Below are 55,859 nucleotides of genomic sequence, written 5' to 3'. Positions count from 1 at the left end.
ACGTTCGTCACCGATTCGGGGCCGCGTGCGGCGGGGACGGCTCGCAATGACGGCTGAAGGTTCGTCATTGATTCGGGCCTGCGCAGCAGGGGGTACGGCTCGCAATGACGGCTGAAGGTTCGTCATTGATTCGGGCCTACGCAGCAGGGGGTACTTCGCAGTGCATCCATGAAACCGCCCCTAGTCACGTTTGTTCTCGATTCGAATCGGGAAGTACTTGCGTTGTGCGGTGGGTTTTCCGCCAAACACATCGGCACCGCCTTCGACGCCGCCGCGCGCGCCGAAATTGAAACCGCTGCCGCCGCGCTCACTGATCGCATCATAGATGTGGCTCGAATATTCTCGCTTGTTGGTCGGGATGACGAAGCGATCCTCGTAGTCGGCAAGCGCCATATAGCGATACATCTCCGCCACCTGCGCTTCGCTCAACCCCACGCGCTCCAGTACTTCGGTATTCACACGTCCCTCGACGTGCTTGTCGCGCATGTAGGCACGCATGGCCAGCATGCGTTCGAGGGCTTGAATAATCGGGGCCTCGTCACCGGCAGTGAGCAGGTTGGCCAGATAGCGCATGGGGATGCGCAGCGATTCGACGTCGGGGAAGATCCCATTTTTGCCAATCTTGCCGGAATCCGCTGCCGCCTGGATGGGTGACAGCGGCGGGACGTACCAGACCATCGGCAGCGTGCGATATTCGGGATGCAGCGGAAAGGCAACCTTCCATTCCATGGCCATCTTGTAGACCGGCGAGCGCTGCGCACCTTCTATCCAGTTATCGGGGATACCCTGGCGGCGTGCCTCCGCGACCACTTCCGGATCAAAGGGGTCGAGAAAACAATCCAGTTGCGCCTGATAGAGGTCCTTTTCATCCGGTACGCTGGCCGCCTCCTCAATCTTGTCGGCGTCATACAGCAGTACGCCGAGATAGCGGATGCGGCCCACGCAGGTCTCGGAGCAGACGGTCGGGGTGCCCACCTCGATGCGGGGAAAGCAGAACACGCACTTCTCTGATTTTCCCGACTTCCAGTTGTAGTAGATCTTCTTGTAGGGGCAGCCGGTAACGCACATCCGCCAGCCCCGGCACATCTCCTGGTCGATGAGAACGATGCCGTCCTCCTCGCGTTTATAGAGTGCGCCCGAGGGGCACGAGGCGACGCAGGAGGGATTGAGGCAGTGTTCACAAAGGCGGGGCAGATACATCATGAAGGTGTTTTCGAACTGCCCGTAGATCTCCTTTTGCACGCCATCGAAATTGTAATCCTTGGAGCGCTTCGCAAATTCGGTGCCGAGAATTTCCTCCCAGTTCGGGCCCCACTCCACCTTGTTCATCATCAGTCCGGAGAGCAGGGAGTAGGGCCGTGCCTGGGGCATGCTTTTGGATTCGGGTGCGGTCTGCAGGGTTTCGTAATCGTAGTCCCAGGGCTCGTAGTAGTCCTGGATGGAGGGCATGTCCGGATTGGAGAACAGGTTACCGATCACGCGCCACTTGCCGCCCAGCCGCGGCCGGATTCCACCCTCTTCGGTGCGCACCCAGCCGCCGCGCCAGCGGTCCTGGTTTTCCCAGTCCTTGGGATAGCCGACGCCGGGCTTGGTCTCGACGTTGTTGTACCACGCATACTCCTGACCTTCCCGGCTGGTCCAGACATTCTTGCAGGTGATCGAACAGGTGTGGCAGCCGATGCATTTGTCGAGGTTGAGGACCTTGCCAATCTGCGCGCGGATACGCATCTATTCGCCCTCCACTTTGGTCAGGATGTGGCGCGGTGCGCCGGCCAGCCAGTCGACCTTGTCCATGCGTCGGACGATGATGAACTCGTCGCGGTTGGAGCCGACAGTGCCGTAGTAGTTGAACCCCCAGCTGAGCTGGGCATAGCCGCCAATCATGTGCGTGGGCTTGAGCACGGTGCGGGTCACCGAATTGTGAATGCCGCCGCGGCGTCCGGTCATCTCCGAACCGGGCGTATGCACCAGCTTTTCCTGGGCGTGGTACATCATCGCCATACCCTCGGGTATGCGTTGTGAGACCACCGATCGTGCGGTGATGGCGCCGTTGATGTTGTAGGCCTCGATCCAGTCGTTGTCCTCGATATCGGCCTTCTTCGCATCCACCTCGCTCATCCAGATAATGGGACCGCCCCGCGAGAGGGTGAGCATGATCAGGTTGTCGGTGTAGGTGGAGTGGATACCCCACTTCTGGTGCGGGGTGATGAAGTTGAGGACGATCTCGGGGTTGCCGTTGGGGTGGTGGCCCTTGATCGGTGCAATGGTCTTGGTATCCACCGGCGGTTTGTAGACGCACAGATCCTCGCCGAAGCCGCGCATCCAGGGATGGTCCTGATAGAACTGCTGGCGACCGCTCAAGGTCCTCCAGGGGATCAGCTCATGCACATTGGTGTAGCCGGCGTTGTAGGAGACGTGTTCGGATTCCAGACCGCTCCAGGTGGGTGAGCTGATAATCTTGCGCGGCTGGGCGAGCAAGTCGCGGAAACGGATCTTCTCGTCCTGCTTGGGACGGGCAAGATGAGTATGGTCGCGGCCGGTGATCTTCGACAGCGCCGCCCAGGCCTTGACGGCCACTTCACCGTTGGTTTCGGGTGCCAGCATGAGAATGGTTTCGCAGGCATCAATCGGGCTATCGATTCGCGGGCGGCCCTGACTCACGCCTTCGATATCGACGGTCTTGTTCAGTGCCCCGAGCTTCTGCACCTCCTCTTCGGTCTTCCAGGTGATCCCCTTTCCGCCATTGCCAAGCGTATCCATCAACGGACCCAGCGAGGTGAACTTGCGATAGGTATTGGGATAATCGCGCTCGATGACTGCGAGGTTGGGCATGGTCTTGCCGGGGATCGGTTCACATTCCCCTTTCTTCCACTCCTTGACGTCCAGTGGCTGGGCAAGCTCCCCCGGTGAATCGTGCAGGATCGGTACGGTGACGATATCCTTCTCGACGCCCAGATGTCCCTGGGTCACCTCGGAGAATTTGCGGGCAATGGTTTTGTAGATGTCCCAGTCCGAGCGTGACTCCCAGGCGGGATCCACCGCCTTGGAAAGGGGATGGATAAAGGGGTGCATATCGGTGGTGTTGAGGTCGTCCTTTTCATACCAGGTGGCGGTGGGTAATACCACATCCGAGTAGAGGCAGGTGGTGGACATGCGAAAGTCCAGCGTGCACATCAGGTCCAGCTTGCCTTCGACGGCCCGCTCTCGCCATACCACCTCCTCGGGCTTGACCTCGCCCTCGTCCTTGCCGAGGTCCAGGCCCAGGACGCCATGCTGGCTCTCCGCGCCCATGAAATATTTGAGAAAATACTCATGCCCCTTACCGGAGGCCCCCAACAGATTGGAGCGCCAGATGAAGATATTGCGTGGGTAGTTATTGGGAGCATCCGGGTCTTCGCTGGCGAAACCCAGGGAGCCGTCCTTGAGGCCCTGCACGACATACTCCTTGGGATCAACGCCAGCGGCAGTAGCATCACGCACAATCTCCAGCGGGTTGCGGGAGAGCTGGGGCGCACTGGGAAGCCAGCCCATGCGCTCGGCGCGCACATTGTAATCCACCACACTGCCGGTGAACTGTGCGGGGTCGGCCAGCGGCGAGAGAATCTCGCTAATCTTGAGTTTCTCATAGCGCCACTGGCTGCTGTGCATGTAGAAAAACGACGTGGAGTTCATCTGCCGCGGCGGCCGCGCCCAGTCCAGCGCGAAGGCCAGCGGCAGCCAGCCGGTCTGCGGGCGAAGCTTCTCCTGACCGACGTAGTGCGCCCAGCCGCCACCGCTCTGACCGATACAGCCGCACATCATCAGCATGTTGATGACGCCGCGGTAGTTCATATCCATGTGGTACCAGTGGTTCATCCCCGCGCCGATGATCACCATGGATTTGCCGTGCGTCTTGTGAGCATTTTCCGCGAACTGGCGGGCGACCGTGATGAGGCGGTCGCGGGGTACACCGGTGATGCGCTCCTGCCAGGCCGGCGTATAGGGCAAGTCGTCGTCGAAGTCGGCGGCGACATTCTCGCCCCCCAGTCCCCGGTCGAGACCATAGTTGGCGCAACTCAGATCGAACACGGTGGTGACCAGCGCCTCTTCACCATCCGCCAACGTGATCTTGCGCACCGGCACGACGCGTTCGAGGATCGCCTCGTGCTGCGTATGCGACCAGTGCTTACTGGCCTGCTCGCCACCGCCGAAGTAGGGAAACGCCACCGGCACCGCATCGTCGTGCTTGTCCAGTAGCGTCAGCCGCAGTTTGCGCTCCTTGCCGTCGCGGGCGTCCTTCGGCTCCAGGTTCCACCTGCCCTTTCTCTTCCGATCCTCACCCCAGCGAAAGCCGATACTCCCGTGTGGCAGGACAAAGTCGTCGCTGCCCTCTTCGAGAGCAATTGTCTTCCACTCGGGGTTGTTCTTCTGTCCCAGCCCATCGGAAAAATCACTGGCACGCAGGTAACGTCCGGGAACCCAACGTCCGTTCTGCTTTTCGAGCTTCACCAGCATTGGCATATCGGTGTACTGGCGAACGTAACTGTCGAAGTACTCGCTCGTGCCATCCAGGTGCCACTCCCGGAGAATGACGTGGCCCATAGCCATGGCCACTGCAGCATCGGTGCCCTGCTTGGGATGCAACCAGATGTCGGCGAACTTGGAACCTTCGGAGTAGTCTGGAGAAACCACCACCGTCTTGGTGCCGCGGTAGCGCACCTCGGTCATGAAATGGGCATCCGGTGAGCGGGTCTGCGGAACGTTGGAGCCCCACATGATGATAAAAGCGGAGTTGTACCAATCGGCCGATTCGGGCACATCGGTCTGCTCACCCCAGGTCTGCGGTGACGCGGGCGGCAAATCGCAATACCAGTCATAAAAGCTCAGGCAGACACCACCAATCAGTGAGAGGTAGCGGGTACCGGCGGCATAGGAGATCATCGACATGGCCGGAATCGGTGAAAAACCGGCGACCCTATCCGGACCATATTTCTTGATGGTGTAGACGTTGGCGGCGGCAACCAGCTCGGTGACCTCCTCCCAGTCGCCGCGAACAAAGCCGCCCATGCCGCGCTTGCTCTTGTACTCCTTGCCTTTATCCGGATCCTCAACGATGGAACCCCAAGCCGTTACCGGGTCCCCGTGCTGCTCCCTGGCCTTGCGCCAGAGCCGAAGCAGACGGCCACGAATCAAGGGGTATTTGAGGCGATTGGCGCTATAGAGATACCAGGAGTAGCTGGCGCCGCGGGGGCAACCGCGTGGTTCATGGTTGGGCATATCGGGGCGGGTGCGGGGGTAATCGGTCTGCTGGATCTCCCAGGTCACCAGACCATTCTTGACGTAAATCTTCCAACTACAACCCCCGGTGCAGTTCACACCATGGGTGGAGCGCACGATTTTGTCGTGCTGTTGCCGTTGGCGGTAGGAGTCCTCCCAGGCCCGGTCGTCTGTGGTGAGGATTCCATGCTCCCCCGAGAACGATGTCCGCTCGCGCTTGAAGTAGGTCAGGCGCTTCAGGATTTGACTCATACCGCGATCCTCCTGGAAACGTAAGTGGCGAAGCCGCTGCAGTTTGATACGGCTTTGCAGCCATGAATCTCAAGGATGCTTGATGCGGGGCATCATGCCTGCGTCCGGTTACTACGAAAGTGATGACACCGAAAAAAGCGTCGATAGCCTCGCGCCACTCTGGCCAGGCCACCGTTAAAAGAATCGGCTTTTGCAGCGCTACGGACGAAGTTTTCCCGGCGTGGGTGTTCGTGAAGAACGGGTACGCACCGCTGCGACTCTCCCTACAATTATTTTGATCATGCGTAACTGCTCACTCCCCCGTCATTCCCGCGGAGGCGGGAATCCAGAGAGCAGCGGCATGGCTCGAAATGGATCCCCGCCTGCGCGGGGAGGACGAATCTCCTATGCCGCGCATGATCAACCGGGGCGAGCAGTTACGATCATGCTTTTATTCAGCGTGGCACAGAAAAGAAGAAGCGCAAGCCCATCACGGCTGACCCCCTGATATCGCTCGTTTTGCGGAGCCGTTCTATGCTTTGCTCTGGAAACAAACTCCAGCAACTGGGAACCAACCATGCCGATCCGAAATGCAAGTGCCGTGTGGGAAGGGACTCTGAAGGCGGGCGCCGGACGTCTGAAAACCGAAAGCGGAAGCTTCGAGGGGCGCTACACTGCCGCCTCTCGTTTCGAGGAAGAGGAAGGAACCAATCCGGAGGAGCTCATCGGAGCCGCTCACGCCGGCTGCTTCTCCCAGGCCTTCTCGCTCTCCCTGGAGCAGGCCGGTTTCAAACCCGAACGGATCGAAACCAGCGCCCGGGTCCACCTCGACAAGGTACCCGACGGTTTTGCCATCACCCGGGTCGAGCTCACCACCAAGGCACGTGTCCCGAACATTCCCGAAGCGACCTTTCAGAGTGAGGCCGAAAAGGCCAAGCAGACCTGTCCCGTTTCCCAAGCGCTGAAGGCCATCGATATCACCCTCGATGCACACCTCGAGCAATAGGCTGTTTCTCACTGATGTCCGGTGACCAGAACAAGTCGCAGTGACATTCGAAAGATACCGATGAAGTATTCGGTGCGCTGGGGACCACTCCGGATGGGCTGAGTACCCACGAAGCCGATCGCAGGCGCGGGCAATACGGACCGAACCGCCTGCCGCAGCCGCGCAGGCGGGGACCAGTCGCCCGCTTGCTGGCCCAGTTCGGTAACCTTCTGATTCAGGTGTTGATCGTAGCTGCAATCATTACGGCACTGCTCGGACACTGGGCCGATACGCTGGTGATCGCCGGCGTGGTGCTGGTCAACGCCGTCATCGGCTTTCTCCAGGAAGGCAAGGCGGAAAACGCCCTAGAGGCCATCCGTGACATGCTGTCGCCGAATGCCTCGGTATTGCGTAACGGCCACCTGACCACACTGCCTGCGGACCAACTGGTGCCGGGGGACATCGTCCAGCTTCAACCAGGGGACAAGGTTCCGGCGGACCTTCGGCTAATTCGACTCAAGGGGTTGTCGATCCAGGAGGCCGTGCCGTTAGTCTCCCGTTCTTGGAGCTTAACCACGTCAATACAAACTAGAAATGTCCGGGCGCCGCACAATGACAGCGTTTGCTGCGATTGGACTTGGTAGGGGATGTTTTGGAACGAACTGGCCGGCATGGGATCCCAATTACCCGGCCTTTTCACGCTGACGTTACACTGAGGTCGATCGATTCGAGGCGCCCTGGCGGGCGCCTCATTTGCGTCAGCCGACCTTGCTTTCGTGGGTCAACAACCGATCCAGATGATTGGCAAAGGATTGCCGATCGCTTTGACTCAGCGGCGGCGGCCCCCCGGTATCGATGCCGGTGGCTCGCAGCGTCTCCATGAAGTCCCTCATGGTCAGACGCTCTTTGATATTGTCGGCCGAATACATTTCGCCACGCGGATTGAGAGCGTGCCCTCCTTTTTCGATCACCTCGGCCGCCAAAGGAATGTCGCCGGTAACCACCAGGTCGCCCGCATCGAGTTGGTTGACGATCTCGTTGTCGGCAACATCGAAACCCGATGGGACTTGAACAAAACTAATGAGGGGTGAGGGTGGTATGCGTAAGGTGTGGTTGGCTACCAGCGTCAGCTCCAGGCCGGTGCGCTCTGATGCTCTGAACAGAATGTCTTTGATGACTGCGGGACATGCGTCTGCGTCTACCCATATTTTCATTGGCATCACTTCCGTTGAGTGCATGTGCAACCCTATAAGAACCCGTCCTGCCATCGAATGCAAATCGTCCTGTGCGCGATTCGACACTCCTGGTGAGTACTGAGGCTGCTAATGAACAAGCGTAACTGCTCGCCCGGGTGATCGCCCACAGCCCCGGAAATCCGTCATCCCCGCGTAGGCGGGGATCCAGCAGTCGATCTCAGAATACATCCTGGCCAAGAACCGTCATCCCCGCGTAGGCGGGGATCCATTTTGGGCCATGCTTTTGTTCTCTGGATTCCCGCCTACGCGGGAATGACGGAGGGGGTGAGTAGTTACAAACAAGCAAAGCCGATCGGCCGATGCTAGTGGTCCCTCCCTGAGAAACAGGATTGGTTGAGGGTAATTCCAGCCGCACGAAGCAAGAGAATGAGCAGAGATTTCATGCACGATCAGAAAATCACGGAATGGGTACTTGGGCTGGTGCTGACGATGACTGGATGTGCAAAGTCCTATTACCAGGGTCCCGAATCCGATCATTTCGACGGCAAGCAGTTTTTCAACGCCGGTCCTCCGCGTGATATCGGCATCCGGGATCTGCTCCGTTGGCGTCTTACACGCGAGCCGCCGGAGTGGCCGCAGTCGGTCGATGTCACGCCTGATCGCCCTCCGCAGCGCGTCGATGGCGAACAGCTGCGGGTCAGCTTCATCGGACATGCAACGCTACTGATCCAGACCCGCGGCCTCAACATACTCACCGATCCGGTCTGGTCGGAGCGTGCCAGTCCGTTTTCCCGGATCGGGCCACGCCGAGTCACACCACCCGGCGTGTCCTTTGATGACCTCCCGCCGATCGACATCGTACTGGTGAGCCACAATCACTACGACCACCTGGACCTCGCGACACTGAATCGCCTATGGAAGCGTGACCAGCCTCGCGTGATCGTTCCGCTCGGCAACGACACCATCGTTCAGCGGGAACATCCCGACCTTCGCGTGGAAGCCTACGACTGGGAAGATGAGGTCGCCCTGTCGGACGAGGTGCATCTGCGCCTCGCGCCGATGTTCCACTGGTCGGCGCGCAGCCTGCTGGATCGCAATCGTGCCCTGTGGGCGGCCTTTCTATTGAAGACGCCGGATGGAAATATCTATTTCGTCGGTGATTCGGGATGGGGTGAAGGGCGCTACTTCGAGGATGCCGGTGAACGCTTCGGACCGATTCGGCTGGCTGCCCTGCCCATCGGCGACTACAAGCCCCGCTGGTTCATGTCCTATGGGCACATGAACCCGGACGAAGCCGTACGCGCACACCGGAAAATCGGCGCCCGCCACAGCCTGGCGAGTCACTTCGACACCTTTCCCCTGGCGGACACAGCCTATGGCGAACCTCTGGAGGAGCTGGCACGGGCCCGGGAAGCGAACGGCGTATCCGAGGAAGCCCTGCGCGCACTGGCGCCCGGAAGCATGTGGTGGATACCGCCTGTGTAAACGCGTTTGCCGCCCCGAAGGGATGCACCAGAAACGGGTCGCCGCACTACTCTGCCATCATTCGTTCCCGGGCGCATTGCGCTCCTCAAGACACTCCCTACCGCCCATTTCGAAGTCGCGACAGACCTGCGGGCGTCGGGCGTAGATGGTGCACCGCATCGTCTCGCGGTCGACTGCCGTGCACCAGCCATCATCACGACGGTACATGACCTGTCCCCCCCAGTCTGTCCAATCGGTCATCGACTCGGGCACATCGTTGTCATCGATGAGCAGGACCTGCAGCCGACAGCAGTTGGCTCTACAAGTATCGCAGGTAGACATCCGTTCATTATTACACAGAACGCCCCGGCGGATTTGATATCCGCCTGGGGAGTTACTGGGCGTAAAGCGCACGTCGATTTTGCTTCCGAGCAGCCGGCCCACCCCTTGGCGGCGGACCATTCGCATCAGCATCCCCTACACACCTGGACAGAGTGCGGTATTCCGTTTTGCTACGCTGAGAAAGAGCGTTCGCGATGGAGTTTGGACATGGGGCGACCATGTAGCCTATGCAACAGGCAAGCAGGAGATAGCCTGGGGCCCCGTTTGCCCGGGGTATCGTGCCGTCGCTTTCTTCGGCTGTACAACGATGAGTGAAGACCTCGCCCCCGAACTGAAACCTCTGATGGCGGCTCTGCTGGATGGCGACCATACCTCTGCTCTGAGGGAAACGCAGGCTCTCCTGGCCTCCGGACTGCCGCGCGAGCGAATTGTGACTGAGGGCCTCGAGGCGGCCATGAGCAGACTCGACGAAAAATGTACGGTAGAAGGTTTCAATCTTCTGGAGATCATGCTGGTGGGACGGGCGGTTTCGGCCGTCGTCAACGAGCTGTATCCGGGAGGCGAGCCACCGACCGCCGGAAAGGCAACCTTCATCATTGCGACCCTGGAGGGCGATGTCCACGACCTCGGCAAGAACGTTACCAAGATGGTGCTAATCGGCAAGGGATACCGGGTGGTCGACCTGGGGAAGGACTGCCCGGTGCAGACGGTGGTGGAAGCGGCAGCACGGGAGAATGCCCGGGCGGTCCTGGTCAGCGGTCTGATCACGTCGGTGATCCGCGAGGTGCGGAAGGTCCGCCCGGCCCTGGCGGCAAGAGGTCTCGAACACATCACCATTGTCGCAGGCGGCGCGGCGCTGAAGCAGGCGACGCCGGAAGCGCTGGATGTGGACTATGTGGCGGAGACCGCCTTTGATGGAGCCCGCTTTCTCGACGACCTGGTGGGGGATGCGCAATGAACGGTCTGGAAAGGGTAATGGCGGCAGTACGTTTCCAACCCACCGACCGGCTGCCGGTGGTACCGCAACTGTTCGGCCATGCAGCGGTCCTGGCGGGCATCAAATTGGTGGACTACCTGCACGACGGTGCACTGCTGGCCCGCTGTCAGCTCTCCGCCGAGGCCCGCTACGGGCATGATGCCGTATTCGCCTTCATGGATTTGTCCGTGGAGACCGAAGCGGTCGGTTCAACCCTGCTTTACCGTGATGAACTTTACCCGGATGTCGCAAAGTACGCGTTGAGGCCGGGTGATGACCCGGCAAGGCTGCGGATCCCCGAGCCCCGGCAAGATGGACGCATGCCGGAACTGTTGCATGCCGTTTCGCTATTGCGCCAGGAAGCGGGTAACCGGTTGCTGATTGCCGGTAGCGTGGTGGGACCCATGACCCTCGCCACCCAATTGGTCGGTATCGAGGATGCCCTCTATTTCGCCGCCGACGATCCGGACGGCTTCGAGCGGCTGCTGGACTACGCAACGGACGTTATCATTACCTTCGGCAAGGCACAGTTGCAGGCGGGAGCGCACGTGCCGGTGGTGTTTGACCCTTCCGCTTCCCCGGCGGTAGTGCCGGCGGCGTTTTTCCGCGAGTTTTTGCTGCCCCGCTTGAAAAAGGTGCTCTCCGCCTTCCGGCAGAACGGTGCAATCACCACCTGGCTCAATATCGCCGGGCCAACGGCACCGATTCTGCCTTTGCATGCGGAGGCCGGCGCCGAGATCGCCAACTTCGATTACTACGTGAGTGCCACCGAGGCCCAGCGCTGCCTGCCCCACACCTGCCTGGACGGCAACCTCAAGTCGCTGGATTTTGTTGAGGCCACGCCAGAGCAGGTCTTCAAGACCGCGGCGGCGCTCCGCGACAGCTTTGCCGGACGGGGCGGGTTTCTGCTCTCTTCCGGCTGCGAGATCCCGCCTGAATCGAAACCGGAGAACATCGAGGCCATGATCGCCGCCTGCTCCACGGTGCCGCCATGGCAGTCCTGACCATCCATTTCTGCGGCGAAGTTCACTCGCTTTCGTTCGAGCCCGGCTCGTCGGTCCGGGATTTGTTGGAGTCCACCGAGTTTCGGGTGCGCTCCGGATGCCGTGGTAACGGGGCCTGCGGACTGTGTCGGGTGCGCCTGCTGTCGGGTGCGGGCGGACCGGTGACCAGGAGCGAGCAATTCCACCTTCACGAGCGACGGCTGGAACGCGGGGAGCGGCTGGCCTGCCAGATGCACCCTTTGGACGATCTGACGATCGATGTGCTGAACCCGGCAGCCCCCTCCAATTGGCACGCAACACCGGAGGGTCTGTGGCGGCGGGGCGATATACCCGGCTCGGACGTCCTCCGTGAGTTGCCCAATGTAAGGCACCCCTGCGGGCTTGCCATCGACGTGGGCACCACCAATATTTGTCTTTCGGTGTTCGAGTTGCCCGAAGGTCGCTGGTTCGCCGACCGCTGGGGACGCAATCCCCAGGGAGCGTGGGGGGCCGACGTGCTGACCCGTCTCAGTGCGGCGGCCGCGTCGGAAGAGACTGCGCAGGAAATGGGTGAAGCGGTGGCGGATGCGATCGGGGAAGCACTACAGGATATCGCTGTGCGGCATGGCCTGGACCTGCGGCGGATCGCCTGGATCACCCTGGTCGGGAATACGGCGATGTTGTGCCTGTTCACCGGCCGGAACTACGCGCTACTCCTTCGCCCGGAAAACTGGACCGAGTTTATCGACTGTCAGCCAGCCGACTATACGTCCTGGACCGAACGATGGTCCGTCCATCCCGAAGCGGAGATGGAGATATTGGCGCCCCTGGCGGGGTTTGTGGGTTCGGATCTGTTGGCAGGAATAGTGGCGACCGGGCTTTCCGAAGGCATTGCACCGGCCCTGTTTGTGGACGTCGGCACCAATTCCGAAGTCGCTCTCTGGGACGGTCGCACGCTGCATGTGACTGCAGCGGCAGGCGGGCCGGCGTTCGAGAGCAGTGGAGATTTCGGTATGCCTGCCGAACCAGGAGCGGTGTACCGTGTCTCCTCTATAGAAGGACGTCTGGATTTCCACCTCTTGGGCGATGATCGGGCCAAAGGGGTGTGTGGCTCGGGTTTGGTGGACCTGATCGCCCGCTTACGGGAAGGGAATATTCTTACCGCTACGGGGAATTTCATGCAAAAACAGGCTTACGCCTTTACGGTGGGCGGACAGAAAATGCTTCTCACCAAACGGGATGTCGATGCCTTTCAGCGAGCCAAGGCGGCTATTGCCGTGGGCACGCTTGCCCTCTGCCGTGAAGCGGGGATTCACACGCAGGAGCTGCGGCGAATCTGCGTAGCCGGGGCCTTCGGACGCTATCTCGATGTGACGAGCGGACAGGAAGTCGGATTGTTGCCACCGGTGCCGCCGGAGCGGGTTGAGCTCGTGGGAAACACCGCCCTCGCCGGTTGCGCCGACGTGATGCTGTCGTCGGAAGCAGCCGAGCGCTTGTCCCGGCTGCGGAAGCTGCCCAAACTCATCAACTTGTCATACTATCCCGCTTTCGACGACCTGTTCCTTGAAAATCTTTACCTACGCCCGATAAAGGACGATTGACGTGACTCACTCGGACCATCACCCGCTGTCCCACGGGCAGGAGAAGCTCGACGCGGTCATCAAGACCGCCCAGTATCTCGCGGGGCTGCAATCGGAACGCGATATCTGGGCCGAACTGGGAAAGGTAGCGGTGCATTTTCTCGGTGCCGACCTGGCCGCATTCGTTACCCGCCGGACCGACGGGCAATTGGTGCTGCACCATTGCGTCGCGGCCGGTACAGCCTGCTCTGACCTCGTCAAGGCCACCAATCACACCATGCGCCAGGTGTTTGAAAATGGTTTCCTGGCTACCGAGCAGGTGAATCTGGGCGAGGACTACGCCCTGGCATTCCTGGCCCTGAACCAGGGCACGGCGATGGGGGCGGTAATGATTATCGGCCACCGCCAGGCCGAACCGTTGTCGCGAAAAACCCTCAATCTCTACCTGGCTGTGGCGGGCCTGTTCAGATCTACGCTAACGCGGCTCTCCTCCCAACATCGCTTTATTGCCATGGCCAACAACGTGCCGGAGATGCTGTTTCAGCTCGTGCGTTATCCGGACGGGGCGTTTCAGTTTGCCTATGTGAGCGAAGGATCGCGGGCAACGCTGGCTGTGACGCCGACGGAGCTGCTGGCCGATGGGGACTGCTTTTTCTCCCGTCTGCTACCCGAGGATCGGGAGGATTTCGAGGCGGCCACCCGGCTCACCCGGACGGTCGGCCGCGTCAATCGAGTCTTTCGCTGGCAGGACCAGGACGGCAACGAGCGGCATATTCTGTTCAATGCCATGCCTACGCTACAGGAGGACGGCAGTATCGTTTGGGACGGTGCGGTACAGGATGTCACCGAGCGAGAGCGGCTGGAGGAGCAACGGAAGCAGTTCCTGTTACGGTTGGAAAGGAGCATGGAAACCACGGTGGAAGCGATGGCGTCCACCATAGAGAGGCGCGATCCCTATACGGCCGGACACCAGCGACGGGTGGCCGACCTCGCCGCCCACATCGCCCGGGAGCTGGAGCTGCCCGAAGAGGAAGTTCACGGCATTTTCCTTGCCGCGAGCATCCATGATGTGGGCAAGATTCACGTCCCGGCCGAAATCCTCAGCTTTCCCGGCAAACTCGGTCTGATCGAGTTCGATCTGGTCAAGACCCACGCTCAGGTGGGTTACGAAATCCTGAAAGTGATCGAGTTTCCCTGGCCGGTCGCCGAGATGGTGCTGCAGCACCACGAACGTCTGAACGGCTCGGGATATCCCCGGGGGCTCAAGGCCGACCAGATCATCACCGGCGCCCGCATTATCACCGTAGCTGACGTAGTGGAATCCATCGCATCTTTCCGACCCTACCGGCCCGCTTTTGGGACCGAAAAGGCATTGGAAGAAGTGACGCAACAGCGAGGGGTTTTATACGACCCGCTGGCGGTGGATGCCTGCCAAGGTCTGTTCGAGGAAAAAGGCTATAAGCTGCCTTCTGTGTGATCCGGAGTGGGGGTGCGTTTGCGGGATTCCCGCAGTCAGGATGTTATCATGAAAACATCATAAGATCGGATAAAGCGAATGGATCGAGCAACCAGGATCTACGCGTGGTTTTTACTTGCAGTGGGGATCGCCTGGCTGATCTGGGCGCTCTACGAGGATCCGCAGGTCTCGGCCATCAATGATGTGCTGTCGCAAGACACCGAACTGGCCACCTATCCCTACCCCTTTCGTGTCCTTCGGGTGGAGGGAAACACTGCTGTCGTTTCGACGCCCCGCTCTCCGCAGGTCCCGGTCGCCCGAATTATCGGTATCCTTTACCCGGCCGTGGCTGGGCAGAGTGTGCAGAGCCCCGCCTTCCAGCAGGCGCAGATGGATTTGGCGAAGCACCAGCAGCGGGCCAAGGCCGTCATCACCATTCAGCCCGGCATCGACGCGGTCCGCTGGGAGCTGGACCGTCGCTGGCTGGCCGGGCATGGAATCGAGCCCTGAACCGAAGCTACACCGCCGCGCCTCTACTGCGGAGCGCCCCTAACGTGTTCTTCTGGACAAGTCGAATCCGGTCACGGATCCTGCTCTTCTCCTCACGTAAGATACTGCGGGTAAACTCTGGAGATATGCATTATGCGAAAAACGACCAGAATCGGCGCGATTGCCTGCCTGCTCGCATTTTCCGGGGCGATAACGGCCGCCGATGTGAGCGGTCGCGCGAATTCAGGTCTGGATGAGGTGGATGTTAGCATCACCTTCGGGTCGGATAGAGAACAAGAAAGAAGCCGAACAAGGGCGCGATCAAATCCGAACATTCCTGCCGGGCACAAGCCGCCTCCCGGGGAGTGCCGTATCTGGTATCACGGGCGCGAGCCGGGACAGCAACCCCCTCCCGGAAACTGTCGCCAATTGCGTAAAGAGGTACCACGCGGGGCCAGCCTGATACGAGGTTGAAACCGGGTAGTGCACGCGAACCCGGCATCACTCCCCTGACAATAACGGGTTCGAGTCACGCGGTGACAAAGATATCGGATCTGAAAACAGCGATGAAGAACAAGATACGCATTATCGGACTCATGTGCTCGCTACTGCTGCTTTCCGCATGTGGCGGACCAAAGACGCCTCAGGAAGTCACGCAAGCCTTTTGGACAGCCGTCAGTCACGGTGATGCGGATGGCATCGTCGGCTACTCGACGCTTAGCGACATCGAGGGCTACGACCGCTTCTCCCGCGACGACTGGGCGGATATCGAACTGTCATGGGGAAAGGTGGTCATCGATACGGCTGATGCCGAAATCGTCACCCGACTGTCAAACCCGGAGGCTCCCGGCGACAACCTGGCGTTTTCGACCCACCTGGTCCGGCAGGGCGAACAGTGGAGGGTGGATTACGCCCGCACCGCCGATGAACTGCGGGCCAGAGCTGCACTGGATGGCCTCGTCAACAGCGTCGGTGCTCTCGGCCGGGAGATCTCCAGCCAGTTCGACCACGCCTCCCGCGAACTGGATGCCAACATCAAGAGCATGGCAGAGCAGGTGCGTACCTTTTCCCGGTCGCTGCAGGAAGACGCCTCCGAACGTGTGGAACACTACGGAGCGGAGCTGGAGAGGCACATGGGTGAGCTGGCCGACTCGATCGAGCGTGCCCTGAAGGAACACCGGGACAAGACCACGAAAGAAGACCAGGACATCCTGCGCGAAGTCGTCAATGATCTGCATGAAAGCAGTGACTCCCTGGCCCGCCCCACCACGGAGTCCATCGCCGATAGCAGCGATGCGTTACTGACCGCACACCAGCGGCTCGATACGGTCGAAGGCGACGAATTCGATTCGTACAAACAGCGCTGGCAGGAGTGGCTAATGTACTGTCTCATGCTTGGCGATACTTTCAGAGCCCCCCAAAAACGTCAGGACAAGGCGTAGCGCGCGGGCGATGGTTGTCCCTTGTCAAGCGCTACAACGCCGTCATGGCGTTTTTGGGGGGCTCCCTTCGGGCGACCCGCTGAAAGCACCGCCAAGCATGAGACAGTACACAAGACCTCCAGTCGAAGATGGAAGAGCTGCTCGAGCCCTCCGCCACCGGAACGTGATATACGCCCCGGTGGCGGCCGGTAAGGCTGCTCGCTAAAACCGGTAGCGGACGTAGGCGGCAATCACGTGATTGTCGTAGTCCAGGCCCTCACTGCCGAGAGTGAGCACGGTCGGCAGCGTATCGGGCTCGACCCCGTCCACCATCCAGTCATCGCTCTCGAACCGCTCGTAGTAGTAGGCAAGCTCGGTCGAGACCGTTTCGCTGACCCGATAGCGAGCCTGCGCCTGGATACTGGTCACCGAGCTTTCCAGGTCCGGAAAATCGGTCTCGTTCCTAATGCCGATCTTTCCGGTAGCGTCGGAGCGAACGTAATCGAGGCTCAGGTTCAGCCCTTTCTGGGTGAAGCTGTCGTGGAAGACCTCCCACGACACCCCGACGCCGGCACTGTTGATGTCGTCCTCGGTGGTTGCGAACCAGTCGGGAACCGAAAAGTTCTGACTGCCGGTCTGCTCGTTGTCGTGGACTTCCCGGCTGGCGAAGCCATGGAAACTCAGGCTTCTACTGACCAGCACCGTGGCATCGAAGCTGACGCTGGTGTCACGGCTCGAGCGCAGCCCGATGGCCCCGTCCGTATAGTCGTTGTCCCGATAGGCGAATTCGACTCCGAAGTCGATGTGTTCTCGCGGTGAAACGGTCAGGCGCGCCTCCGCCCGTTCCTGCTCCCGCGATGCCATGTTGAACTTCACCATCAGCGGGTTTTGCTCCGGGATCGCGGCATCCACTACCCGGTATTCCGACGCATCCCGATCCGCATAAGCGAGGCCGACGACCAGCTGGCTGGTGGGGTGGAGCCGGGAGGCGGCTTCGGCCCAGACGGTGGTCTCCTGTGTCTCTTCGACCTCCTCATCGGGCCGTCTCTTTCGATCGTAGTCCGCGCCTGTCGACACCCGCGTTTTCGGCGTCAGTTGATAGCGTCCCTGCATCGCTAACCGGCTGTCCCGGCGGTCGTACTGCCGGTTTTCGCGGGCACCCGGCAGAATGGCATCGGTACTGACATAATCGAAGCTGTCGGTGGGCGTCTCATCGTCACGCTCGTCGTGGCGAAAATCCGCCTGCAGAGTAAGACGTTCATTCCAGGCAGACACCAGCCTCGCATCGAGATTGGCGGTGCGGATTTCACCCTCGAGCGAATCCCGGGGCAACCCGCCCGTGGTGAGGGAGGGGTTGACCGTATACGGCAGGAATTCATCATTCTGGGTCATACGCCCCAGCGACACCCTGGCACTGGCCCGGGTCGCTTCACTGACATCGTATCGGCCGGACAGGGTCACCTGATGGAACTCATTGTCCGGCGGCAGCGCCAATTGCCCTTCGTTGGCGCCGGTCGGGTCGCCGAAGGGGTTGTCCCAGCGCAGTGACCGGTTATCGTCCCGGAAAAATGAGCCGTAATAGCCGACCTGAACATTCCAGTGATCCCCTTGATAACCTACCCCCAGATCAAGCTGTTCGGTGGTGTAGTCCACCGGTTCCGGCAGCAGGGCGCTGCGGAACAGCACCGAACCGCCGATCACGTTGAGCCCCTCCTTCCTCTCGCGCCGGAAGTCGGCTGAATAGCTCCAGCGTGAGGTCGGGGTAATCTCCACGCCGACACCGACCCGGCGACGGTCGGTCCGCAACGCGACCGGACGCAGGCTGTTGTCCAGCTCGGTCATGCCGTCGGTAGTGCCCGCCTTGACCCAGTTATCCGGAAGCTGCAAGTCGTTGCCGCCGACTCCGGTGAACGGGGTCTCTGCCCTGTCGGAGTAGAGCCGGGGTATCTCCAGGTAGTCGACGCCGACCCGGTAACTACCCTGACGACCACCTTCGAGCCGGACACTCCGGCTATCCAGTGCCAGACGCGAGCTGTTCAGTCGCCAGTAGGCGGCCTCCTCTCCCCGGTAACGCAAGTCCGCTCCGAGAACGAGGTAGGCGCCGTCGTCGTCATAGCCGGTGTAATTGCCGAAGCCGAACTGATCTTCGTCCACGGAGCCGACCCCCAACTGCACATCACCGCTGAGTCCACTCTCGAACAGACAGTACTTGCACTCCCACTCCGACTTGTCCACCTCTCCAGCCTGGGTCCACAGTTCAGCGGCCGCACCGCTGGTTGAAACTCCGATCAGGATCAAGCCGACCACCGGCTGTCCTGCCAAAAAACGTCGATTCAGTCTGGTCATACATCACCTCTTCAGGTTGACCCCGGAGGGGTGGTTGGAGCCGTGCACCTGGGAATGGCAATTCATGCAGCTCTGTCCGAGCAGCAGCCCCGCAGTGGGCGATGCGCCGGACAACAGGTCGCCGGTGAAGGCGATGCTGGGATGACCCGCCTGTGAATGGCAGCGCTGGCACAGCAGAGGCGCACGCTGCGTCAGTAGCGCCGGATGGTTCGAGCCATGGGGTTGATGGCAGTGGGTGCAGTCTTCGCTAACGGGAGCGTGCTCCCAGAGGAAGGGCCCGCGCTTCTCCGCATGACACTCGTAGCAGGTCTGATTGAGTGTCGAGCGCCGCAGCATCGATTCGGTCAAGGAACCATGGGGTTCATGACAGGATCCGCAACTCATCAGGCCATAGCGCAACGGATGCGACGAGGCACGGTAACTCTCCGAACGCTCCCGCGTATGGCATTGGAAACAGACCTGCGGCTCTTCCGAGGGCGTGAGCACCGGGTCATGGGTGGTATGGATCCGATGACAGTCGGCACAGGCCACCTGTCCGGTCTGGTGGGCACTGCCACGCCAGTCGTTTCGGTGACGGTCATCGTGACAACTCAGACAGACCGCATTCTGCTCGGCCACCGGTGTTTCCGCCCCGCGATGGCCGAAGTCGCGGATCGGCGGCCGCTCTTCCTCGTCATCATCGATGGCCATGTCGGCGTGTTCGGATCCCGGTCCGTGGCACGTCTCGCACTGCAGTTTCGCGAAAGGCGTGCGTGGGTCCGAGCTCTCGGCATGTTTGGTCTTGAAGATATCCATGACGGGAAACTCGGAAAATTCGTCATGGCACTTCAGGCAGCGGTCAGCGCCGCGGTCGGTGTAGGTCGGCGAAGTCTCTTCGCTTTCCTGCGCCGATACGGTGAAGCCGATAGAAATCAGGAACAGAAGGGCCGCAATGGCATAAGCCCGTCGTTGTCGCATAAGGCACCTCACAGGGTCCACTTTAAAGGGGCCGGCCTCCCTGCCGGCTTAGCTGTGGTTTCGATCCCCGGCGCAGGCGCCCGAAGGCGCCCGCGCTGGCCTCTATTCGATGCCGTGCATGACGGCAACATCCGCCGTACGACCCGGGCCATGGCAGGTTTCACACACCTCGATTCTTCCCGCTGCCGTTACACGGTCGACATTGAACTGTGCGCCGTTGTATTCCATGTGTGCCTGGGCAACGGCCTTGTCATGGCAGGAGGAGCAGACCGCCGCGGTCGGCGTGATCATCAGGTCGTTAGCCGGATCGGTGTCGACAAAATCCGAATCCGAGGCCGTCCCCGCATCCGTGGTGTCGATAACGCTCGGCAATACCTCGCCGGCGAGTGGCAGCGCATAGCTGTCACCGTCATGGCAGGTCTGACAGTTGCCCAGAATCCCCGGGAAGCGAAGCCCGCTGTAGTCATGCACGCTACCCCGATGCCCGTAGAAGACAACGGGATTCTCGCGGAAGCCGGTGGCATGGATGGCATGGACCAGCCGCTTGAAGTCGATGGACTCTTCCAGCTTGCCATCGATACCGCTGACCGCACCGGCCGGTCGCACGGAGATGTCGGTGTTGTTGGGGTTGTGGCAGGTAACGCAGATGGCGGTGTCGTTCACGCGGTTGTTGCCGTGCAGCGACAGAGTCTCATGGCACTGCAGGCACTTGGCATTGTCGACCACCTGACGCCGCGCCCGGGCGGAACCATCGCTGATGGCGAAATACTCCACGGCGCTCGTGATCGGGGTGTTAACGATCACACCGTCCACATCGGACTTCGGATAGCCCTCGATGGCCACCGAACCGCTGCCCGCGGCCTGTGCCGCGAGCGGCAGGGGATCGGACGTTACCGTGTGCACCCCGGTGCCGGCATCGTAGGAGTGATAGGCCGGGTCCAGGGCACCACTGCTCAGGAAGGCAATCTGCACCGCCTTGGAGACGCCGTTGGCGCTATCGGTATTGGTGTAGTCACGACTGTCCCAGGCGATATTGAGTCGCAGGGTGCTGGTCGCCCAGTCCGCCTCGGTGAGGTCGTAGGGCGCATCGCCGTTGGCCGGATCGGTAATGGTGAAGTTGGCACTGACCGTCCCGGTGCCCGCATCGTAGCTCGCCCCGGTAATGTTATAGGCGAACCGCTCTCTCGCCACATGCGTCGGGATAACGTGCGAATCGGCCACCGGACCGGCCGAGCCGCTACTGGCGTGGCAGCCACTGCACATGCTGTTGTCGGCGACACCGCCCGTATGGTTGAGCCCGGTATCGAACTCGACGTCGTCATGGCAGGAGCCGCAGGCCTCGGCGCTGGGACGATTCTTCCAGTTGTCCGCGTCCGGGGTATCGCTGTCGGCGCCGTCATGGCACTTCGTGCAGTTGCGCACGTCCTGCGGAAAGTGCAAATCGGAATAGTCGTGCTCGCTGTCGCGATGACCAAAGATGCTGTAGGTGCCACCTGCCACGACGCTGGGCAGATTGGCCCCCATGTGCAGCTTGTGGAACAGGACCTTGGCGTCGATGGTGTTGCCGCTGTTGGCGTCGGCGCTGCCCGGATTGTGGCAGGTCACGCAGTAGCGGGTGTCGATGCGACCGCCGCCGTGGAAAGCGAGTTTGCCGTGGCACTCATTGCAGGAGTCGGTCTTCACGATCTCGCGGCTGGTGATGCCGCTGGTGGTCCCCGTGGAGGGCTGCCAGGTGTAGATCACATTGGTGACCGGCACCCCCTTCTCGAGCTGCATCGCCAGGCGATGGGTCCGGGAGGGTTCGTAGGGGACCGCCACGGGCGAGGTCACGTTGGTGATATCGGTGGCAAAGGTGTAGGTGTAGGAGCCATCGCCATTATTGACGAAGGTGCCATTGGTGGCGCTCTCATAGTTGGCCTGCACCTTGTCTTCGGTGCCGGATCCGACGCTGCCCGCCTCTTCGGTCTTGTTGATATAGTTTTGCCAGGCACTCGGCTCGCCATTGGCGCCCGGTTTCAACTGGGCAATGGTGAAGCGCACATCTCCGGCGGTCAGGCCGGTGAACGGCATGCCGTACTCGTCTTCGATGTAGAACTCGACGACTGGTGGACTCTCGATTTCAACGCTGGAGACCTGAACGTCCAGCGCCTTCGCCGTTGTTACGGTGCCCGGTCCCGGCTGACCATCGGCGCCATCGCTGCCATCACTTCCGCAGGCAGCTAGAGAAAGAATGAGCGCCACGGCTAGCAGCGCATGAACGTGCTGAAGTACTCGACGAACAAACATGTTTAACCCCTCCTCGCTCCCGAGTTTCCGACGCGGCGACCCTTGGAACAGGATTTTCGCGGCGGGTGACGGGATCCAGCGGACCCCGGTGTTCTTGAAGACACCTTGTTCTCGGAAATTGATTGTTAGACCAAGTTTTATTTATGTATGCATCAAATCACACCCAACACCTAACCAATTATCATTGCGAAAGGCCAAAAGCAAGCACTCATCGCATGTAATTGCTTGAAAAGCCGCAGCTTTTGCGTTTTATCAAATTTTGGCTACAGAATGTGCCTTCTGATCATCCGGTCGGAGGGGCCGAGATACTGTCTGAGAAAGGAGCGAAAAAGGTTCAAAATGGGTCAAAATCCTTTTCCGCTGAAAAAGCACCAGCATCGACGGCTCCAATACCATCGGTCCAACTCCCAATCGCTTCGGTCCCTGTGGGACTGCCGACCCACTATCTGATGACCCCCACCCCCGGAAACCGGGCGGAATTCCTCGCATCTTTGGATCGCAGTCTGCAAGCGGGGACCCGCCTCATGCAGTTGAGATGGAGCCGGAAGCCTATGCGGAACTGGCCAGGGAGGTTATCGATTTGGCACACCAGCACGGCTGCAAGGTGTTGCTTACCGGTGATCCGGGGCTGGATACACCAAGGCGCACTTGGATATCGAACCGCTGGGCTGGGGCGGGTTAAAGCGGATTGCCGAGCAACTCGCGATGCCGCTCTATGCGCTGGCTGGAGTCAGCGCGGACGACGAGCGAGAGGCCATTCAGGCCGGGACGAAAGGCGTGGCGGGGCATAAGGGTTACTGAGAGGTATAACGACCAAAGGAGAGGAACAGCAGTCCTGATTTGATCAGGGCTTGCACAATTTTGTCACTGTGGCAGCGGGTTCACCGCGGCAACTCCAGCGTATCTTGCCACCCTCCACGATTGGGCTTAATGTCATCTTCAGCTGGTGCTTCCTGCCGGTAATCACCATATTGCCCAGCTCATTTACCTCCAGCGCGGCGATAAGGTCCGGGCACTTGCTCCTGAACTCCGCATCAATAGCCTCTTCCCTGATCACCTGCCGAGCCACCCGTTCACGAAGCTCCATAGTGCACATCAACATGGAGGCCGAAGCGATCTTCGCGAGCGACTCCTCGTCTCTTTTTGGCAAGCTCAGCAGCAGTATCCCGAAGAGCAGGACAACACCGATTATCATGCGAGCAATCATCTACGTTCCGTCCGGCATTCCTATCAGCGATTTGCAGATCGCAGGCTGGTTTGGCGAGAGAGCCAAGGGAAAGTCGAGAAGAATTGTAACCGCTCGCCTGGGTGATCGCCCACAGCCCCGGCAATCCGTCATCCCCGCGTAGGCGGGGATCCAGCAGTCGATCTCAGAATACATCCTGGCCAAGAACCGTCATCCCCGCGTAGGCGGGGATCCATTTTGGGCCATGCTTTTGTTCTCTGGATTCCCGCCTACGCGGGAATGACGGACGGGGTGAGTAATTGCGAAGAATTGTAACTGCTCGCCCGGGTGATCGCCCACGGCCCCGGAATCGCCCACGGCCCCGGAAATCCGTCATCCCCGCGTAGGCGGGGGATCCAGCGGGCGGCTCTTCTCCGCTGGCTACGCGCATTACGTCATCCCCGCGTAGGCGGGGATCCAGCAGTCGATCTCAGAATACATCCTGGCCAAGAACCGTCATCCCCGCGTAGGCGGGGATCCATTTTGGGCCATGCTTTTGTTCTCTGGATTCCCGCCTACGCGGGAATGACGGAGGGGGTGAGCAGTTACGAATTTTAAAAGGAAGGGTTGGGTGAACAAGGCACCGGCTTGACTGCAGGAACTCTAACAAGTCTTTTCTTCTCAGCGTTTTTTTGCGAGCGAATAGTCACGGGCTCGACGCCGAACGTCGCCATCAGCCACCATTCTATCCAACTGCTTGCCCAATTGGCCGACATCCAGGCCCTTTCCACGGAGCTTCTCCCGCAGGAGGCTTTCACTGATGTCTTTCCGCTCTTTGAGGATATCTACGATCACCACGCTGAGATCCGTCAATTGAGGGGAAGCCGTCTTCGGGCGTTGCTCCGCCGAATTGGATGACCTCTTCCTATTCGCGTCATGCGCCCGCTTCGCCTGCCCGAGAAGCTCAGCAATTTCCCGGTCCAGTGCATCAGCAGATAGCTTGTGTTTTAGTATCGTCCGCGCTCGCTTCTCGTGAAGCTCACGGATCTGAGCGTCGACCCCCTGGAGGTCTTTGGCATGCTCGAGCCTCAGTTCCTTCTTGCGTTCTTTCAGCTTGGTCAATTTCGACGAAAGCATTTCCATATCCATTGGGTCCCCAATTTTCTCGTCCGGCCTGAACAACATTCGGCAGCCCGGACTGGTGGGCCACACTCTGCTCAAAGTAGTACCGAACCATCGGCGAAGCATCTATTTAAACGCAAATTTGTGCGGACGCGCACGAAAACAGGTGACATTTGGCAGTGTGCCTAACAGACTTCCCCTCTTCCGTTCACTTTTCCCGAAACCCGATGGATATCCAGTAATGCATCCCTGGGCAAAGGTGACCAGACCGACTGAGCCATCTTCGGACCAGAATATATACACGGCGGCTTCTCCCGCCATAGGATGCCGGTCAGGCGCGAACTGCACCAACCCGACCATCAATGGCGTTGCAATCCATCACTGCGGCCGGGGCTACTTCGACACTCCATCTTCAGCGCGGGCAATCGGCTCGCTGCAGCGTTTGACAGCAATGACCAATACTCGTATCAATGGCCCGGTAATCAGTCCGCTCGTGATGGCTACGATCCTAGACCGAATCAGGTTGCCCATCCGGGATGATCTAAACACCCTTTATTCCATAAAAACAGCCATGTACCTGGACGGTTCGTGGGGATTTTCAAGACCGCCTCTTCCATCTTGCAGGCGAACACCGGAAGGATTGAAAAATGACAGAAGCCGAGATGCGGATTCAGCAACCCGCCGCACACGAAGTAGTCGACGAAACCGAGGTGTACCACGATCTGCTGCCGCTCGATGGGGCGCACATCATTGAATTAGGGTGCGGTGCCGCGGCACACACCCGGGCTATTGCCGAGAGTGGGCGGCCAGCCTCCACGCTCGCCTGCGAAGTGGATACGGTGCAGCACGAAAAGAATCTGGCCATCACCGATTTGCCGACCGTGACCTTCAGCCACGCCGGGGCGCAGGCGATCCCGGCAAAAGATGGCAGCACCGACATCGTGATGATGTTCAAGTCTCTGCATCATGTGCCAATGGAGGCAATGGATGATGCAATACAGGAGATCCGGCGGGTACTGCGTCCCGGCGGACTCGCCTACATCTCCGAACCGGTTTATGCAGGCGACTTCAACGAGGTGCTGCGCCTGTTCCACGACGAAAGGGCCGTCCGCGAGGCTGCTTTCAACGCCGTGCGCAGAGCCGTCGAACAGGGCGCACTGGAGCTGGAGGAGCAGCGGTTTTTCAATACCTTGAACCACTTCAAGGACTTCGCCGACTTCGAACGCGGGATCATCGGCGTCACCCACACCGACCATCAACTGAGCCCGGAACTCCTCCAGACCGTGCGTGACAAATTCGAGGGCTTCATGGGACCGCAGGGCGCACACTTCGCGATGCCTATTCGGGTTGATTTGCTGCGCCGGCCCGTCTAGCAGCCTGTCCAAGAACATCGTTTTTTGTAGGTTGGTGAGTTATGCGAACCCCAATGCTGATTTGGTTGGGCTTCGTTCCTCAGCGCCAGCCTACCTTTTGGAGCCCATTGCTATTCTCGGACAAGCTCCTGGTGCCATGACGTGCGCCTCTACCTCTGGCACCCCAAATGAACGGTTTCGTACGCAACCTCTTGCGCAATCCCACTGACGCGCTTGAATGATGATTGATACCCAGCGGGAGGATGACCATGGACGAGCCCACCTTCGGCAAACGCGAAACCGTGGCAGACGGGGTCGAGATACTCCCGTCGTACCTTCCGGTTCCCGGGTTCGGCGTGCTTCCCGTCAATGCATTTTTGCTACGAGCCGCTCAGCCGATGCTGGTCGATACCGGTCTCGCCATGCTGCGGGAAGGCTTTCTCTCCGCACTGAGCTCCGCCCTCGATCCGAAAACGCTGCGCTGGATCTGGGTGACTCACACCGACGCCGACCATGTGGGCAATCTGGCGGCGGTACTGGAAGCAGCGCCCGAGGCACGGGTAGTCACAAACTATGTCGGCATGGCCAAAATGACCATGCTCGGGTTGCCGGTCGTCGAACGGGTTTACCTGCTGAATCCGGGACAGTCCCTGAACGTCGGTGACCGCACCATCCAGGCAGTCAGACCGCCCACCTACGACGCCCCGGAGACGACCGCCCTGTTCGATCCGGTTTCCAGGGCATTATTCAGCGCCGACTGTTTCGGCGCCCTGCTCAGTTCACCCTACGAGGACAGCCGACAGGTCCCGGCCGACGAACTGGACGAAGGACTCACAACCTGGGCCACCGTAGATGCTCCCTGGCTTCGCGTAGTGGACGACCGTCTCCACAGGCAGGCGGTCACAAGCTTTCTGGAGCACAAGCCAAAAACAGTATTAAGCAGTCACTTGCCGCCCGCGCCGGGGATGAACGACCGGTTGGGTGAGCTCCTCAACCGGGCCATCGATGCGCCCACCTTCGTTGGACCGGATCAGGCGGCAATGGAGCAGAGGCTCGCACGGTAGCGAAAAGAAATTCCACCCGTACACCCCTATCCCGGAGGTCGACGGGAGGAAGCTGAGATTATGGGGATGGTTACCGGGAGGCTCAGCGTTCGAACACCACCGCGTCGGGATTGGCCCCCAGAGAGCCGAGGGCTTCTTTGATGCCGCTGACGAACCTGGGCGGACCGCACAAATAGAACCGTTGATCCACATCAGTGATATGCCGTTCGAGAAACGCCTTGTCGATCCGTCCCGACTGACAGCCGGAACCCGCCTCCCGAGAGCAGAGGTAAGTACAGCGCTCGCCCAGGTAGTAGCGAAACTCCTTGGCGGTGATCACATCGTCCGGCGTCTTGTTGGAAAAGAGCAGTGAATTCCCCACCAGCTGCCCATCCCGGGCCAGGGTCCGCAGAATCGCCATAAATGGCGTAATCCCTGCCCCGCCAGCAATAAAAGTACCCGGGCCTTGGTAGGTGATCGTCCCGAAGGGCTTGGATATCAACAGGCGATCCCCGGCTCCCAGGGCATGGAGCTTTTCGGTGACGCCCCGATGTTCCGGGTAACCCTTGATAGTAAACTCCAGCACCCGGTCTTCCGGCAGCGAAGTCGGGGTAAACGGCCGGGTCTCCTCCCGCCAGTCCGGCGCATCCAGGGCAAGCTCGACCCCCTGACCGGGGGACCACTCGAAGCCCTCCGGCTTGCTGACAATAAAGCGCTTCACGTCGTGGGTGACGAACTCGGACATCAGGATGGTCGCGTTTTGCATCTACCCTCCCAAACCGTTACTGCACACCATCAGTCTAGGACAGAGTACGCAAAATACGCGTTCCAAATTGGTGTCCATGCGTGTAGGAGCGACGGGAGTCGCGATATGCCGAATCGCGGCTTCCGCCGCTCCTACTTGTATTTCGATGTGTCGCCAAAAGGAGCGTGCTGGACACAAGTTCGGAACAGCTATCTAGCCAGGACAGACTCAGCTAGCTCGGGGCATAACAGTGTACGACCGAACTTACCTTGCCGCATCCGCGCCTCTTACGGATGGATTGACACCGACACAACGGAGCCCACATATTGGGGCCACCGATTGAAAAGGAGCCACACTGATGCGACTCAGGGATCTTCGCACCCAGCAGGGGATGACCCGGGAAGAGTTGGCGGCGCGCCTCGGCACAGAGCCGGTAAACATCGCCCGCTGGGAGAGCGGCGACGCCCTGTTGAGCGTTCGCCAGGCGAAGGACCTGTGCATGGTGCTGCATTGCACGGTGGAAGAACTGCTCGGCTGGGAGATCGAGCCCGAGGAGTGGCCGGAGACGCCGTTCGCCGTCACCGATACCGGTACCCCTTACGGAACCCTTACCATAGAAACCACCGTTGGCCACCGCCAATTCCCCATCGACGAACGGGCACGGGAATCGCTCCTGGAACAACTCGAACCGCGCAAGCCCCTGCACGCGGAAGGCACCCCGGATGGCTGGCTCTACGCCTGGACGCTGAACAACAAAATCCTGCTGCTTAATCCCGCTTTCGTCAGAAACATCGAGTTGATAGGGGATGATGTCGAAGCGATGCCCGGGTTTGAACACCCCGAAGTCTATCGGGCACTGGATGGCTGGGGCCACGAAGCGATCACCGGCCAAGTCCGAAAAGCCTGCGAAAGGCTGATTGCGGAACTCGGCGAAGAACGCGCCCTACAACTGGCCACCGACTTGCGGGTGACCTACGACAACGGAAAAGACGAGTGGAGCTACCTCAATGAAGAGGTCGTTCCGGACCTGTTCGCCCTCGAGTTCGGACACGCCCATGTACCACGCAGCGCGTTCGTGGAGCTGGCACAAGAGGGTCACTATCGCTCGCGGTTCGTAAATCTGGAACATGTGGTCGCCATCGAAATCCCGGCCGAGCGCTACCACCGGTTGAGCGTCGTGGAATAGAACGCATTCCCCAGCTCGCGTAGGGCGCATTCTTGACCGCCACCATCGTTTGGCAAAACCGGTACTTTTTCAGATTTCACCACCATTGCATGGGCCACATCCAAATGCGCCGACTCCGCTCTCCGCCGAAAACGGTGCATTTGCAGAATGCACCCTACGAGGAGAGCCCTTGCGTAGGGCGCATTCTTGACCCGCCACCATTGGTTGACAAAACTGTAGAGTTTCAGCGTGCGCCAACCTCGCAAGGGGCACATCCAAATGCGCCGACTCCGCTCTCCGCCGAAAACGGTGCATTTGCAGAATGCACCCTACGAGGAGAGCCCTTGCGTAGGGCGCATTCTTGACCCGCCACCATTGGTTGACAAAACTGTAGAGTTTCAGCGTGCGCCAACCTCGCAAGGGGCACGTCCAAATGCGCCGACTGGCCCGGCTAAAGTTGCTCCGGGAGCGCCGCGACAAACGATTTATCCGGGTTGTGACCGACCAAAGCGGGATTACCATCGGGATTTGTGGGTTAGTGCAAGAGGAAAGATCCTGAGTCTGTTCGCGTTGCCGCCAGGGATCGACTCCCCCCGTGCATTTAATTACATGGCCTTACACTTCTTATCCCGGTAGTCCGTCGAGTCCCGGACGCCGGTACACAAAGCAACACCTCCCCCTTTACCCGTTTCCATGTCTGCACTCAGTTCACGGTGACAGTGCTTCGGATACCGCCTATTTGGCGCAATGCTCCGGAGACCGCCCGGTAGTCGTAGAACCGGATGTCGACAGGATAGGTTCCCGGGCTGCCCGGCTGGATGAGAAACTCGTAGCGTTCCGCAGGTGTCATCAGTACCGAACCACCGGCCGGCACTAGCTGCGCTTGCGGCAAGGGTCTGCCGTCCTCGGCGATGATGTAGACGTCGCCCAGCCCGGCGGGGAAGTTCACCCGCTGTGGCACATAGCCTGCCATGATGTAACGCAGCAGAATCGATTCACCAGCCGCGGCCGTGATCGCCACCGATGAATCGGTTTCGGTCAGATCCTCGCCCAGCCCGTTGATGCAGAACAGATCGGGGTTGAAGTCGTTCAGGCGAGCATCACCACCACAAAGGGCCGCATCCCACGGCAGACAGTGCCAGGCCATGTCGATGTCGTCCACCGCCCAAATCGCCTCCACGTCGTAAGACGGGCCACCGGTGAACGCCGTGCCCGGCCCGCCCGGTGGGTCGATAATCAGCGCCCCGTACATCCCCATCTCCGCATGCAGGACGGTGTTGAGGTGGCAATGATAAAAGTAGGTCCCGGCTTGGGATGCGCGCCACTGATAGGTATAACTGCCGTCGACATCGAAGGAGTAATGCCCGACACCATCATTGAAGGTGTCCGGTTCGATGCCGTGGTGGTGGATGGTATGCGGTGCCATCATCGTGGTGAGGTGGGTATGTACGATCTGCCCCTCCTTCACTCGGATGGGTGACGAAGGCAAAGCGCCCCCCATGCCACCACCCATGCCACCACCCATACCGCCACCACCCATACCACCGCCTTCGTTGAATCCCCAGATGGGAACGTTCACACCATTGATGACCTGGTTGCCATCCATGAAGGTGTTACGGAAGAACTCGATGTCCGGCGTCACCCGGCCCGGCGTTGCCGGCGAATCGAGATGAAGTCCACAGGTTCCGGTAATGCCCGCCGGACAATTACCACCATCCATACCGTGACTCATAGCTCCTCTCCATTACAGATTTCGTGAGCGCCCGACTCAGTCCAACTGCGGCTCGCTGGTCGGCGCCTCGCCAATGGTTATCGACGCATGCATGCCGTGAGGATAGAAGCCGCCGCCTGCGGTCTGTGACATCTCGGCATGGCAGTGCATTGGAAAATGCTGCGCACCGGAAGCCGGCGGCCAGGCGTCGGGCGGGGTTGCCATCGGCAGGAGGACATCGCGACAGTCGAGCGGAAACATCGAAACGATATCTTTCTTTTTGCGTGCGCCACTGGAATTGCTTCCGTTCAGGCTGACGATTTCGACGTGGTTGCCGTGGAAATGGGGGGAATTGACCATGCCTCCGGCATTGAGCAGGCGGATAAGCGTGGCGTCCCCTACCAAGCCTTTGATATGCGTATTGGGTTCATCGGTCTGGTCGAAACTGCGACCATTGATCGTGAAGTAACGCGGCGAAAAACTGTCCGGATCGATTCCACCGATGGCAGCGACTCCACTGTTCGCGAGATGTTCGCCCCAAGCCGGGTCGACGCTTGCGAGTAACCATTTGTACTGACGTACAAATGTTGGCCCGTCCGAAAACGAACGGTTGTCGCTGCCGGCGGGCATCACCACCAGCGTGCCATGCAGACCCATCGACCGATTAACGCCACTGTTCTGGTCGTCGTAGTAGAGGTAAGTACCGGCCGGGGGTGCCTCGAAGTCGAAGTTTACACTCGAGCCAGCGCCGACTGTGTGGCGAATCGCGGTGCGCCCAACGTGAAATACCGCGTTGATGGACAAGGGGTTCTGGATGCTGATGCTGACCAGGTCATCTTCGCGGCAGACGATGGTCGGCCCCGGGAATTCGACACTGGAACCACCGCTGAAAGTCACCATGTAGGCGGACGTACCATCGACCATCGGCGCATAACCGGCGTGCACGCCGAGGGCAACCTGTATCGTCGCGGCCACACTCCGCGGAGCCCACGAGAGCAGCCCCAAACCACCAGCAAAAAGCACACCGGAGCCGCGCACCGTTCTCTGAAGAAAGGCTCTCCTTTTCATCACGAACACCTTCGTGTTTGGACGTAATATCAGTAACTGCTCGCCCGGGTGATCGCGCACGGCCCGGGAAATCCATCATCCCCGCATCCATTTGGAGCCATGCTTCTGTTCTCTGGATCCCCGCCTACGCGGGAATGACGGAGGGGGTGAGTAGTTACTACTATAAAGCTAGTTAGTGCCAGAATATCCGTCTATATACAGAAGAAAATCCATATATTCCCAAAAAGTGATTGGTGCGAAACCGCTCAGAATTTATTCCCTCCGTCCCCTCTGCTCGGCTGCCCCGTCCGTCTATGCGGGGGCTCCGCTAACCTGCAAATCCCATGGTGGATCCCATTCTCGCCTGCGATTATTCGCGCCAATGCAGAACATCGAACGCCCGCCCGGGCGTCGGGTGACGCCCGGGAAGCCGGGACGATCGAAAAAGCGGGGTCATCTACACTAGGGGACAGAACCTAAGCTGCCTAAGCTCCAGGCATGGGGAGATCCGGCCATGATCGCACATACCACGTTACACGTGAGCGACTACACGAAGTCGAAAGCTTTCTACGTGCAGGCTCTCGCACCGCTCGGCTATAGGAATAACATGGAATTCGGTGAGGCGGCGGGTTTCAACGACGGGAAGAATACAGACTTCTGGATTGAGCGCGAGGATACCGTTGTGCCGACTCACCTCGCTTTCGAGGCAAACAGCCGAAAAGAGGTTGAGGCTTTCTACAAGGCGGCGCTGAATGCCGGCGCAACCGATAACGGTGCTCCCGGCTACCGTGACTACTGGCCGGGCTACTATGCCGCGTTTGTCTACGACCCAGACGGCCACAATATCGAGGCCGTCTGGTACGACTACGGAAAAGTTAGCTAATCAGAGTCGTTCAGGTGGACGTCTTCTGCCCGAATCGCCAGGTGCCATCCTGCGTGCGACACGCCTTCGAGCGGCCCTCTGCCTGATCATCACTCCCGATCACCTCCGTGTGGTAGCGCCGACACAGGAGACCATCGGATTGGAAGGTTTCGATCGGCGTCAGGCGGAAATCGACCCCGGAGTCCGGATTGTGCCAGCTCACTGTCTGGCCATCGCGTGCGCTGTCCAGGGCGTGCGCGGTACAGCTGGCATCTTTGCTATCCATGCCGCGGCCGAGGCTTTTGCCAACAGCGAACCCGATAATCGCGCCCGCAACCGTCCCCAGTTCCTGGTTGCCTTCGTTGCGGCCGACCTGGTTGCCGATGATGCCACCAAGAATGCCACCAAAGACCGCTCCGGCGGCTTCACGGTCGCAGGTGCTGCCCCGGATCGCGATACCTGCGTTCGAGACCCGTATCTCCGCCACCGGTTTCTCCTCCCGGTATCGATAGTCACGCGGACCTTCATGCTTGCGACGGTAGCCGTGGGCCGGCGCCCAGGGCGGCGGCTCGTCCTTGTAACCATGGCCCGATTCATCTTTCCAGGGGTCCGCTACTGCGTAGCCGGGCAGAAAAAGAACGCCGCACAGCACCAGCATGAAGAGAACGCTCGTTTTCATTATTGTCTGCTCTTCTAACCAAAAATCGGTCCATCCTAGCAAGAAGCAACGAGCGTCACCGGCACAGATTCACACAACGGCCGCTCGCCTGATCGGCAGCACACTATAATTGGCTGAACTGACGCAGTCAGACTTAATTTGCCATTCCTCGCTCCCATTTAGAACCACAGGTCCGTTACCGGGAGCGGCGATTCCTTGTGACTTCATGTTTCGGAGGAAAAAACAGTGAGCGAAAATCGTGCAGAATTGGTGAAAGAGCGTATCAAACTACAAGAGTCCCTCAGGGAACACATCGCTAAACACGGGTTCGACTATCAGGAGTATGTCAATCCGCCTGCGGATAGTTGGATTGCGCAATACCAAAAGCGAATCAAAGAGATCGATGGCGTGCTATCGCCAGAGCTCCGGTATTGGAAAGGCTGAGGCGGCTCGGCTCCTTGCTCCACGCTCCCGATGCTCCAACGCGGGTTGTCAGCGGCTAAACCCTGGAAGGGTTTCCGTGGTAAGCTTTTTCTTCTAATCTCAGGTAACGTCTTTTCCGGAAACCGGCATGAAACGACAGCGCGCCCTTCAACTGCTCGCTCTCGGCAAGCCGGAGTTGCAGGCCCGTTTCGGCGTTATCCGGCTGGCCCTTTTTGGCTCAACGGCGCGCGATACAGCGGGCAGAGAAAGTGATGTGGACATCCTGGTGGACTTCGACAGGCCCGCCACGTCCGGCCGCTATTTCGGGGTGCAGTTTTATTTGGAAGACCTGCTCGGTTGCCCCGTAGACCTGGTCACTGAAAAGGCGCTACGTCCGGAATTACGCCCGTATATCGAACAGGAACGGGTTAATGTCTGAAACACCGAAGCGCGAATGGGCTTTTTACATCAACGATATGATCGCCTTCTCCGAGAAGGTGCTCGCCTACAGCGCCGGTCTCCTGATTCAACCGCTGCTCTAAATTCAACCCCTCCGTCCCAGTTTCCGCGTTTCATCTCCGTTCTCCCGCTCGACACGTCTTAACTTCAGCCGCCCCATTTCCAGCGCTTCCCGCAAAAGGTACAGCATCCACTTCGATTCCGGATCGTTGGCGTACGCCCATTTTTGGATCAATCCTTCCAAGTCGGCAATCCTTGCCTTCAGACGCGCGATCTCGGTTCCCCTTTCCCTCTTCACTCCAAGCTCCTTGACTAATGCATTCAGAAAAAGCAATTGATACTCATAGGCCGTGGCCGGAAAAGCATACTACCCTTAGCGTGGGCTCATGAGCAAGCACCCTCATCTGGTGGCCCTCGGAGCCAGGATTCGGGCAGTAAGGGAATCGAAGGGCCTATCGCAAGAAGGCTTCGCGGCCGAAGTCGGGCTCGATCGCGCCTATTACGGGGGAGTTGAGCGGGGTGAGAGGAATGTTGCGGCGCTGAACCTCATCAAAATCGCCGCAGTGCTTGATGTGGAAGTCGGGGATTTATTCCCACCGACAAGTGAGCTGCAAAGGATAAAGGGACAGTAACCGAGACAACCACCATCCTGCTGCTCAATCCCGCCTTCGTCAGAAATGTCGAATTAATAGGGTATGATATCGAAGCGAGGATATGCCGATGTAGCTATCGAAGGTCGCAGCCTTCCCCACTTAATTACGTTCCATGGCTCGCAATTTGAGCCGCCCCATTTCAAGTGCTTCCCGCAGCAGATAGAGCATCCACTTCGATTCCGGATCGTTCGCGTGCGCCCACTTTTCAACTAGCACTTCCAAGTCCACGATCTTGGCCTTCAGGCGTGCGATCTTGGCACTGTTCTTCCTTTTCATTCGATACTCCTTACCCCGCATTTCATCGTCCACCATCCGGTCGCCCATTGGGCCAGCAAACAGTTGCGATCGAGGGACTGCATACTATAGTCCGTAGACCATCAGTCTCGCAAGAAGGGAAGCTTGCGTCCATGGGAGAAACACTGGAAACGGCTTTCGGTCAGGTCTTGCGGGCGAGGCGCATTGAGTGCAAGTTGTCCCAGGAGAGGCTTGCCCTCGAAGCGGGCGTGGACCGAACCTTCATTTCCTTCCTTGAGCGGGGATTGAGGCAACCATCACTGAGGAGTCTTTTCGCGCTTGCCGAAGCCCTCGACACATCTCCTGCCAAGCTTGTTGCTGCTGTAGAGGCAAGGAAACCATCAGTCTGTCGAGAAAAGAGTCGGTGACCAACGTTAAAGGCACCAACTCCACGAAGAACAAGACGGTCGCAGGGACTCCAGGCATTGAGCCAAGAATAGCGGCAGTACGCCCGTGGCTCCCCACATGCAGCGGAGTTTCCCGACCGCTCTTGCCGCGGCGCTGCCTAACCTGGTAACAATACCCGCCTGCCTCAACGGCCTTCGAGCATGCCCCAGGACGACAGCGACTACTACGAGCAGCACGCCACCAGCTTCTTCCGTGACACGGTCGCTGTCGAGATGGCGCCTCTTCATGGTCCGTTTCTGAAGCACCTTCCTGCGAACGGACACATTCTGGATGCCGGCTGTGGCTCCGGGCGCGATGCCCGTGCCGTTCTGGAGCTCGGCTACCGTGTCACTGCCTTCGATTCTGCGCCGACGCTCGCCGCGCTGGCGACAGAGCACCTGGGTCAGTCGGTGCAGGTGCTGCGCTTCGAGGAGCTCTCCTGGCACGATAAGTTCGATGGCATCTGGGCCTGTGCCAGCCTGCTGCACGTTCCCCGGCGTGAGCTGCCGAACGTGTTCCAGCGCCTGGCCAATGCGCTCAAGCCGGGCGGGGTTCTATACTGCTCGTTCAAATACGGCACGGGAGAGCGTGAGGCGGGTGGACGCCGCTTCACCGATCTGGACGAAGCCGGTCTGCGCCAACTCCTGCCCGAGACCGGTGGCCTGACACTAATTGAAATGTGGCAAACCGGCGACCAGCGTCCCGACCGCCGGGACGAGCGTTGGCTCAACGCACTGCTCCGAAAGCCGGAGGCACCATGCCTCCCTATCTGACCACCGGCGGACCCAACGACCCCTTTCTACCGCGCCTGCTCGAGGCCATTCGCCAGGCCAATGAGATCGACTTCGCTGTCGCCTTCATCAAGGCCAGCGGTCTCGAGCTGCTCTACGATGCATTGAGCGAGGCGGTCACCGTCCGCAAAGCGCGACTGCGGGTGCTGACCAGTGATTACCTCGACGTGACCGATCCCCAAGCACTGCGTATGCTCATGCTGCTTGGCGACGAGGGTGCCGAGGTTCGGGTGCATGAGGCAGGATCGGGCAGCTTCCATTTGAAAGCCTACATCTGCGTGCGAACCGATGGCGAGGAGACCGTCTACGGCACCGCCTTCGTGGGCTCCAGCAACATCAGCGCGACCGCTCTGCAGGATGGCTTGGAATGGAACTACCGGATCGGCCTGCCCAATGCCGATCATCCGGAGCCGGAACGTTTCGACGAGATCCGCAACGCATTCGTGCGCCTGTTCAACAACCCGAACGCGCGCCCTCTGGACCACGCCTGGATCGAGGCCTACGAGCAGCGCCGCCAATCACACCCACTGCCGGTCGCACCGGGCAGCGATGATCCCGAACTGCCGCCGCCCGAACCGACCTCGGTACAGCAGGAGGCGCTCGCCGCACTGGCGGAGACACGCCGACAGCGCTACGCCCGTGGCTTGGTGGTGATGGCGACGGGGCTGGGCAAGACCTATCTCGCTGCATTCGACAGCCAGCAGATGAACGCAGGTCGTGTGCTGTTTGTCGCCCACCGCGAAGAGATCCTGCTTCAGGCGGAGAATACCTTCCAGCGTATCCGGCCCCGGGCGCGTGTGGGTCGCTACACCGGAACCCGTAAGGATGATCAGGTCGATCTACTATTCGCCTCGGTCCAAACCTTGGGCCAGGCCCATCACCTCGAAAGGTTTGCTCCAGGCCAGTTCGACTACATCGTGGTAGACGAATTTCACCACGCGGCGGCCAACACCTATCGCCGCCTACTGAACCACTTTCAACCTCGGTTCCTCCTGGGGCTCACCGCCACTCCGGAACGCACCGACCAGTCCGACATCCTCTCCCTCTGCGACGACAACCTGGTCTATACCTGCGACCTGTTTCAGGGGGTGAACGAAAAACTGCTCTGCCCCTTCACCTATTACGGCATCCACGACGAATCGGTGGAGTACGACGCAATCCCATGGCGCAACGGCCGCTTCGATCCGGACGCCCTGAGCAACAAACTGGCGACGCTCGCCCGGGCGCGCCACGCCTGGCGGGAGTGGCAGGAGAAACGGCAGCGGCGAACCCTCGCCTTTTGCGTATCGCAGCGGCACGCGGATTTTATGGCCGACCACTTCCGGAAAGAGGGCATCAAGGCTGCCGCGGCCTACGCCGGCTCCAAGCTGGGACGGGGCGAGGCCCTGGATGCCCTGCGCGAAGGTCAGCTCGAAGTGATCTTTTCGGTGGACCTGTTCAACGAGGGCGTCGACCTGCCGGCCATCGACACCGTGATGATGCTCCGCCCCACCGAATCCAAGATCCTCTTCCTCCAGCAGCTCGGGCGCGGGCTACGCCGGCATGAAGGGAAGGAGCGTTTGGTGGTGCTCGACTTCATCGGCAACCACCGGGGCTTCCTCAACAAGCCCCAAGCGCTGTTCAACGTCAGCGGTACCTATCGTAGTCTCGCCGCCTTCGCCCGCAAAGCGGAGCAAGGTAAGCTCCAGCTGCCCGAAGGCTGCTACGTCAACTATGACCTGGCAATCATCAACTTCCTCAAGCGGCTGGACAGCAAGGGGATTCAGCAGGACTACCAGGCTCTCAAAGATACCCTGGGGCGCCGCCCGACATTGGCGGAGCTCTATCGGGCCGGCGTCAGCATGCCGCAACTGCGCAAGCAGTATGGCCACTGGTGGGCATTAGTGCAGGACCAGGGGGACTTGAGCGCTGAAGAGGAGGTGTGTTTTGCACGGCATGCCGACTTCTTCCGCGACATGGAAGTCGAGCGGATGAACAAGAGCTTCAAAATGGTGCTGCTGGAGTCCTTGCTTGAGAACGGTGGGTTTCTCGATCCGCCAAAACTCGAGGGGCTCTCTAGCCAGGCACTTGACGTTTTCCGTCGTCGGCGCAGCCTGATCGGTGACATTATTCCCGAGCTTCAGGATATTGAGCAGATCGATAGTGGCGCCTGGCACCGTTACTGGAGTCGCAACCCAATCCACCATCTTGCGCACGAAGGCAAAAAATGGTTCGAGACTGTCGATGGGCGCTTTCGCCCTCGTTTCCCCGTTGAACCAAGCGAGATCGAACCGTTCGAATCGATGCTCCAAGAACTGGTGGACTATCGCCTGGCGGACTACCAGGCTCACCGCCCGGCCACTGATGAAACGTCCGCGCCCCCTTCCGCCGATGTGGTGCCGTTCCCCCAGCCAACCGAGGGGACAGAGCTGCCCTACTTCCCCAACGTCCGAATCGCCTGCGGCTACTTTCGCGTCGGGCGCGCCGACACCGAAGAGTACCGTACCCTCGGCCCGGGCCACGGCCGCCTCGATCCCGCACGCCACTTCATCGCCCGCGCCATCGGCGACTCCATGAACGGCGGCAAACACCCTATCCACGACGGTGACTACCTGCTACTCGAACGCATGGACACCGGCAACGCCGGCGCCATCACCGGCAGCATCGTCGTTATCGAACGCCAGGACACCACCGGCGACGATCAGTATCTGCTGCGCAAGGTCACCAAGACGCCCGATGGCCACCACATCCTCAAGGCGACCAACCCCGACTATCCGGACTACACAGCGGACGAAACCATGCGCACCCTGGCACGGTTAAGAGCCGTGCTCGACCCGTTGGAACTGGCCACTGGCCAAACCTTCATGCGCGAAGAGATCCCGGAACTCTTCGGCGAGAGCTTCAACCCGGGCAACTGGCACGCCGGCCACGTCGTCCTGAACCACCCACGTCGACACATCCTACTGGTGACCCTCAACAAACAAGGCAAGAGCGCTGAGCACCGCTACCACGACTATTTCATTGACGAACACACCTTCCACTGGCAAAGCCAGAACCGCACCACGCCGGAAAGCGCATGGGGACGGGAGATCATCGAGCACGAACAGCGCGGCATCGAGGTCCACCTGTTCGTTCGTGAACAAAAGCTGATCGGCGGTAAGGCAGCTCCCTTCCGCTATATCGGGCAGGTGCGATATCAGGGCCACCAGGGGAGCGGGCCGATGAATGTGATTTGGAGCATGGTACAGTGACAGTTTCGAAGGGGTTGAGCGGGGTCACCTGAAAATTAGGTGTCTAACAAGCTTGTGCATTCACTAGGAAACACCCGACCCCTCTTCGTGCTTCATTCCGTCCCGATCGGGCTTAATAATTCGCACTTGCCTTCTTCAACATCCCCTTGCACGCGCTTATACTTTTCTTCTATGACACGCCCATCCAGATATTTTACCCGCACTTTTTCGTTTCGACCGATCTTTTTTTGTGTTCGCTTTATGGGTACCATAATTGCATGGCGCCCAATATCAGCAGCCTGTTTTTGAACGATCTCCAAGGTCTCCCTACTAACGTACTCCGAGCCGCTTTTAGTTAGCGACCTTAATTTTCCTAGAATGTGCTCTGCAATTTTTCTCGCCTCGGCTTCACGTCCCAATCGCGAGTTAAGGACCATTTCCATATATTCGACCAAAGCCCGAGCTCCTTCATCGAGATTCCCACTGAGTCCATGCCTGTGAACATCCGCTATATGTTCGAGCGCTCTAGAATAGGACTTGCTGGTGATGGCATCAGAGATCGCGTCGAGCACCAAATCAACGTCCGTCTCATCAAGTTTGAAAGTACTATCATCGCTCTCGAATAAACTAATATATGAATTTCGATATGTATCCTGTTCCTTGCCCGTAAGGAGCCACAAATATTTGTAGACCGCGATACGTTGGTCCATCGAAATCCTATTGTTTCCCACCGAATCATTCAACAGGGCTTCCGCTTTAGCAAATTGTGTTTTTCCCAACAAAGTAAGAATTACATCAAACTCGAGCTTATCGGAAGGAATGGCGCCGCCTGTGTTCCCGCCTGTAGAATAGTCCCATAGCCGTGCGTAATCCGATTCGCTATTGATGTAGGCTTCTGCGAGGATTCCGAGAAGAACTTGATGGTTATATTGAAACGTGTTTTCTTGGCGAAAGCGCTGAACTTCTAGCTCTCCGCTAATAATCGCTTCAATTGCTTTACCCAAAAAATAATCACGGTCATCTGACTCAGTGCACTTGTTAAGGGCCTCAAGGAAAATGGCCGGGCGCTCTTCATTTTTCGCGGTCTTGAGAGCTTCCAGAGCGTAATTTACTGCCTCCTTTTCATTACCTTCTCTACCAAACATGCGAGACAGGTTAACTGAAGCAAACGTCAATAATTCACGGCCATCGACCGTTTCCGCGTCTGCACTGTCAAGTATTTCTCGGTTTATTGCCTCAATTTTGTCCCGCTTCTCTTCGAAGTTGCATTTAAAATATGCCGATGAAAGGTTAAGCTGGGCTTGTCTATAAAAATTTCCGTCCGAATATTCCTCAGTGTATGTCTCAAATGCCGCGATGCTGTCCTCGCTCAACCCGACGAAAAAGCAGGCGATACCCCGCCTGTAAACCTTCTCGTAATAAAACTGCGCAAGCTTTTTCTTATCGATATCAGCCTTGTCGTATGCCTTCAGAGCATCGTGGTAGTTGCCAAGCATAAAATGGGCTGTAGCCAATCGGAAGTACGTCAGTGGGGAGATGGACTCGGCCGCCGGGCCGTGTTGAGACAAATATTCTTGCATAAAATCGACAGCCGCCTGATAATCACCCTCATCGTACTTATCATCCGCAAGTGCGAGAAGGCTTTTTCGGCTCCGCTCGATATCAGATAACCATTTCTCCGAAAGAGCGCGCTCAATTATTCTATTTTTTATACAAACGGGGTTCCCTTGAGCGTAGGACCCGCCAATTATTCCCGCCAAATAAAGTCGGGATCGCATAGCATCAGAAAGCTCTTCACCTTTTCCGTATGCCATCTGCGTCAGCGCATTCCTGATCTCTTTACTGTCTGCTACTTGTTGCCGAATGTGATCAATAGGCTCTTTGTCAAATGAACCGAAATAGAGCTGATTGACAGCTTCGTCGACGGACTCTTCTGTTGCTTCTTTTCCAGCAAGCAAGGCATCTTCAATAGATGAGCATAAATCCCATGTCGTTCTTGGGTTTCCATTAGTCCACCAAAAGATACGATCCGCTATTAAACCATCGAGTTCGAGTCCGGATTTAAAAAGGAATGCATCAAACTCGGCCCTATTGAAGTCATCCAAATATATCTTTTGACCAATATTAAAAGGCGAAATGCTCTTATCTTTTATTATGTTGGCAGGTTCGGCTACGCCAGACAGAACATATGTTAACTTTTCATATTCAGAATACGAAACGCGCGAAAAGTATATGCTACGAATAAACGCAAATACTTGATCAGAGAAATTAGTTTTCGTTAATGAGTCAATTTCGTCTAAAATAATTACGAGCTTACCCTTAAGGTTCTTCAGAACCCCCCTCAGCTCTCTCTCATGTTCTTTGGCGGCCGGAAGGGAAGTGGGGCGTTCCCTGTCTTTTAAAATTGCTTCAGAAGGAACTGATATGTTTTCTCCCCCAACCTCCAAGACAATGTCTATTATATTACGAAAACAGTCTCTCGGATTTTCGTAATAACCACCTGATAAATCGATATAGGCGTAAACGTCTTCCGAAGATTCGAGATCACGTTTTGCATTTATTAAGAGGTTTGTCTTCCCCATTTGCCGTGCCACAAGGACGTAACCGGGGCGCCCCATCCCTGAAATCACGGTTGCAAGCTGGCGGTCCGCATCCCTAGCAACGTATAAGCTTTTTGGAATAATTGTCGTCGACGTGAGTTTCTTCATGTCAATCAGCCGAGCTCTTGTTCGGTTTCTCTTAAAATCGTGTCGAACTGCTCTTCAATCGGAAATTGGCGGGCGAGTAGGTTCCTAAAAAGCTTCTTCACAAAACGGGGGCTCCCTTGAGCGAAATCTTTGATGGTTTTTTGTTGGATTTCGCTGAGCGCCAATTTAAGTTCTTCGCTAATCATTATAACTAATCGCTTTATTGCGTCTTCGGACCAAATGGTCATCGGCATAACTCTTAGGCGCTCGTGCACCTTGTTGTGAAAATTATCTAAATCTGAGTAGGGAAAGTCGATAGATGAGAAGACGAACTTTACGTTCTCGTTCTGTGCTTTAGTGGCGTAATGAACAAGAAAGGCGGAAACTAGCTTTGCAAATTGCGTTAGTAACTCGGCTGAGCGGACAGGAATTTCTTCAATGTGGATATAGACCCGCCTTTTCTCATATTCAGTGCACAGAAGTTTGGCCGCGTTATCCATTAGGTAGGGTAGGGAGCGTTCGGGAGGGGAGGCTCGGTTTGCTTCGGCAAACAACTCTTCGATTACAGCTGCTAACCACTCTTCAGCAGATGAGTCATAGTAATTCGCTAGTGAAATAAAGATGTATTCGGAGTCTAATCTGACTAGATTTCGGCGGATAAGGCAGGTCTTTCCACATCCAGAAGGACCGAAAACCCATAAGTGGAAAATATCCTTAGCTCTCGCAAACTCGTCGTCAATACTTCGCTTTACGTAGTAGGTTTCATACCCAGGCTGGTAAACATCGAATAGCACAGCATCGATATTATTTTCGGCATGCCTGGAAATGCCGCCTTTTGGAGCCGGGATAGAGTCCCAGGAACTAGCAGGGCAGATCCAACCTAGGCTTGTGTAGAAATCCACCAACAACTCGTGGGCCGGGTGAGTGAAAGTATCCGGTTTAACGCACGTTGAGTGGTCCGTATTCGGCAGTTGTCTAGGACTTCCGAAATATCGGCCGGCAGACTCCTTGTCTACTACTTTGGTTCGGGCCCAAAAGAAATTTCGGCGAAGAAAATGATTTTCATATGCCTCTGTGCCCTTGAGGTTTGGGATGTGTTTGCCATCTACTAGCTCACGGAACCTATCGTCGATTTCTTGCAATGAGTCATTGCCCCATTTGAGTTGCTGGGACAGTCTGTTATTTAGTGCACGTGATAGGGGGTCAGTACGGTTAGCCCACTTGGATCCATAAGACGGGGAAGCTACCAGCACCAGGCCCACTTCTTTGTCGGTAAACTCTTTCTTATGCCGCTCAAGAAGATAACGGACGACAATTCCGCCAGTACTGTGGGTAACGAAAATTAGATGGTGAAAATCCAGCGGTGATAGCCGCCCATCCACACTGGGCCGACGTAACGCGGAGAAGAGCTCATGCGCACAATCTCTTATTTCGTATGTAGTGGAATTAGGGTCGGTATAAAATCCGCCTAAGAATATAGCTGGGTTACATAGTCGTAAGTCCCTGCGGACAAGCTCTGGCCAGTACTCGCACTTGGTTACGTTATCGTCTTGATGGAGCCAGCAAGTCCGGCTATCCGAAAAAATGCCATGCACAAAGATAATCACATGGGAAGCGTGCTCATCGTATGAATACCAGACGTTGTTTTCAGAAACGGCGGGGATCTGAGGGAACTTCTCGTCTAGCTCTTTGGAGCGGTTCGCCTCAGAGCGTCCAAATTGACGTATCATTTTCACCGGCAACTAAACCCTGTGGACATTCCGGTCACAGTATACGCATGCTTCAGGTACGCCAAGTGACCGCGACTGGCCGACGTTAGTACCGGAGGCGTTGAGCTCGGATAAACGGGGTCAGAGTCAAATAAACCGGAGGCACGAGTTCGGATGGGCCCATTTAAGGCTTCGGCTCCATACTCTTTGCCTGGCGAACCATTAGTTTTTTCTGTTTTGAGAAGGGCGGTTGGCACGTCCGTGCAATCCTCATCCGTAAATTCTTTTGCACATCGTATCCCACCGGTGCCAAGCAGGTACAGGGAATTCCGGGGACACCCATTAGCCGCCTCCGACCGTAGCCTACACGAGGAAATACAAGCTCCTCGCTGTCCATGGCTGGGGCCAGTATATCCCATCCTTAGTTAGGGCGCGGGTGTCACGCCGACAGTTCAAGTCCCGCAATCTTCTCCTCACACACCGTCTCGGCTATCTTGAGCAGAGTCGCCACCCGCTTGCCCAGGTACTCCACTGTGGTGCTGTCGATACGATACTGGGGATCGTAGCGGGCGCCGATGTAGGCGTAGTCGAGCAGTTCGTAGGCGTCGCTCTGGAATTCGCTCTCCCGGGGGAAGAGGCCGGCAAGGCGGGCGTCCACCTCCTCCGCCTTCTGGCCGAGCAGGGCCAGATAGTGCTCGTTGGGGATGTAGCCGGTATGAACCAGCAGCACTGCTTTGTAGGCCGCTTCGGCGGCCTGGTGGAGATGGAATGCGGCTTCGGGTAACCAGCCCTTCTTCTTGGTGGACTCATGGATTGCAAAGAATCGGCTCGCCTTTTCGAACCAATGGCCGAAGCCTTCCCGGGCCGCGCGAAGCCGTTCCTCGCGATCGGGCAGCGCGGGCGCGGCCAAGTCGAACCCTGGCTCGCGCCAGAGCACCTTCCCCTCGGTGACGATTTCCGAATAGAAGTACTGCCCCTTCGCCAGCTTCCGGTTCAGATAGCCAATCTCCAAATGGATGATTCGAACATGGGTGGAGAGCCCCGCCTCATCGCAGGCGCGGGCGATCGCGAGCCAGGTGCGGGATTCGCAGTCCTGGTCGTCATCGGTGATCGCCAGGAGATCGTAATCGGAGGCGTGGCCGGAGCGGCGCTTGGGTGGCAGGTCGCCCTCTTCCCGCCAATCACCCCGCGCGTAAGAGCCGAACAGCAGAACTGCGCCGACGCCGGGACAGCCGTCCCGAATCAGCTCGACAGCTCGCCCGAGCTCGTCGCGCTTTTCCGGCGGTAGGTGGGAAAGAACTTGCTCCATGCTGATGTATACGTCGCCCCAGGGTGAGGGAAGCATATCAAACGCAGGCCGTCATTGTGAGCCACTGAGCGAGTAACCGAGCCCAAGCGGCTCCAGCTTTCCCGGCGCACCGCAGGTCGGTGCGGGCGGTCTGGGTGGTGATCTGGTGGGCGCGTTTGTGGCTCGCCACGGTATAGCCGTGGCCGGGGTGGCGTAGGGCATGGCTGAGCAGCGCGGTTTGGCGGTGGTTGAGGCTGTCGGCCAGGACCGGGACGTGGCGCGGGAGGTTTTCTGCGCTGTACTGTTCGTCGGTCTACGGGTGAGGTTTAGCGAACTGCTAAATCTTGGGAAATTAGCAGTTGATTAGCTTTTAAGCGTTTAGCCGCTTTTTTGGCGCAAGAACCGACCCCATATTTCAACGCGATTTGGGCAGGGTTGAAAGGACCTGTGTTGGTCGGCGTCGGGGATTTGGAGGGAGTCGCCATCAGGGAGGCCCCAACTCCTCCAGCAAGGCAGTGACCGTGATGCGTAGCGATGGCAGCGATTCGTTGAGCGTCCCCCAGACCCGTCGATGATCTACGATCGCGTAACCGTGGATCAGGAGGTTTCGAAAGGCGACAATCGCGGGTAGATCGGGTATTCGGCTAGCCAGGTCGGGGGCGGTCTTGGATAACTGGTTGAGCGCCTCGCCAATGATCTCCAATTTACGCTCTACTGCCGAATGGAGCATGGAGTTTTCGGCGTAACCATCGAGATCGACACCTTTAATGAAAGACTGGATATCCTCTGCTGCCGCCTGCACATCCCAAAGATAGCTGCGAGGATCACGTTCCATAGACCACCTCGCGAGAACGATTGATGCTTTCAAGGATATAGGGATTGCGTACCGCACCGGCTTCCACGAGATCGACGGGGCGGCCGACCACACCTGAGAGTTGATCCCTAAACTCGAAGAATTGCCCTAGGGTGGCCATATCGTTTTCGGCTTCAAATTCGACCAGGAAATCGGCATCGCTGTGCTCGGGATCGAAGTCATTTCCGCGTGCCGCCGAACCGAAGACTTCCAACCGGCGCACATGATAGCGGCGGCATAGTGCTGCTATTTCTCTATTGTGGCGTGCTATCAAAGGATGCAAGAAAGTACCCGGTACTGTTGAGTTGGCTCAGGGGACAGTCTATAGCAGAGACTGGGGGTGCGCTCAATCCCTCTTGCCGGGACCGGATGGATAACCTCACTGCTTCGGCAATTGCTCCTCGACCAAATCCATAGGATCGCTGGATAAACAGGGTCAGAGTCGATTAAACTCCGTTCGCCGTTCGGGCCACCTTCGCCCCTTCTGGCATCATCTTCCGGTCCAGGCATGACTCAGCAGTGGCGGCTTGGTGGTGGCTGAGATCGTTTTCAGGGGCGGGGCGTAGCTTGAGGGGAAGGGAAGATCGGCTCAGTGGCGACAGTTCGCCACGACTATTCAGGCTTCCAACCGCTTCACCTCGGTATCCAAGCAGTTGCCGAGCGCTGCGTGCGCCTCTTCGAGTTCGTAGTCGTCCTGCAACCCCATCCAGAATTGCTCGGTGGTACCGAAGTAGCGAGCCGGGCGCACGGCCGTATCCGCAGTGACGGCCCGCTTGCCGAGTACGATTTTGCTGCGATGCTCATTTCGTGCTCGCTTGGGGAGTCTCGTCGCTGGGGGGCATCTCGGTGCCTTCCGCGAGGATGTCGATATATTGCTTGTAAGAGAATTTTCGGTTGCGCCGGCCTTGGCTGATTTGGTGAAGAATTCCGCAGCGATCAAAGGTGGCGATAAGGGCATTCGCCTTTCCGTATGTGATTCCCAGCGCCTGCTGCACGTCCTTCACCATTACTACCGGCTGCTGCATCAGGTGACGCAGTAGGCGAACGGCATCGGGGCCGGCATTGATCTCAATAAGACGATCGGTATCGTTGCGCTCCTGCTGCTGTAGCCGCTTGGTCGTGCTAACGACCTGATCGGAGACACTCACCACTCCTTCGAGGAAGAAGCGGATCCAGGCCTCGAAGTTGCCGCTGTTACGGACCTGCATCAGGCGGTCGTAATACTCCTGCTGGTAGGTCTTGAGGTAGGCGCTTAGATAGAGCATCGGCTCTTCGATGACACCGCGCCAAACCAGAAAGAAGGTAATCAGTAGGCGCCCGAGTCGGCCATTGCCGTCGTTGAAGGGATGGATGGTCTCGAACTGATAGTGGATCAGGGCGCACTGAACCAGTACCGGGAGATCGTCGCTGACGTAGAGGTACTTCTCCAGGTGATCCAAAGCGGCATGCATCGCCTCCGGCGGCGGAGGGATGAAACGTGCTGTTTTCAGATTGGCTCCGCCGATCCAGTTCTGACCGGTGCGAAACTCGCCGGGAGTGAGCGCGGGCTTTCCGCCGCGCACCTGTTGCATCAGCACGCCATGGATCTCACGCAGGAGCCGGAGCGACATCGGGAAGTCTTCATCGACAAGGCGGCGCAGCCCGTAGCGCATGGCCTTGACGTAGTTGACCACTTCGCCGACGTCGGCAGTGGGGATGTGCTCCTCATCCGCCCCGAGAACGTCGGTCAGTGAGGACTGGGTCCCCTCGATCTGAGAGGAGAGCAGGGCCTCCTTCTGAATGAACATGGCGACGAACAGGTCCGGACTCGGGAGGACGCTGGCGATGGTATTGATGGCGCCCAGCGCCCGGTCGGCCTCTGATAGCAGCAGCACCAGGTCGCCGTCCAGGCTGACCGGGGGCTCCGGCGGCAAGTCGGCCGGGAAAAAGGCCTTATATCCAGAAAGGGTTTGGCGGTAGGTTCCGCTGCGTTCCATTTTTCGGACCCAAAATATGCGGCTTGCGAAGGCCTTTATATCTCGCTTTAACGAAATATGAAAGCATTTCAGTTCCCATATATCGATTCACAGAACTATGGGATGCCATTACAGCACCATATTTCCGAGTGGCCCTGGCTTCCAGGCTTCGGGGTAACCGCGTCTCCTGCCTTCGGCAATCAGGCTTGCAACCGCTTCACCTCTGTATCCAACCGGTTGCCGAGCGCGGCGTGTGCCTCTTCGAGTTCGTAGTCGTCCTGAAGGCCCATCCAAAATTGCTCGGTGGTGCCAAAATAGCGAGCCCGGCGTACGGCCGTATCCGCCGTGACGGCCCGCTTGCCGAGCACGATCTCGTTGATACGGCGCGGGGGAACGTTGATATCCCGGGCGAGTCGGTTCTAGCTGATCCCGAGCGGAACCAGGAACTCTTCCAGCAGGATCTCGCCGGGATGGATGTTTGGAAGTTTGTCGGTCATATCAGAAGCTACCACTTAGTGGGGCGGCGTCGGGGAGCCCGAGAGAATCGCCGCGAGGGCGCGCCTCCTACCTGAATATCGCGACGGTGATCGCTCACGCGTCAGGCCCGGATTTCGAACTCCGTAACTTTTGCGATCGGCCGGACGCAGCGGCGGTCGCGCTTTAGCTCCACCAGTCCGTAGTTGGAGAGTGTTCGAAGCGTTCGGGAGAGATTGCTGGCTTTTCGGCCGGTGCTTTGGGCGAGCTCCTCCAGTGACGCAGGGTGCGTTTCGGCAATATGCCGTAAGAGCGCTCGGTTCTTATCGCTGAGCACCTCGGCAAGCGAGCGCATGGAAGGGAACCAGACCTTGGGATCGGTCGGCTTCGGGTGGTACTCGCCGCGGGCAATGGCGAGGGCGCGGGCTCGGATTTGTTCCTGCGGCATAACGCCGATGCGGATTTTTTTGCTCATCGCTTTAGAACCCCTTGAGCTTTCAAGTAGCGGTCCACCGCCTGGAAGAAGTCCGCCAACAGTTGCTCGGGCGTTTCAAATTCGTAAGGGATTCCCTCGTCCTCTTCCGTGCGGTGCCGGTGGTCGTATTCAAGTGACCGTCCGGAAAACCGATTGCCACGCACCCGAACGGCATGGGCATTGTCGAATTCCAGGACCCGACCGCCATCAATGGCATGCAAGGTCAGGCTATAGCTGACTCCGTGTGGTCGGTTGGGCGTAGCGGCTACCCGTTGAGCTTCGACCTTGATCCAGTACCCACCTTCCTGGCCGAAGATTTGACCATCCAGATCCAGCAAAGTCTCCAGTCCTTTAGCATCCATTCCAGTTATCAGCAGATCATAGTCTTTTGCTTAAGATACGCCCAATGTTCGGCTGCAAGCAATGGGACTTTGTCGCAGTTGAAGGATCTGCAGTCGCAGGCATGATGAGGGTCGGAATCCGACCTTGCCCCATCCCTGGGGTCGTCTTCCGGCAGAGCGGGGGTTTTCAAGTCCGACTGGCCGCTTTGATTCGGTCCCCCCAAATCAGCGGGGGCATGGAAAACGTTGGCGCCGCCCCGCTTTCTCTGCTCCAGGAGTCCCGATTCGGCAAGCTTGAGCAGGTCGGTGCGGGTGGTCTGGGTGGTGATCTGGTGGGAGCGTTTGTGGCTCGCCACGGTGTAGCCGTGGCCCGGGTGGCATAAAGCGTGGCTGAGCAGGGCGGTTTGGCGGTGGTTGAGGCTGTCGGCCAGGACCGGGGCGTGGCGCAGGAGGTTTTTCGGCGCTGTTTTGGTTTACGTTTCGGAACAGTGTGCTTTACAATTAAAAGACATTAACTTTACGTTTATTGGTTACCATGCCGACCCAAGACCCGTTGGAACAGTTCGCTCTCCAGGCCATCGACCAGGATGGGGCCAATGTGAGCGCCCGGGTTGCGGAGGCGTTTGATGTCTCCCGGCAGGCCGCGAGCGCCCGCCTCCGGGCGTTCAAGAAGAAGGGACTTATCGAATCCACCGGCACAGGGCGTGGGACCCGGTATCATCTGTGCAAACTGGCCGATGACAAACAGTCCTACAGGATCGAGGGGCTGAGTGAAGACCTCGTGTGGGACAGGCAGTGTGCGCCTGTCGTCCGGAACCTTGCCGAGAACGTTCGGGACATGTGGCATTACGGAATCACTGAGATGGTGAACAACGCCATTGACCACTCCGGCTCGGAGGTTGTTCAGGTCCATATTTGGAGAGATGCGCTTCGGACCAGTGCCATCGTGGCCGATGAGGGCGAAGGAATTTTTCACAAGATTCAGCATTCCCTGGAGCTGCTGGACCCAAGGGAGGCGATTCTCGAGCTGGCGAAGGGGAAGCTGACGACTGATCCGGAGCGGCATTCGGGAGAAGGCATCTTCTTCACGTCCAAAATGTTCGATGCGTTTGTCATTACTTCACGAAACCTCTATTTCCGGCATGACGCAGACGAGGACCTGGACATTCTCCTTGAACAGTCGGTTGATGAGACCGGGACGACGGTGTTCCTTCAGCTGTCGAATGACAGCGGTCGGAAGATGAAAGAGGTGTTCGATGAGTTTGCCGCCCCCGAAGAGTACACCTTTTCGAAAACCGTGGTCCCAGTCCGGCTGGCGCAGCACGAAGGGGAAAAGCTCGTCTCCCGCTCACAGGCAAAGCGATTAACGGCGAGGTTCGAGAAATTCGAGCACGTTGTGCTGGATTTCGAAGGCGTGGAGGAGATTGGGCAGGCGTTCGCCGATGAGGTGTTCCGGGTGTTTCAGAGAGCCCATCCGGGCACGCTCCTGGCGCCGATGAATATGACGGAGGCGGTTGAGGATATGGTGAAGCGGGCGCGGGCGGCGGCCCGGGGTTGATCCGTTTTCACTCGCTCTTCTGCGGACCGGCTCCGATCCGTTGGAAATAAAAGGGTCAGAGTCGATTAAACCGTTCGCGGTGGTGGTTGAGGCTGTCGGCCAGGACCGGGGCGTGGCGCAGGAGGTTTTCGGCGCTGCGCTGTTCGTCGGGAACTGCTAAATCTTGGGAAATTAGCAGTTAATTGGCTTTAAGGCATTTAGTGGAGTCCTACTCACATCGCAGGTGCTCACCTATGCATTGCGAATCCGTGTGAATGTTGGAGCAGAAAGCACTGCGATTTTCTAAGCGATGGCTTCAGCCAGTTCGACTTCAGCCGGTGAAAGGAAATCAACTTCCACTATCGACTGCCGTATTTCTCCAGAATATCGGATAAGGAAATCGCTTTGAACTCTCCGCGGTCATAGGCATCCAGACGATCCTCGGCTTCCCCTATCCACAGTTCATCCATGGCGTGATCGGGTTCATCGAGACCGGACAAGATTTCCTCAACTACTTTGGCGCGCTCTGCTGGCGGCAGCGTGAGGGCTTCCTTCAAAACGTCTTTTCGAGTGGCCATACCTGTCCTCCAGCGATGCCTGCGGGTTCAAATATCATTCCAGACGTCATCTTCCTTGTTATCCCAAATCTTGTCCATTACACCTTGCTGTGCCCGGATTAGGTCGGTCTTGTAGCGTATGCCCCGCTTTTCCCCCAGAAATTCAATAAAATCGAGCACCTCTTGGGCGACATCGTCGGGGAGGTGCTTCGCTCCTCGTAGATTTGTTCAGCTAGCGACATCCTTCTCTCCCGTGGCAGAGTTGATGGGAGGCCATCAAGTCTCAGTTTACCGCGGGTCGCATCGTTTCGCTCGGTGATTCAGGGGCAATCCTCGCAAAGCGCGCCTCGCCGCCGGTACGAATCGCCGCGGGGGCGCGCCTCCTACCTTAGGTTTCGTAGCCTAGGATTAAGGTCAGAGTCGAATAAAAAGCCGAAACCGCGAACCTGGGGGTGCCCACACCCCTCATCCTGTCCTTCGGCAACTGCTCCTGCGTTGCTCTACCTTCTGCGTCCATGCAGTCGTCTCCCGGGGGAGAAAGGACCCTTCGCTTGGGTTTGGCAGATTACGACCGCGTAGGAGGCCATTTTGGGATGGATGCGATGCCGGTATCGCCGCGGGGGCGCGCCTCCTACCCACGAAGGATGACCTGCGGAGGTGGAACGAGGGCCGCCTCGGCATGGTTGCAGCGGAAAATCGCCGCGAGGCGCGCCTCCTGCCGGTTGGGCCTATCAGGCTTCGTATCCCAGGTTCGGTGCCAACCACCTTTCGGCTTCGGCGAGTGACAGCCCTTTGCGTTCGGCGTATTCGGCGACCTGCTCGCGGTCGAGCTTGCCGACGGCGAAGTAGCTGCTGTCGGGTGCGCTGAAGTAGAGCCCGGAGACGGCGGCGGTGGGCACCATGGCCTTGGACTCGGTGAGGGTAAGGCCGATGGCCTGGTCCGGTTGCAGCAGGGACCAGAGGGTGTCCTTTTCGGTGTGGTCCGGGCAGGCGGGGTAGCCGAGGGCGGGGCGGATGCCCTGGTACTGCTCTTTGATGAGACTCTCGTTGTCGAGGTTTTCTTCCGGCGCGTAACCCCAGATCGTTTTGCGCACCTGCTGGTGCAGCCACTCGGCGCAGGCCTCGGCGAGGCGGTCGGCGAGGGCCTTGAGCATGATGGCGTTGTAGTCGTCGTGGGCCGCCTCGAATTCGGCGACCTTTTCGTCGATGCCGAGGCCGGTGGTGCAGGCAAAGCCGCCGATATAGTCCTTTTTGCCGCTCTCTTTGGGCGCGACGAAGTCGGCCATGGATTTGTTGGGCTGGCCGGGACGCTTTTCGCTCTGCTGGCGGAGGAAGTGGAAGGTGGTGAGCACTTCCTTACGCTCTTCGTCCTTGTAGAGTTCGACGTCATCGTGGCCGACGCTGTTGGCGGGATAGATGCCGACCTGCGCGGCGGCGTGGAGCCATTTTTCGGCGATAAGCTGCTCGAGCATCCCGCGGGCGTCGGTATAGAGCTTTTTGGCCTCTTCGCCCTTCTCCTTGTCTTCCAGGATACGCGGGAAGACGCCTTTGAGTTCCCAGGCGTGAAAGAAGAAGGTCCAATCGATGTAGGGGACCAGGGTTTGCAGGGGGATGTCGGCGAATTGGACGAGGGCGCCGGCGCCTTTGGGTTCGATAGTGACGGGGCCTGTTTCGGCTTCGTTTAGGCCAATCGCGGCGAGGGCGCCCCTCCTACCGGCTTCGGGTGCCTCGGAGTTCATCGCGGCGGGGGCGCCCCTCCTACCGGCATCGGGTAGGGCATCGAGGACTTTGGGGCGTGGGGGCTCATAATCTTCCCAGTCGATCTTCAGACGGTTTTCGCGGGCCTGGGCGAGGGGGGTGAGTTTGGTCTCGGTGCGCTTTTTGGCGTGGCGTTCGCGAACGGCCTGGTGTTCGGCGTTGATCGCGGCGACGTAGTTGTCTTTGGTGCCTTCGCTTTCCGAGATCAGGTTTTGGGCGACGCCGACGGCGCGGGAGGCGTCTTTGACCCAGACTACGGGGTAGTCGTAATTGGGGTCGATCTTGACGGCGGTGTGCGCCTTGCTCGTGGTGGCGCCGCCGATGAGCAGCGGGAGGGTGAAGCCCTGGCGCTGCATCTCGCTGGCGAGGTGGGCCATCTCTTCGAGCGAGGGGGTGATGAGGCCGGATAGACCGATGATGTCGACGTCGTGCTCTTTGGCGGCATCGAGGATCTTCTGGGCCGGGACCATGACGCCGAGGTCGATCACCTGGAAATTATTGCACTGCAGCACCACGCCGACGATGTTTTTGCCGATGTCGTGGACATCGCCCTTTACCGTGGCCATGAGGATCTTGCCGTTCGGGCGTGCGCCCTCGCTCTTGGCCGCCTCGATGTAGGGGATGAGGTGGGCCACGGCCTTTTTCATCACCCGGGCGGATTTGACTACCTGGGGCAGGAACATTTTGCCGTCACCGAACAGGTCGCCGACGTGGTTCATGCCGTCCATCAGCGGGCCTTCGATGACGTCGATGGGGGCCTTGGCGTTCAGGCGGGCCGCTTCGGTGTCTTCGACCACGAAGGCGTCGATGCCCTTGATGAGGGCGTGCTCCAGGCGTTTTTCCACCGGCCAGGAGCGCCACTCTTCGTCTTCCTTTTTCACCTCGATGCCATCGCCCCTGTACTGATCGGCGATTTCCAGTAGGCGATCGGTGGCATCGTCGCGGCGGTTGAGGATGACGTCCTCCACCCGCTCGCGCAGCTCCTCGGGGAGTTCATCGTAGACGGCAAGCTGGGCGGCATTGACGATGCCCATGTCCATGCCGGCCTGAATGGCGTGGTAGAGGAAGACCGCGTGGATCGCCTCGCGCACCGGGTTGTTGCCCCGGAAAGAGAAGGAGACATTGGAGAGCCCGCCCGAGACCAGGGCGTGGGGCAGGTTCTGCTTGATCCAGCGGGTCGCCTCGATGAAGTCGACGGCGTAGTTGTTGTGCTCCTCGATGCCGGTGGCGACGGCGAAGATGTTGGGGTCGAAAATAATGTCCTCGGCCGGGAAGCCGACCTTGTTCACCAGCACATCGTAGGATTGTCTGCAGATCCCGGTCTTGCGCTCGAAACTGTCCGCCTGGCCCTTTTCATCGAAGGCCATGACCACCGCGGCGGCGCCATATTTGCGCAGCAGGCGGGCGTGGCGAATGAAGGCCTCCTCTCCCTCCTTCATGGAGATGGAGTTGACCACGCCCTTGCCCTGGATGCACTTCAGGCCGGTTTCAATGATCGCCCACTTGGAGGAGTCGATCATCACCGGGACCTTGGAGATGTCGGGCTCGGAGGCGACCAGGTTGAGAAAGGTGTGCATGGCCGCGACGCCGTCGAGCATCGCCTCGTCCATGTTGACGTCGATCATCTGCGCGCCGTTCTCCACCTGCTCGCGGCAGACGTCCAGGGCCTCGTCGAACTCCTCCTCCAGGATGAGCCGCTTGAATTTGGCGGAACCGGTGACGTTGGCGCGCTCGCCGACATTCACGAACAGCGACTCGGGGCCGACATTGAGCGGCTCGAGGCCTGCCAGACGGCACTCCACCGGACGCTCGGGAAGCTTGCGCGGTGAACACTCACTGACCGCCTCGGCGATGGCCTGGATGTGGTCCGGTCCGGTACCGCAACAGCCGCCGACGATATTCAGAAAGCCCGCCTCGGCCCACTCGCGGATGTGCCCGGCCATCTCCTCCGGCCCCAGATCGTAGCCGCCGAAGGCGTTGGGCAGGCCGGCGTTGGGGTGAGCGGAGACGCCGCATTCCGCCAGGGCCGAGAGTTCGTCGATATGCTGGCGCAATTCCGCCGGGCCCAGGGCGCAGTTGAGGCCGAAGCTGATGGGCCGGGCGTGGCGCAGGGAGTTGTAGAAGGCCTCGGCGGTCTGGCCCGAAAGGGTGCGGCCGGAGGCATCGGTAATGGTGCCGGAGATCATCACCGGCAGACGGGTGCCGGTCTCCTCGAAGTAGCTCTCCAGAGCGAACACCGCCGCCTTGGCATTCAGGGTGTCGAAGATGGTCTCGATCAGGAACAGGTCCGAGCCGCCGTCGACCAGGCCGCGGATCGCCTCTTTGTAGGCCTCTACCAGGGTGTCGAAGTCGATGTTGCGCTTGCCGGGGTCGTTGACGTCCGGCGAGATGGAGGCGGTGCGGTTGGTCGGGCCGAGCACACCGGTGACGAAGCGGGGCTTGGAGGGGTCTTTTTTTGTCCACTCGTCCGCCTTCTCGCGGGCGAGGCGCGCACCCTCGACATTCATTTCGTAGACCAGCTCCTCCATGCCGTAGTCGGCCTGAGCGACGCGGGTGGCGCCGAAGGTGTTGGTCTCGATGATGTCGGCGCCCACCTCCAGATAGGCGTCGTGGATCTCGTGAATGATGTCGGGCCGCGAGAGCACCAGCAGGTCGGAGTTGCCCTTTACATCGCTGGGCCAGTCCGCAAAGCGCTCGCCGCGGAAGCCCGCCTCATCCAGCTTGTGGCGCTGGATCATGGTGCCGGTGGCCCCATCGAGGATAAGGATGCGATCGGCCAGGAGTTGCTCGAGAAGACGGGCGCGTTCGGTGGTGTATTTGGACATGCCGGTGCGTGGACATCATTTGAGGAAATTGGGCGGGAATTCTAGCACGGAGTTAACGTCGGCTCCCGGTTGGGGTGGGGATTGGCCCGGGATTGCCAGAGCCGTGTGCTGTTCGCCCGAAGGGCTGGGGGCCCCTCGGATTGGGGCGGGGGCGGCATGAATCGCCCGAAGGGCGGGCTCCTACCGTTGGGCCGAGTAGGCTGTGTTGGCAGGAGCCCGCTCCTTGGGCGAAGACAGCGAAACGGCGTGACTTATTCGGCTGCCTTCGGCTGTGCCTCGGCTTCAGTCGCTTCCGGCTGCGCCTCAACTTCGACCGGCTCCGACTGCGCCTCGGCTTCGGCCGGCT

48 protein-coding genes and 4 pseudogenes are annotated in these 55,859 nt (G+C 58.9%); 24 read left to right on the top strand and 28 right to left on the bottom strand.

What is annotated here, in order from left to right:
- Positions 1-180: 180 nt before the first annotated feature.
- Positions 181-1,728, bottom strand: a complete 1,548-nt coding sequence (narH, locus tag Q7L05_RS06220) for a nitrate reductase subunit beta (protein ID WP_303903530.1) — start codon at positions 1,726-1,728, stop codon at positions 181-183.
- Positions 1,729-5,508: a nitrate reductase subunit alpha gene (locus tag Q7L05_RS06215; RefSeq protein WP_303903527.1), complete on the bottom strand. Its 3,780-nt coding sequence runs from the start codon at positions 5,506-5,508 to the stop codon at positions 1,729-1,731.
- Between the two features lie 556 nt (positions 5,509-6,064).
- Here Q7L05_RS06215 and Q7L05_RS06210 point away from each other — a divergent pair.
- The 3 genes and pseudogenes from Q7L05_RS06210 (at position 6,065) to Q7L05_RS17415 (ending at position 7,116) form a co-directional block, all read left to right on the top strand.
- The gene (locus Q7L05_RS06210) at positions 6,065-6,493 is read left to right on the top strand and encodes an OsmC family peroxiredoxin (RefSeq protein WP_303903525.1); all 429 of its coding nucleotides are present in this window, start codon (positions 6,065-6,067) and stop codon (positions 6,491-6,493) included.
- A 77-nt stretch (positions 6,494-6,570) separates the two neighbouring features.
- Positions 6,571-6,675 (top strand): annotated as a pseudogene (locus tag Q7L05_RS17500) (cation-transporting P-type ATPase); the annotation flags it as partial.
- A gap of 3 nt (positions 6,676-6,678) precedes the next feature.
- Positions 6,679-7,116 carry a P-type ATPase gene (locus tag Q7L05_RS17415; RefSeq protein ID WP_411293317.1) on the top strand — a complete coding sequence of 146 codons (438 nt, stop codon included), beginning with the start codon at positions 6,679-6,681 and terminating at the stop codon, positions 7,114-7,116.
- 114 nt (positions 7,117-7,230) lie between these two features.
- On the opposite strand, the gene Q7L05_RS06195 is transcribed toward Q7L05_RS17415, so the two are convergent.
- Entirely contained in the window at positions 7,231-7,686 is a 456-nt protein-coding gene (locus Q7L05_RS06195) for a YaiI/YqxD family protein (protein WP_303903522.1), read from the bottom strand.
- A gap of 408 nt (positions 7,687-8,094) precedes the next feature.
- Here Q7L05_RS06195 and Q7L05_RS06190 point away from each other — a divergent pair, with 408 nt between their 5' ends.
- Entirely contained in the window at positions 8,095-9,153 is a 1,059-nt protein-coding gene (locus tag Q7L05_RS06190; RefSeq protein WP_303903519.1) for an MBL fold metallo-hydrolase, read from the top strand.
- A gap of 57 nt (positions 9,154-9,210) precedes the next feature.
- Here the strand turns inward: Q7L05_RS06190 and Q7L05_RS06185 are convergent, their stop codons facing one another.
- On the bottom strand, positions 9,211-9,474 hold the full coding sequence (locus Q7L05_RS06185) for a YkgJ family cysteine cluster protein (protein WP_317623099.1): 264 nt from the start codon (positions 9,472-9,474) through the stop codon (positions 9,211-9,213).
- Positions 9,475-9,781: 307 nt separating this feature from the next.
- Between Q7L05_RS06185 and Q7L05_RS06180 the strand changes: the two genes are divergently transcribed.
- From Q7L05_RS06180 to Q7L05_RS06155, 7 genes and pseudogenes are all read left to right on the top strand, one after another.
- Positions 9,782-10,432, top strand: a complete 651-nt coding sequence (locus Q7L05_RS06180; protein ID WP_303903514.1) for a cobalamin B12-binding domain-containing protein — start codon at positions 9,782-9,784, stop codon at positions 10,430-10,432.
- Entirely contained in the window at positions 10,429-11,454 is a 1,026-nt protein-coding gene (locus Q7L05_RS06175; protein ID WP_303903512.1) for a uroporphyrinogen decarboxylase family protein, read from the top strand. The genes Q7L05_RS06180 and Q7L05_RS06175 overlap by 4 nt, the downstream gene beginning before the upstream one ends.
- Positions 11,442-13,034, top strand: coding sequence for an ASKHA domain-containing protein (locus Q7L05_RS06170; protein WP_303903510.1), 1,593 nt, complete (start codon positions 11,442-11,444; stop codon positions 13,032-13,034). The genes Q7L05_RS06175 and Q7L05_RS06170 overlap by 13 nt, the downstream gene beginning before the upstream one ends.
- Before the next feature lies 1 nt (position 13,035).
- On the top strand, positions 13,036-14,490 hold the full coding sequence (locus Q7L05_RS06165) for an HD-GYP domain-containing protein (RefSeq protein ID WP_303903508.1): 1,455 nt from the start codon (positions 13,036-13,038) through the stop codon (positions 14,488-14,490).
- A gap of 78 nt (positions 14,491-14,568) precedes the next feature.
- On the top strand, positions 14,569-14,979 hold the full coding sequence (locus Q7L05_RS06160) for a hypothetical protein (protein ID WP_303903506.1): 411 nt from the start codon (positions 14,569-14,571) through the stop codon (positions 14,977-14,979).
- Between the two features lie 312 nt (positions 14,980-15,291).
- Positions 15,292-15,432 (top strand): annotated as a pseudogene (locus tag Q7L05_RS17565) (tetratricopeptide repeat protein); the annotation flags it as partial.
- 92 nt (positions 15,433-15,524) lie between these two features.
- Entirely contained in the window at positions 15,525-16,400 is an 876-nt protein-coding gene (locus Q7L05_RS06155) for a hypothetical protein (protein WP_303903503.1), read from the top strand.
- Positions 16,401-16,601: 201 nt separating this feature from the next.
- On the opposite strand, the gene Q7L05_RS06150 is transcribed toward Q7L05_RS06155, so the two are convergent.
- From Q7L05_RS06150 to Q7L05_RS06140, 3 genes are all read right to left on the bottom strand, one after another.
- Positions 16,602-18,725, bottom strand: coding sequence for an MtrB/PioB family decaheme-associated outer membrane protein (locus tag Q7L05_RS06150; protein WP_303903501.1), 2,124 nt, complete (start codon positions 18,723-18,725; stop codon positions 16,602-16,604).
- 3 nt (positions 18,726-18,728) lie between these two features.
- Positions 18,729-19,682, bottom strand: a complete 954-nt coding sequence (locus tag Q7L05_RS06145) for a DmsE family decaheme c-type cytochrome (protein WP_303903498.1) — start codon at positions 19,680-19,682, stop codon at positions 18,729-18,731.
- A gap of 102 nt (positions 19,683-19,784) precedes the next feature.
- A complete protein-coding gene (locus tag Q7L05_RS06140; protein WP_303903495.1) occupies positions 19,785-21,968 on the bottom strand; it encodes an OmcA/MtrC family decaheme c-type cytochrome in 2,184 nt (727 codons plus the stop codon).
- Between the two features lie 648 nt (positions 21,969-22,616).
- On the opposite strand from Q7L05_RS06140, the gene Q7L05_RS06135 reads away from it, so the two are divergent.
- Positions 22,617-22,769, top strand: coding sequence for a thiamine phosphate synthase (locus Q7L05_RS06135; RefSeq protein WP_303903492.1), 153 nt, complete (start codon positions 22,617-22,619; stop codon positions 22,767-22,769).
- Between the two features lie 43 nt (positions 22,770-22,812).
- Here the strand turns inward: Q7L05_RS06135 and Q7L05_RS06130 are convergent, their stop codons facing one another.
- A complete protein-coding gene (locus Q7L05_RS06130; RefSeq protein ID WP_303903489.1) occupies positions 22,813-23,163 on the bottom strand; it encodes a hypothetical protein in 351 nt (116 codons plus the stop codon).
- A gap of 651 nt (positions 23,164-23,814) precedes the next feature.
- Positions 23,815-24,282, bottom strand: coding sequence for a hypothetical protein (locus Q7L05_RS06125; RefSeq protein ID WP_303903485.1), 468 nt, complete (start codon positions 24,280-24,282; stop codon positions 23,815-23,817).
- 620 nt (positions 24,283-24,902) lie between these two features.
- Between Q7L05_RS06125 and Q7L05_RS06120 the strand changes: the two genes are divergently transcribed.
- Together Q7L05_RS06120 and Q7L05_RS06115 are read left to right on the top strand one after the other, a co-directional pair.
- Entirely contained in the window at positions 24,903-25,628 is a 726-nt protein-coding gene (locus Q7L05_RS06120; protein WP_303903482.1) for a class I SAM-dependent methyltransferase, read from the top strand.
- A gap of 248 nt (positions 25,629-25,876) precedes the next feature.
- The gene (locus Q7L05_RS06115; protein WP_303903479.1) at positions 25,877-26,671 is read left to right on the top strand and encodes an MBL fold metallo-hydrolase; all 795 of its coding nucleotides are present in this window, start codon (positions 25,877-25,879) and stop codon (positions 26,669-26,671) included.
- Between the two features lie 82 nt (positions 26,672-26,753).
- Here Q7L05_RS06115 and Q7L05_RS06110 read toward each other — a convergent pair whose 3' ends face one another.
- A complete protein-coding gene (locus Q7L05_RS06110) occupies positions 26,754-27,416 on the bottom strand; it encodes an FAD-binding oxidoreductase (RefSeq protein WP_303903476.1) in 663 nt (220 codons plus the stop codon).
- A 337-nt stretch (positions 27,417-27,753) separates the two neighbouring features.
- Here Q7L05_RS06110 and Q7L05_RS06105 point away from each other — a divergent pair, with 337 nt between their 5' ends.
- Entirely contained in the window at positions 27,754-28,581 is an 828-nt protein-coding gene (locus Q7L05_RS06105) for a helix-turn-helix transcriptional regulator (protein ID WP_303903473.1), read from the top strand.
- Between the two features lie 682 nt (positions 28,582-29,263).
- Here Q7L05_RS06105 and Q7L05_RS06100 read toward each other — a convergent pair.
- Both Q7L05_RS06100 and Q7L05_RS06095 read right to left on the bottom strand, forming a co-directional pair.
- Positions 29,264-30,292 carry a multicopper oxidase domain-containing protein gene (locus Q7L05_RS06100; RefSeq protein ID WP_303903470.1) on the bottom strand — a complete coding sequence of 343 codons (1,029 nt, stop codon included), beginning with the start codon at positions 30,290-30,292 and terminating at the stop codon, positions 29,264-29,266.
- A 36-nt stretch (positions 30,293-30,328) separates the two neighbouring features.
- Positions 30,329-31,399, bottom strand: coding sequence for a multicopper oxidase domain-containing protein (locus tag Q7L05_RS06095; protein ID WP_303903467.1), 1,071 nt, complete (start codon positions 31,397-31,399; stop codon positions 30,329-30,331).
- Between the two features lie 433 nt (positions 31,400-31,832).
- Here Q7L05_RS06095 and Q7L05_RS06090 point away from each other — a divergent pair, with 433 nt between their 5' ends.
- Positions 31,833-32,201: a VOC family protein gene (locus Q7L05_RS06090; RefSeq protein WP_303903463.1), complete on the top strand. Its 369-nt coding sequence runs from the start codon at positions 31,833-31,835 to the stop codon at positions 32,199-32,201.
- A 10-nt stretch (positions 32,202-32,211) separates the two neighbouring features.
- Here the strand turns inward: Q7L05_RS06090 and Q7L05_RS06085 are convergent, their stop codons facing one another.
- Positions 32,212-32,859 (bottom strand): RT0821/Lpp0805 family surface protein, encoded by a 648-nt coding sequence (locus Q7L05_RS06085; protein ID WP_303903460.1) that lies wholly within the window; start codon positions 32,857-32,859, stop codon positions 32,212-32,214.
- Between the two features lie 225 nt (positions 32,860-33,084).
- Between Q7L05_RS06085 and Q7L05_RS06080 the strand changes: the two genes are divergently transcribed.
- A complete protein-coding gene (locus Q7L05_RS06080) occupies positions 33,085-33,282 on the top strand; it encodes a hypothetical protein (RefSeq protein ID WP_303903457.1) in 198 nt (65 codons plus the stop codon).
- Positions 33,283-33,409: 127 nt separating this feature from the next.
- Complete coding sequence (locus Q7L05_RS06075; RefSeq protein ID WP_303903454.1) at positions 33,410-33,700, top strand: nucleotidyltransferase family protein; 291 nt, start codon at positions 33,410-33,412, stop codon at positions 33,698-33,700.
- 105 nt (positions 33,701-33,805) lie between these two features.
- Here the strand turns inward: Q7L05_RS06075 and Q7L05_RS06070 are convergent, their stop codons facing one another.
- The gene (locus Q7L05_RS06070; protein WP_303903450.1) at positions 33,806-34,018 is read right to left on the bottom strand and encodes a hypothetical protein; all 213 of its coding nucleotides are present in this window, start codon (positions 34,016-34,018) and stop codon (positions 33,806-33,808) included.
- An 88-nt stretch (positions 34,019-34,106) separates the two neighbouring features.
- Here Q7L05_RS06070 and Q7L05_RS06065 point away from each other — a divergent pair, with 88 nt between their 5' ends.
- Positions 34,107-34,352, top strand: a complete 246-nt coding sequence (locus Q7L05_RS06065) for a helix-turn-helix domain-containing protein (protein WP_303903448.1) — start codon at positions 34,107-34,109, stop codon at positions 34,350-34,352.
- A 120-nt stretch (positions 34,353-34,472) separates the two neighbouring features.
- Here Q7L05_RS06065 and Q7L05_RS06060 read toward each other — a convergent pair whose 3' ends face one another.
- Positions 34,473-34,649 (bottom strand): hypothetical protein, encoded by a 177-nt coding sequence (locus Q7L05_RS06060; protein ID WP_303903447.1) that lies wholly within the window; start codon positions 34,647-34,649, stop codon positions 34,473-34,475.
- 131 nt (positions 34,650-34,780) lie between these two features.
- Here Q7L05_RS06060 and Q7L05_RS17410 point away from each other — a divergent pair, with 131 nt between their 5' ends.
- From Q7L05_RS17410 to Q7L05_RS06050, 3 genes are all read left to right on the top strand, one after another.
- Entirely contained in the window at positions 34,781-35,035 is a 255-nt protein-coding gene (locus Q7L05_RS17410; RefSeq protein ID WP_317623098.1) for a helix-turn-helix domain-containing protein, read from the top strand.
- Between the two features lie 180 nt (positions 35,036-35,215).
- Complete coding sequence (locus tag Q7L05_RS06055; protein ID WP_303903442.1) at positions 35,216-35,827, top strand: class I SAM-dependent methyltransferase; 612 nt, start codon at positions 35,216-35,218, stop codon at positions 35,825-35,827.
- Positions 35,812-39,075 (top strand): DUF3427 domain-containing protein, encoded by a 3,264-nt coding sequence (locus Q7L05_RS06050; RefSeq protein ID WP_303903439.1) that lies wholly within the window; start codon positions 35,812-35,814, stop codon positions 39,073-39,075. The genes Q7L05_RS06055 and Q7L05_RS06050 overlap by 16 nt, the downstream gene beginning before the upstream one ends.
- A 92-nt stretch (positions 39,076-39,167) precedes the next feature.
- On the opposite strand, the gene Q7L05_RS06045 is transcribed toward Q7L05_RS06050, so the two are convergent.
- The 10 genes and pseudogenes from Q7L05_RS06045 to Q7L05_RS06000 all read right to left on the bottom strand — a co-directional run bounded on the left by Q7L05_RS06045 (position 39,168) and on the right by Q7L05_RS06000 (position 48,857).
- A complete protein-coding gene (locus tag Q7L05_RS06045; RefSeq protein ID WP_303903435.1) occupies positions 39,168-41,762 on the bottom strand; it encodes an AAA-like domain-containing protein in 2,595 nt (864 codons plus the stop codon).
- A gap of 5 nt (positions 41,763-41,767) precedes the next feature.
- On the bottom strand, positions 41,768-43,477 hold the full coding sequence (locus Q7L05_RS06040) for a hypothetical protein (protein WP_411293316.1): 1,710 nt from the start codon (positions 43,475-43,477) through the stop codon (positions 41,768-41,770).
- Between the two features lie 412 nt (positions 43,478-43,889).
- On the bottom strand, positions 43,890-44,759 hold the full coding sequence (locus tag Q7L05_RS06035) for a HEPN domain-containing protein (RefSeq protein WP_303903432.1): 870 nt from the start codon (positions 44,757-44,759) through the stop codon (positions 43,890-43,892).
- Positions 44,760-45,222: 463 nt separating this feature from the next.
- On the bottom strand, positions 45,223-45,573 hold the full coding sequence (locus tag Q7L05_RS06030; RefSeq protein WP_303903429.1) for a HepT-like ribonuclease domain-containing protein: 351 nt from the start codon (positions 45,571-45,573) through the stop codon (positions 45,223-45,225).
- Positions 45,563-45,874, bottom strand: a complete 312-nt coding sequence (locus Q7L05_RS06025; protein ID WP_317623097.1) for a nucleotidyltransferase family protein — start codon at positions 45,872-45,874, stop codon at positions 45,563-45,565. The genes Q7L05_RS06030 and Q7L05_RS06025 overlap by 11 nt, the downstream gene beginning before the upstream one ends.
- 333 nt (positions 45,875-46,207) lie before the next feature.
- Complete coding sequence (locus tag Q7L05_RS06020; protein WP_411293318.1) at positions 46,208-46,462, bottom strand: HigA family addiction module antitoxin; 255 nt, start codon at positions 46,460-46,462, stop codon at positions 46,208-46,210.
- On the bottom strand, positions 46,392-47,567 hold the full coding sequence (locus Q7L05_RS06015; RefSeq protein ID WP_303903424.1) for a Fic family protein: 1,176 nt from the start codon (positions 47,565-47,567) through the stop codon (positions 46,392-46,394). The genes Q7L05_RS06020 and Q7L05_RS06015 overlap by 71 nt, the downstream gene beginning before the upstream one ends.
- Before the next feature lie 179 nt (positions 47,568-47,746).
- Positions 47,747-48,043 (bottom strand): annotated as a pseudogene (locus Q7L05_RS06010) (HigA family addiction module antitoxin).
- A 101-nt stretch (positions 48,044-48,144) separates the two neighbouring features.
- The gene (locus Q7L05_RS06005; RefSeq protein ID WP_303903421.1) at positions 48,145-48,495 is read right to left on the bottom strand and encodes an HVO_A0114 family putative DNA-binding protein; all 351 of its coding nucleotides are present in this window, start codon (positions 48,493-48,495) and stop codon (positions 48,145-48,147) included.
- On the bottom strand, positions 48,492-48,857 hold the full coding sequence (locus Q7L05_RS06000; protein WP_303903418.1) for a toxin-antitoxin system TumE family protein: 366 nt from the start codon (positions 48,855-48,857) through the stop codon (positions 48,492-48,494). Before Q7L05_RS06000 ends, Q7L05_RS06005 begins: the two co-directional genes overlap by 4 nt.
- Before the next feature lie 215 nt (positions 48,858-49,072).
- On the opposite strand from Q7L05_RS06000, the gene Q7L05_RS05995 reads away from it, so the two are divergent.
- Both Q7L05_RS05995 and Q7L05_RS05990 read left to right on the top strand, forming a co-directional pair.
- Complete coding sequence (locus Q7L05_RS05995) at positions 49,073-49,219, top strand: hypothetical protein (RefSeq protein ID WP_303903415.1); 147 nt, start codon at positions 49,073-49,075, stop codon at positions 49,217-49,219.
- Between the two features lie 152 nt (positions 49,220-49,371).
- Positions 49,372-50,394, top strand: coding sequence for an STAS-like domain-containing protein (locus Q7L05_RS05990; protein ID WP_303903412.1), 1,023 nt, complete (start codon positions 49,372-49,374; stop codon positions 50,392-50,394).
- Between the two features lie 338 nt (positions 50,395-50,732).
- Here the strand turns inward: Q7L05_RS05990 and Q7L05_RS05985 are convergent, their stop codons facing one another.
- The 3 genes and pseudogenes from Q7L05_RS05985 to metH form a co-directional block, all read right to left on the bottom strand.
- A complete protein-coding gene (locus Q7L05_RS05985) occupies positions 50,733-50,951 on the bottom strand; it encodes an addiction module protein (protein ID WP_303903410.1) in 219 nt (72 codons plus the stop codon).
- A gap of 27 nt (positions 50,952-50,978) precedes the next feature.
- Positions 50,979-51,131: pseudogene (locus Q7L05_RS05980) on the bottom strand (DUF2281 domain-containing protein); the annotation flags it as partial.
- A gap of 530 nt (positions 51,132-51,661) precedes the next feature.
- Positions 51,662-55,513 carry a methionine synthase gene (gene metH, locus Q7L05_RS05975; RefSeq protein WP_303903404.1) on the bottom strand — a complete coding sequence of 1,284 codons (3,852 nt, stop codon included), beginning with the start codon at positions 55,511-55,513 and terminating at the stop codon, positions 51,662-51,664.
- Between the last annotated feature and the right edge of the window lie 346 nt (positions 55,514-55,859).

The organism is Thiohalomonas denitrificans, assembly GCF_016841685.1.
Taxonomy (GTDB): Bacteria; Pseudomonadota; Gammaproteobacteria; order Thiohalomonadales; family Thiohalomonadaceae; genus Thiohalomonas; species Thiohalomonas denitrificans_A.
Note: the sequence above shows the minus strand (reverse complement) of the source record. Positions and strands in the feature narration are given on the sequence as shown.

Excerpts from the sequence above, each read along its gene's own strand:
- Q7L05_RS05985 (WP_303903410.1), bottom strand. The coding sequence starts at position 50,951 with ATGGCCACTCGAAAAGACGTTTTGAAGGAAGCCCTCACGCTGCCGCCA.
- Q7L05_RS06035 (WP_303903432.1), bottom strand. The coding sequence starts at position 44,759 with ATGGAGCAAGTTCTTTCCCACCTACCGCCGGAAAAGCGCGACGAGCTC.
- Q7L05_RS06185 (WP_317623099.1), bottom strand. The coding sequence starts at position 9,474 with ATGTCTACCTGCGATACTTGTAGAGCCAACTGCTGTCGGCTGCAGGTC.
- Q7L05_RS06130 (WP_303903489.1), bottom strand. The coding sequence starts at position 23,163 with ATGATAATCGGTGTTGTCCTGCTCTTCGGGATACTGCTGCTGAGCTTG.
- Q7L05_RS06065 (WP_303903448.1), top strand. The coding sequence starts at position 34,107 with ATGAGCAAGCACCCTCATCTGGTGGCCCTCGGAGCCAGGATTCGGGCA.
- Q7L05_RS06190 (WP_303903519.1), top strand. The coding sequence starts at position 8,095 with ATGAGCAGAGATTTCATGCACGATCAGAAAATCACGGAATGGGTACTT.
- Q7L05_RS06045 (WP_303903435.1), bottom strand. The coding sequence starts at position 41,762 with ATGAAGAAACTCACGTCGACGACAATTATTCCAAAAAGCTTATACGTT.
- Q7L05_RS06100 (WP_303903470.1), bottom strand. The coding sequence starts at position 30,292 with ATGAGTCACGGTATGGATGGTGGTAATTGTCCGGCGGGCATTACCGGA.
- Q7L05_RS05995 (WP_303903415.1), top strand. The coding sequence starts at position 49,073 with ATGGAAAACGTTGGCGCCGCCCCGCTTTCTCTGCTCCAGGAGTCCCGA.
- Q7L05_RS06085 (WP_303903460.1), bottom strand. The coding sequence starts at position 32,859 with ATGAAAACGAGCGTTCTCTTCATGCTGGTGCTGTGCGGCGTTCTTTTT.
- Q7L05_RS06195 (WP_303903522.1), bottom strand. The coding sequence starts at position 7,686 with ATGAAAATATGGGTAGACGCAGACGCATGTCCCGCAGTCATCAAAGAC.
- Q7L05_RS06110 (WP_303903476.1), bottom strand. The coding sequence starts at position 27,416 with ATGCAAAACGCGACCATCCTGATGTCCGAGTTCGTCACCCACGACGTG.
- Q7L05_RS06105 (WP_303903473.1), top strand. The coding sequence starts at position 27,754 with ATGCGACTCAGGGATCTTCGCACCCAGCAGGGGATGACCCGGGAAGAG.
- Q7L05_RS06120 (WP_303903482.1), top strand. The coding sequence starts at position 24,903 with ATGACAGAAGCCGAGATGCGGATTCAGCAACCCGCCGCACACGAAGTA.
- Q7L05_RS06175 (WP_303903512.1), top strand. The coding sequence starts at position 10,429 with ATGAACGGTCTGGAAAGGGTAATGGCGGCAGTACGTTTCCAACCCACC.
- metH (WP_303903404.1), bottom strand. The coding sequence starts at position 55,513 with ATGTCCAAATACACCACCGAACGCGCCCGTCTTCTCGAGCAACTCCTG.
- Q7L05_RS06150 (WP_303903501.1), bottom strand. The coding sequence starts at position 18,725 with ATGACCAGACTGAATCGACGTTTTTTGGCAGGACAGCCGGTGGTCGGC.
- Q7L05_RS06170 (WP_303903510.1), top strand. The coding sequence starts at position 11,442 with ATGGCAGTCCTGACCATCCATTTCTGCGGCGAAGTTCACTCGCTTTCG.
- Q7L05_RS06155 (WP_303903503.1), top strand. The coding sequence starts at position 15,525 with ATGAAGAACAAGATACGCATTATCGGACTCATGTGCTCGCTACTGCTG.
- Q7L05_RS06160 (WP_303903506.1), top strand. The coding sequence starts at position 14,569 with ATGGATCGAGCAACCAGGATCTACGCGTGGTTTTTACTTGCAGTGGGG.
- Q7L05_RS06215 (WP_303903527.1), bottom strand. The coding sequence starts at position 5,508 with ATGAGTCAAATCCTGAAGCGCCTGACCTACTTCAAGCGCGAGCGGACA.
- Q7L05_RS06075 (WP_303903454.1), top strand. The coding sequence starts at position 33,410 with ATGAAACGACAGCGCGCCCTTCAACTGCTCGCTCTCGGCAAGCCGGAG.
- Q7L05_RS06055 (WP_303903442.1), top strand. The coding sequence starts at position 35,216 with ATGCCCCAGGACGACAGCGACTACTACGAGCAGCACGCCACCAGCTTC.
- Q7L05_RS06125 (WP_303903485.1), bottom strand. The coding sequence starts at position 24,282 with ATGGATATGGAAATGCTTTCGTCGAAATTGACCAAGCTGAAAGAACGC.
- Q7L05_RS06115 (WP_303903479.1), top strand. The coding sequence starts at position 25,877 with ATGGACGAGCCCACCTTCGGCAAACGCGAAACCGTGGCAGACGGGGTC.
- Q7L05_RS06090 (WP_303903463.1), top strand. The coding sequence starts at position 31,833 with ATGATCGCACATACCACGTTACACGTGAGCGACTACACGAAGTCGAAA.
- Q7L05_RS17410 (WP_317623098.1), top strand. The coding sequence starts at position 34,781 with ATGGGAGAAACACTGGAAACGGCTTTCGGTCAGGTCTTGCGGGCGAGG.
- Q7L05_RS06140 (WP_303903495.1), bottom strand. The coding sequence starts at position 21,968 with ATGTTTGTTCGTCGAGTACTTCAGCACGTTCATGCGCTGCTAGCCGTG.
- Q7L05_RS06050 (WP_303903439.1), top strand. The coding sequence starts at position 35,812 with ATGCCTCCCTATCTGACCACCGGCGGACCCAACGACCCCTTTCTACCG.
- Q7L05_RS06005 (WP_303903421.1), bottom strand. The coding sequence starts at position 48,495 with ATGAGCAAAAAAATCCGCATCGGCGTTATGCCGCAGGAACAAATCCGA.
- Q7L05_RS06180 (WP_303903514.1), top strand. The coding sequence starts at position 9,782 with ATGAGTGAAGACCTCGCCCCCGAACTGAAACCTCTGATGGCGGCTCTG.
- Q7L05_RS05990 (WP_303903412.1), top strand. The coding sequence starts at position 49,372 with ATGCCGACCCAAGACCCGTTGGAACAGTTCGCTCTCCAGGCCATCGAC.
- Q7L05_RS06145 (WP_303903498.1), bottom strand. The coding sequence starts at position 19,682 with ATGCGACAACGACGGGCTTATGCCATTGCGGCCCTTCTGTTCCTGATT.
- narH (WP_303903530.1), bottom strand. The coding sequence starts at position 1,728 with ATGCGTATCCGCGCGCAGATTGGCAAGGTCCTCAACCTCGACAAATGC.
- Q7L05_RS06015 (WP_303903424.1), bottom strand. The coding sequence starts at position 47,567 with ATGGAACGCAGCGGAACCTACCGCCAAACCCTTTCTGGATATAAGGCC.
- Q7L05_RS06000 (WP_303903418.1), bottom strand. The coding sequence starts at position 48,857 with ATGGATGCTAAAGGACTGGAGACTTTGCTGGATCTGGATGGTCAAATC.
- Q7L05_RS06210 (WP_303903525.1), top strand. The coding sequence starts at position 6,065 with ATGCCGATCCGAAATGCAAGTGCCGTGTGGGAAGGGACTCTGAAGGCG.
- Q7L05_RS06030 (WP_303903429.1), bottom strand. The coding sequence starts at position 45,573 with ATGGAACGTGATCCTCGCAGCTATCTTTGGGATGTGCAGGCGGCAGCA.
- Q7L05_RS06060 (WP_303903447.1), bottom strand. The coding sequence starts at position 34,649 with ATGAAAAGGAAGAACAGTGCCAAGATCGCACGCCTGAAGGCCAAGATC.